This is a genomic window from Shewanella algidipiscicola (genome assembly GCF_003605125.1).
GTDB classification, from domain to species: Bacteria; Pseudomonadota; Gammaproteobacteria; order Enterobacterales; family Shewanellaceae; genus Shewanella; species Shewanella algidipiscicola.
Window position 1 is genome coordinate 1 of sequence record NZ_QPQT01000017.1, and the last position, 57,671, is coordinate 57,671.

A 57,671-nucleotide genomic window follows, 5' to 3' on the forward strand; every position below is an offset into this window, starting at 1 on the left:
ATACGGACGCGGGATGGAGCAGTATGGTAGCTCGTCGGGCTCATAACCCGAAGGTCGTCGGTTCAAATCCGGCTCCCGCAACCAATTCTTGAGTAGCAGAATTAAAACACTACAGCGTTTGATACATACGGACGCGGGATGGAGCAGTATGCTAGCTCGTCGGGCTCAGCACTTTATATAAGCAGCGAAGGTCGTCGATAAGCTTTCAAAAAAGCAATCCGGCTCCCGCAACCAATTCTTGAGTAGCAGAATTAAAACACTACAGCGTTTGATACATACGGACGCGGGATGGAGCAGTATGGTAGCTCGTCGGGCTCAGCACTTTATATAAGCAGCGAAGGTCGTCGATAAGCTTTCAAAAAAGCAATCCGGCTCCCGCAACCAATTCTTGAGTAGTAGAATTAAAACACTACAGCGTTTGATAAGTACGGACGCCAGATGAAACAGTATACCCCAATCTACTCTGCACTTTTAGATAATTAGCTCACACGTTAACTTTCCATTGGACCAATTAACTCCCCCACTTTCATCCTTTATTGCCTTCTTTATTAAAATAATTGCCTTCTTTATTAAAATATCTACTTCTTATCTCTATTAAATCTCCCTTATATTTATTGACTCTAATCAATCTCGCTTCCTATTATCTTGGCGCCAGTCTAAATTTACTCCACCATTAACAAGCACAATTGATAAGTCATAACTAAAACAGTTAATTACATAGTAAATATAAAAGGTCGAACCTTACAAAGGAGATCAAAAAAGGGGCTTGAGGCCCCTATCGTGATATTTAAAACTTAATACAAAACGCAAAGAGAGTTGCACGGGAGCATAAGTGATACCTTAAGCAGCAGCGATTTGTCTACTCGCTTTTACTGGGTGTAGTCTATCATTCATCACTTTAATGCATTCAAACTGTTGTAGTTGCTTAGTGTCACTCAGCAAGAGATTTGGCGATAACAACATCACTAGCGATGCCTGAATATTACTTTCAACAACCATAACATCAACATTAACACCCTGACATCTGAGTTGAAATATTTTAGCCAGTTCGCTGTAAACACAAATCGCCGATGTATCAAAAAACCACGACTTTGGCATTTGTGGTTTTAATAAATAATGAGCCGCTGTCGCATTTAACGCTAACTGAACTTTAACAGCATCTGCAATAGTCATCGTTTTAGACAGACGCTCAACAAATTCAATATAGAATTTCGCATGCTCAACATTGAACTGCATCGCCGTTAATGCGTCAGGAATGAGCAATTTTACTTTATAGGGAGTCAGAAATTCCATATCCGAGCCTAACGAAACGCTTAATACTCCATACGCGTCGTTATATATCCATTGCCAATCCCTTTGTGGCATTAATAACATAACGTGTACCTAATTACTGTCAATACAGACGGATAATAGATGATATTTCATCCAATATCAAAAAAAATCTCATGATTATAATATAGATAACAATACGTTATAATGATCTGGCGCGATCATAATATCGATCGCACCAGATCTTAGATCCCGGCAGGATCATTATTTGTGTTTAATTCGGTAAGCATCAACAATTTCTTTAATTAATTCTGGACCACGATAAATAAACCCAGAATAAATTTGTAGCATAGTGGCCCCCGCATCGAGTTTATCTATAGCATCGCTCGCGTTGTTAATACCACCAACCCCTAGAATTGGAATTTTCCCTTTAAGACAGTCTGCAAGTTGTTTAATGACTTTTGTAGACAATGAATTCAATGGTTTACCACTTAATCCACCAGCTTCGTTTGAGTTAACTAAACCACTAACACCATCGCGAGTTAACGTGGTATTGGTCGCTATTGCGCCATCGAATTCATTACGAATTAATGAGTCGGCAATTTTTTCGATCTCTTCTAATGACAGATCGGGTGCAATTTTCAATGCGATCGGCACGTATTTACCATGCTGCTTAGCAAGATCCTGTTGTTTAGCTTTGAGCGATCCCAATAGATCATCAAGTAAATCACCATATTGCAATGAACGTAAGCCCGGGGTGTTGGGTGATGAAATATTAACCGCGATATAAGCTGCGTACTGGTACACTTTTTCCATGCAGATAAGGTAATCTTCTTTGCCCTGCTCTACTGGCGTGTCTTTATTTTTACCAATATTGACCCCAACCATGGCGCCTGATTTTGCCGCTTTTAAATTAGCGACTAAATTGTCGACCCCTTTATTATTAAAGCCCATACGATTGATGATGGCTTTAGCGGGTTTTAATCTGAAAAGACGAGGTTGTTCATTTCCCGGTTGTGGCCTTGGGGTAACGGTGCCGACTTCAATATGACCAAAGCCCATTGCATGAAAAGCATCAATGCATTCACCATCTTTATCCATCCCAGCGGCTAGACCGACAGGATTAGGAAAGGTAAGCCCCATAAACTTAACGGGAGCAGGCTCAATCTGCTGTGCATAGAAGCAATTAAGCGGTGAATTAGCCGTAGATTTCAGACTATTAATCGCCAGATTATGTGCTTTCTCTGGATCCATCTGAAACATGACTTTTTGTGCAATTTTGTAAAACATGCATTCTCCTAGACCGAAAAAAGCCCCGGCTATTGCCAGGGCTTATTATTATTATAAATTTTACGATTGACCTTCACAATGAAGGATCAACAGGTTCAGCTCACGTAACGCGACTGAAAACTTAGCAAACTCGTGGGTTTGCGATGTCTTAAAGTCTGCAAGCATGTGGAACCATCTTTCCAATAAGCCCTGATTGGATTCGATCCACTGTGCAATAATGGTGTCAGCCTCACAACTGTCGGTACAGGTGCGTAGTACAACCGAACTAAGCGCACGTTGTTGCCAATCAAGCTCTTCTCTAAATGCGGCTCTAGCTAATGCTTGCCAATGGTTAGCCACAGGCTGAGCACTAATTTGATCCAGGAACCAATGCAATTCCACTTTCGCACCTAGCTTAAAGTAAGTTTCGGCCACTAAGGCGACTGGCTTATCTTCAAGTTGAGCAATTTGTGAAATATCCAATGCAGAGAACAAAGTACTCATGTTAACCACATCAGTGGCCACTTTCTCAGGCACACCCTCTTTGACTAACGCAGCGATTTCAGCACCAATTTCGTTGACTTCATCTTCAACCATATATTGATGCACATTTTCACGCAGCGCTTCAAATACAGGTCTATATAGGCCAACCGTCTGCTCAATACCTTGGTTACGACTGCGGTGACGTAAGAACCAACGACATGCGCGGCGTAAATTACGACGTAGTTGGTGTAACATCTCACCTTGAACCACTGCTGGTACCACACCATTAAGTGCCGTAATAGATTTAGTTAATTCTGCTAAACCAAACACTTCACGCGCCATAGTGTAACAAATGGCAGCTTCTGCTACTGAGGCACCAGTCTCATCTTGCATACGTTGTACGAAATTAAGCCCCATATCATTAACCAATTCGTTGGCTAATGAAGTGGCAATAATCTCAGCACGCAGTGGATGGTTTACCATACGCTCGGTGTAATTTTGTTGCAGTTGCTTAGGGAAATACTCAACTAACAACTGACTCAAGAAGCTATCTTCGGTAATTTCTGGAGTCAATAATTGCTCTTTAAGCACCATTTTCGCGTAAGCCACCAGCACTGATAACTCTGGACGTGTCATGGCTTTACCATTGGCCAGACGTTCGGCTAACTCATCATCTGAAGGTAAGAACTCCAATGCTCTATCGAGCTTATCTTCTTTTTCGAGATAATGAATGAAACGAATTTGCTCTTTCAGTTGCTCGGCACCACGTACCTGAGTCACAGAGATGGTGCGCGTTTGATCTTTACAATCTTGCAGTACAATACGGCTTACTTCGTCAGTCATCTCGACTAATAAGCGGTTACGCTGCTTCAATGTCATCTCACCTTCTGCCACTAACGCATTAAGTAAGATTTTGATATTCACTTCGTTATCTGAGCAATCCACTCCACCGACGTTATCAACGAAGTCGGTATTAATGCGGCCACCGGCAGCGGCATATTCAATACGTCCTAATTGGGTACAACCTAAGTTGCCGCCTTCGCCGACGATACTCGCCTTCACTTCACCGCCATTAACGCGCAGTGCATCGTTAGCTCTGTCGCCTACTTCGGCATGTGTTTCGCTTGATGCTTTAATATAAGTGCCGATACCACCGTTCCAAATCAGATCAACCCGCATCTTCAGCAGCTCTTTAAGCAGCTCATTAGGGGTCATCGATGCCTTTTTGGTATCCAACATCGTCTTGATCTCTGGGGTCAAGGTGATGGATTTGGCACTACGTAAGAAAATGCCACCGCCTTTTGAAATCAACTCTGGGTTGTAATCTTCCCAGCTCGAGCGAGGCAAAGTAAACAAACGGGCACGTTCTTTATAGCTAGAGGCAGCATCAGGAGTTGGGTCAATAAAGATGTGCATATGGTTAAATGCAGCGACTAAACGTGTATGTTCAGACAACAACATACCATTACCAAACACGTCACCAGCCATGTCGCCTATACCTAAACAGGTAAAGTCGGTGGTTTGACAATCGATACCGATCTCACGGAAATGGCGTTTAACCGACTCCCATGCACCTCGGGCGGTGATCCCCATCTTCTTGTGGTCATAACCGTTACTGCCACCCGATGCAAACGCATCGCCTAACCAGAAGCCATATTCCTCTGAAATAGCGTTAGCAATATCAGAGAAGGTCGCGGTGCCTTTATCGGCAGCCACCACTAAATATGGGTCGTCTTCATCATGACGAACCACATTGACAGGCGGCACGACTTCACCTTCGATGATATTGTCAGAGATATCCAACAAACCACGAATGAACAAGCGGTAACACTCTTGACCTTCGGTAAACATGGCATCACGACCACCTTCGCTTGGCAGTTGCTTGCAGACAAAGCCACCTTTCGCCCCGACAGGCACAATCACTGTGTTTTTAACTTGTTGTGCTTTGACCAAACCCAGCACTTCAGTGCGGAAATCTTCGCGGCGGTCCGACCAACGTAACCCCCCACGAGCCACTTTACCACCCCGTAAATGAACGCCTTCAACCCGCGGTGAGTAAACAAAAATTTCAAACTTAGGCAATGGGCGTGGCATTTCAGGAATAAGTTCTGGAGAGTACTTAAACGAAATGTATGGTTTATTGCTACCATCAGCCAAGGTTTGATAGAAGTTAGTGCGCAATGTTGCGTTAATTAAGTCTAGGTAACGACGAATAATGCGGTCATCATCTAGGCTAGACACATCATCTAGGCGCAGATTGATCTGTTCGACAAACTTAGCCAATGTACGTGTTTTTAGTTTAGGATTAAACTTACGAATGAACATTTTAACCAACAAATCAGCGATTTGTGGATAACCACTAAAGGTTTGCTCAATGTAGGCTTGGCTAAAGGTAGCATCAATTTGACGCATATATTTAGCATAAGCACGCAGTATTGAGACTTCGCGTCCCGTTAATCCCGTCGCTAACACTAAACGGTTAAAGCCATCATCTTCTAATTCTTTGTTCCACACTTGTGATAACGCGGTCTGGAATCTATCTTGGCTATCAGCCAAGTTATCGACGGCGGCTCCTTGAACTGTCATCAAGAAGTCTAGAATCCAGAAAGTGGCACCATCGGCCGTTTTGACTTCATATGGACGTTCGTTAATCACTCGAAGTCCGAAGTTTTCTAGCATAGGCAACACATCCGACAGGTGAATGGGCTCATCTTTATGGAACAGTTTAAGCCTAACTTTATTGTCGTTTAGTGCAGTTTCTTGCGGCTGATAAAACAGCATGCCTAATTTGTGATCATCATCAAGCGCTTCGAGGTGTTCAATATCAACCACGGCAGAGCTAGGCAAAGCATCTTCTTTATAACTACGTGGAAATGCATCGATATAACGCTTAAGTAAGCGATTACCCGACTCTTCACCTTGTGCCGAGATTAATGCGCTACTGAGTTTATCTTCCCAAGAACGCGCCGCTTCAATCAGGTTATTTTCAATAGCAGCCACATCTACATCCGTATTATTATTATCTACTTTAACAATGTAATGAGTACGTGCCAGCGTTGACTCTGAAAAATAAGTCGTAAATTCAACGTCTTCATTAGTATTAAAATGTTGCGCCAAAATACGCTGGGTATCTTCACGTAATTTGGTGTTATAACGATCTTTTGAGACATAAACCAAGCAAGATAAGAAACGGCCATAGCCATCTTTACGCACAAACAATTTAAGTTTGTCACGGTCTTGCATCTCAAGTACGCCGCGCGCCATGCTGGCCAATTCTGATTCACGTGCTTGAATAATCTCATCACGCGGCAGCGTCTCAAGAATATGCATTAAGGCTTTGTAATCATGAGAACCAGCTGTCAAACCTGAGGCATCAAGTACCCGCTGGATTTTTTCTGCTAAGAGGGGGATCTCACGTGGGCTGCGATTATACAAGTTAGAAGCGTACAGGCCGATAAAGCGATCTTCACCAATCACGTTGCCCTTTTTGTCGAAACGTTTAATACCGATATAATCGATATAGGCTGGACGATGTACACGGCTCTTTTCACTGCTTTTAGTTAAAATAAGCAAACTTTTATCGAGGGCTTCTTTACGGGCAGTATCAGACAGAGTTGACAACAATAAACCTCTGTTAGACTTAGGCTTACCTGGCACATTCATTAGGCCCAAACTGGTGTCATTATCGGGCACCAACTCTAAGTCACCTTCAACTTTATTGAGGCTATAACGGCGATAACCGAGCAAGGTGAAATGATGATTATTCAAATACGTTAAAAAGTTAATCGCCTCGTCAAGATCGCGTTTTTCACCTGGGAAAGGACGGGTGGCTAACTCTTTAATCGTACTGGTTAACTTGTTTGACATCTTCTGCCAGTCGTTAACCGATGCCGACACATCACCCAATACAGAAGCAATCTCTTTCTCTAAATTCTTGATATCTTCGTCACTGCTAAGGCGGTCAATTTCGATAAGAAATACAGCGACTTTTTCTGATTTTTGGTTTTTATCATCGCCATAGGTAACATTAACAATAGCGTCTTTATCTCGCTGCACCGTGAGCGGCGTATGCAGCATCATATGGGTAGTGATACCCATACGATTAAGAGCCATGCCTACCGAATCAACTAAGAACGGCATATCTGGATGGATCACCTCAATAATAGAGTGAGATGATTTCCAGCCATGTTTAGATTGACTTGGATTAAATACGCGGATGTGAGTTTCACCCACTGGCGTTTTATTAGCCACATTCCAAAGACTGAGTACTGCACCGTAAAGATCGCTATCATTACGTGCATGCAAATCATCTTTTGACATATGTGCATAAATGCAAGTGGCGAACTGCTCTACCTGCTTAGCTTGTGAATTAGGGACTTTTGAGTGAATAAGGTTAACTACATTTTCAAGTAATACTGAAGGCATTGCATCTTTCAAGGCCATGTTACTGTTTCCTTTAGGGTCTATGGCAGCGCTTTTCTTAATTATCTGGATGCTAGAGCATATGACGGGCCAAATAATGTGACCTAGGTCATAGCGCGAAGTCTATTACTAAATGTGCCATATTTCGAGGATTATTTCAGTGGTAGATCCTGCTAAATTGTGTCGCTCACAGGGTTTAATCTCATTAGATGAAAAAACAATCGAAATCTTAGCGTAACTATTCAAAAAGTATGCAAAAAAAAGGAGAGCATCTGCTCTCCTAATACATTACTGCTTTGGGTTTCGCCAGAATACTGCCCCTATCGCCGGTAAAATAATTATGGCACCTAACATATTTACTAAAAACATAAATGTCAGCAAGATCCCCATGTCCATTTGGAATTTTAACGCCGAGAAAAACCAAGTGCTCACCCCAATCGCCAGCGTTAAGCCAGTGAAGATCACCGCACTACCTCGTTCGATTAACGCTTGATGATACGCTTTTTGCACCGGCATGCCGTCACGTAGCTTCACAGCCATGGTCGATAAGATATAAATACCATAATCGACACCAATACCCACCCCCAATGCAATGACGGGGAGCGTACTAACTGCAAGACCAATATCCAGCTGAGTCATTAACGCCTGCGCTAAGGTCGATACCACATACAAGGGTAAAATCACCGCAACCGTTGCCCTTAATGAGCGAAAACTTATCAAACACAGCACAAATACAGCGCCGTAAACATACAACATCATGGGTAGCTGCGCTTCGGCAACAGCTTCATTGGTTGCAGCCATCACCCCTACAGGGCCAGATGCCAATTTGAAGCTGATTTTTTCGTTATCCATTTGCGCCGATAACGCTTTGACCTTGTCGATAACCACTTCTATGGTTTCGGCTTTATGATCGGTTAAAAACAGGTAAACCGGCATCACCGAGCAATTTCCGTTAAGCAAACCCGATGTGGTGGGGATTTGCCCTACCGCTTGCACCAGACTCGCAGTGGTACGCGGCAGCACCTGCCATTTGGGATTGCCCTCGTTAAAGCCGGCGTTAACCCGCTTAGCAATCGATGCCAAACTTGCCGTTGATTCAACCCCTGGGGTATTGGCCGCTAACCATTCAAACTGATCGATTTGTATCAATACATCATGGTAAGTGCACGCTTCTGGAAATGCCTCAACGATAACGGTCATCACATCTGTGGTCACCGAAAATTTATCAGTTATATAGAAGGTGTCTTGATTATAACGACTGTCAAAATGCAGCGCTGGTGCGCCGCCTTGCAAATCGCCAATTTTCATTTTATTGGCTTGTTGCAAACCAACAGCAAACAAGATCACCGTTAGCACTAATACCACAACAGAGAATTTGGGCGTGGCAAAATAGGATAAACGTAACCAAAGCTTATCTATGCCCGCATGGGGCTTAACCGCTAACGGATTAACCTGGGTATATGAGATTAATAAAGGCAACAAGATCAAGTTAGTTAAGATGATGACCGCTACACCCAGTGATGCCGATATCGCCAGTTCGCGAATAATACCGATGTCGATGGCCAGCAGAGTCATAAAACCCACAGTATCGGACAACAGCGCAATGCCACCAGGCACTAGCAAGCTTCTAAAAGCCAGCGCAGCGGCGGCTTTAGTGGTTTCCCCCTCACCCACTCGGCGGCGTACCGCATTGATCATCTGTACGCTGTGGCTAACTCCAATAGCGAACACCAAAAACGGGATCAGAATCGACATAGGATCAAGACCAAAGCCCATAACCGTCAATAAACCTAATTGCCACACCACAGCCACCAAGCTGCACGCTAATGGCAGCAGGGTCAATTTGACTGATTTTGAAAACAGGTAAACCATGATTGCCGTCACCAAAATGGCAATCAAAAAGAACAACACAACTCCTTTAGCCCCTTCGGCAACATCACCGGCCATTTTGGCAAAACCGATGATATGGATTTTAATATGTTCATTTTCATACTGCTCGCGTAGCTCTTTTTCCAACTGAGTGGCAAAGGCTAAGGTGTCTAACGGCTCGCCCGTTTGGGGATCAAAGTCCATTAATTGGGCAGTGACCATCGCCGCAGAATAATCTTCAGCAATAAGACGGCCAACGATACCGGCTTTTTCGATATTACTGCGCACGACTTCTAGCCCTTCGGGCGTGGTAGAGAAATTAGCTGGGATCACCGGTCCACCGGCAAAACCGTCCTCTACCACTTCGGTAAAACGAGTCGAAGGAGAAAACAACGACTTCACTTGCGCCCGATCAACACCTGGAATAAAAAACAGTTGATCATGTACTTGCTTTAGCGAATCAAAAAAATTGGCATTAAAAATATTACCGCTGGTGTCTTCCACTGCCACCATAATGTTGTTAGCGCCACCAAATTGTTTTTGATGCTTTAAATAGGTTTGCATATAACTGTGGTTAAGCGGAATGTTTTTAATAAATGCCGCATCCATGCGTAAATGGCTGGCTTGAAAGCCCAAAAAGAGTGTCACCATTACAAACGCAAAAATTACCAATCCCCGTTGCCTAAAAAGGAACGACTCTAATCCATTAACTACTTTATCTAACATGTCAGGGCCTTATTATTCTTGTTTTAATTCAATGAAACCTTTTGTACCCGCAACCCATTGTTTACCATGAGTATCCCGACTAATAGTAACCAGATTTTCACCTTGGCGTTGTGCGACCATTGCAACAGAACCATCATGATAAACATCGATAATCACGCCAGCATTACCCACGAGCCTTATCTTGTTATCATCGACGATGAGTCCACCATTTAAGGTCGACTGGATCGGCAGTGCTATCTCTTGCCAACTATTTGCTCCATCCTCGCTCTTAAACAGATGACCACGCAGCCCCATAACGTAGACACCTTTGCTTGTCACCAAAGCATTAAATAAGGAGCCGTCATAAGGAAAATCGAGCCGCTGCCAACTGATCCCTTTATCTTCTGAGACCGCCGCTAAGCCTAACTCACCCACCATTAATAAACGCGAATCATCAAGCTGTACCACGCGATTAAAATGGGGCAGCAAGGTACTGCGTTCACTGAGGTATAAGGCTTCATCTTCGGCTTTTAAGTCTTCAAGGTAGGCAATATCTTCTTCAAATAACAGCTCAGCATGAAACTCAGGCTCCCACGCATTGCCGCCATCTTTACTGCGATAAAACATGCCATAAGCCCCAATGGCAATGCCGTTGAGCTCATCGAAAAACAGCACATCCATGAGGGGTTTTTCTATCTCAGGCGAACTCATCTGCACCTGCCAACTAAGCCCGCCATCTTGGGTGTGTAATACCGTGGCATCATGACCCACTGCCCAGCCAAGCTTGCCATCAAGCAGATAAACCTTAGTTAAATGGGCTTGAGTTGGTGATGGACGCTGCAGCCAGTTGTCATCAAATATAAACAGATGCCCGCGCTCACCAACCGCCACGGCAGTGTCAGCCTTGAGCGTTGAGTCTAATACTAAGGAGTGCACGGCTAATGGTTGAATGGATGAGCTGATATCGGTCTCGGCGCACACTGTGTTTATGTTCGAGGTAAGCAACACAGACAACACGGCCAGTCGAAGCATGCTAAACGACATACAAACTTCCTTTTGTAATGGAGAGGCCTTTTGGCCTCTCCCTAATTGGTGATTAACGAATACCCGCACGTCGTAGTGCTGCTGGAGTGAAGTTTGCCTCACTCAACTGTGCATCAAAATTATACATACGACCTTCGTTATCTAAGCCCATAGCAAGATAACGACGCGATTGCAGATCATGGATAACTTCTAAGGTGGTCCACAAGGTGGGCACTTCATAGTAGTTAATCGCATGAGCTACGCCGACGCGATACAACTCATCGCGGTTATCGTACATATCGGTTAACGACACTTGCCAAGAGTCTTCATCAATATAAAACACGCGGGTTTTATAGATATGACGCATCCCCTCTTTGAGCTGCGCCTTAACGACCCATACACGGTGTTTTTCCCAGCGAACATGCTCAGGGTTGATATGACCTGCCTGCAAGATTTGATCATACTTGAGCTTATCTGAATGCAACTTATAGTCGTTGTAAGGGATATAGATCTCTTTCTTACCCATTAACTCCCAGTTATAACGCACAGGCGAGCCGTTAAACATGTCAAAGTCATCTGTGGTACGCAGCCCATCAGATACTGTGCCTGGTGTATCAAATGCGACATTGGGCGCCTTACGCACTCGGCGCTGGCCCGTGTTATAGGTCCAGGCTTGGCGCGGCAGGGCTTCTTGATCCATCGTCTCTTTAACCAATAACGCCGTACCTGCTAAGCGGGCTGGCTGTGTCACTACCTGCTTGAAATAAAACAGTGTATTGGAGGCCTTTAACTGATCTAAGGTCATTTCTGGACGTGAATATTCAAAACGCAGCTCTTCAGCAGTTTCAACCAAGGTATAACTGCCACTGGCCGTAGGTGCTGCTTGACTGCGCGAGGTTTCAAGGTCCACACCACGAAAACGCAATACATGGTTCCAGATAGCTTCTAACCCATTTTGCGGAATTGGAAATGGGATCCCAACCGTAGCGCCGGAAATACCATTACCGTCGGCAATTAACTCGGCACGAGTCGCGTTGGCCTTGGTGGCATCGTAGACAAATTGTGGTACCGAAGCCGTCCTGCGAGTCTGATACACATTCATCTTGTATGTGTCTGGATAGAGCTCAAACAGTTTGAGTTGCCCCTCGGTGAGATTTGCCTTGTACTTATCTTTGTTAGCATTAGTGATGGTAAATTCAATTTTATCAGTAGCAAAAGGATCTGGATGGTGCATCCCTTTTTCGAAACCTGCGACCACTTTCGTGATACCACCATCCCACGCAGGAATAGATCCATCTGCGTTAGCCGCTTTTTCGCCGCCAAGTGGCGTTAATGATGTGCCTAATTTGGCCGCGTCGGCCTCTGATACTTTGGCAATGGCTGCAGGGGCGCTCAATGCAACGATCACAGCAGCTGACAATATGGCTAATTTCTTCATCGTTATTGTCCTTGTGAATTAGATTGAATACTTGATGTTAAATGACACGTAATCACGATCAGACATCTGATTAGTCGTGCCTACACCACCAAAGAAAGAGTTATAGGAGAAATCGGCTCCCCAACGGCTTTGATAATCGAAGTTAACCCCGATAGCGACCGCTTTCTTACCTTCGGTAAATAGGAACATAGGATCAGGGGTTATCCCTTTAACATCATGAGAGAAGATAATGCGCGGTGCCATGTTCACACCCGCAAACAAGTTGTTGTAGTCCGCCTTGGCTACAATTCGATAACCCCATGAAAAATCAGTTGGGAACGGATTGGTTTCTGGGCCGTTATGCAGGGCTTCGATAATGCCAGGCATATCAGGATTTCCCCCTGAACGAGCCGTGCCAGGGCCATTTAAACGCAGCTCATCAAAGCCAGGCATATCGTGGATCCACACACCACCGACTTCGGCTAACATGGTTAAGTTACTGGTGCCTAAAGTAGGGCCAAATAAATGCGTAAAGGTAACCTGTGCTTGAGTAGTATCACGCAGAATATACCCTTTGGCTGACTCGCCTGAGCCTATACCTTCAATTTGCGATATACCGTCTAAATCAGGGCGTAATCCGGCATTGGCGAGTTGCTGAGGCATGGCGGCAAATAAGAGTTCAACGTCATCAATTTGCAGCGGCTCATCTTGACGATGGGCTATTTCACCCGCAACGGACGTATCACCAATCAAGGTGTTAAAACTGAAGCCATAAAGCTGAATATCTTCAGGATATTCAATTTGTGCCTTAGAAAAGGTTTCTAGCCCTAATAAGGTGTTACGATCGACTGTGCCTCCGGCAGCAGCAACGGCGCCCAGCTTAGCTAAGTCTCGCCCAATCGCCTCGGTAGTAAAATTAGCCGCGGTGCCACTGATCAAAGGACGGCGGCTATGGTAGTTCATGTAATACAAACCAAATTCAGTTTCACCCAATTCTGGCGCATAGTAACCAAACTTAACACCGTACTGTCCTGAATCACTGGCACTGGCTTGATCTTTAACTAGAGTGGCTTTGGTCGGATACGCTAAAGCCAATTTCCCTAAGGTCTCGGCATCATATTGCCCCGAAGCCATCATCTGTAACAAGTTATTGTATTCTGAGACAATAAAATCGAGATTCATGTCTGGGTTAGCATTAAAGCCCAGCTGCGCATTTTGACCATAGCCACCATAACCGGCAAAGTCATTGGTGGAAAAAAACGAGCCTGGCGTTGGCACCCATACTGGTTCCCAATCATATTGGTAGAAAGCTTCAACAGACAGAAAATCGGTAACCCCCAGTGATGCCCACACCATGCCCTGTGGCCTAAAGGCTTCTTTTAATTCAGCCCCTGGAGCATTAAGAATATTCAAATCCACCGGGTTAATCACACCGATACCGTGGGCAATCAGGGTACTTTCCCCCCACGACACGACTTGGTTACCCACTCGAACTGTTAGCGGGTTAGCACCATCATTAAAATCGAAATTACCGTAAACAAACGCATCGAGCAGGCGCACATCTTTACATTGCACCTTAGAGGCCTCGGAGTCGGCACAAGGATCATATTCTTTACCCGTTAATGGGTCACTGTAACCATAACTGCCGTCATTGGCCTTTTGATCGTAGAAGTACATGCCACGAGCAAACAGACCATAGTTTTTATATTGTAACGACAGCTCATGTAGGCCTTTAAACACCATTGAAGTAACGTCGCCTTGAGAATAGAGCATGTTACTCAAGTCGCCGTTACTGGAATATGAGCCGGGTTGAGCCCAGATCTCTGCTGAAGAATATTTGGTATTGTTAAACGCGGAATAATTTGACCAGTCGAAGCGCGGGTGATTCACTTTACCAATATGATCATCCCAGTTTCGCTCTTCAACTCGCCAACTTGCGCCAGCACTCCAAGTTGAATCAAACGAACCTTGCACTTCCCCCCAATCAAACGACACCGCCTGAACAAGTGGCGTAGTTGTGATGCTCAACGCTGCAATAATCCCCAAAGCAAGCGTTGACTTATTAAAGCCATTTTTAAGATTTTTCATTTTAGCTCTTCTCCGTAACCTGCTGGATTCTTTGTTATAGGAATGGTAGCCAACATCTTGTTAGCGTACAGGTAACACCATTGTTACAGCATTTACTATCGATGAGCAAGGTGTAAAAAGAGAAAATTACCTTGATATTTGGATACTTAAGCTAAATAAAACCGTACATTTCAAACGCACGATTTAAATAAGCAGATACAAGAGATTAACAAAAAGGAAGGTGTATCAAAAAAGCAATAATAAACAGGCAATTATATTTATAAAATGGGAAAGATTACGCTGGAGATTTACGATCACCCGTTTGAAGTAATCACTCTAGTTTATTGTACGCGAGTCAAAGAACGAAACTGCCCTGCATCATCGAGCTCTAATCTAAAATGACCAGACAGGCCACCTGTTGTTAAGAAAGGTCGAAAGTGACGGGCATTGATCCACAGCGTTTTCCCCCCAGTTTCCTTAACTTCGACTTTATCCACATATCCTTGATAATAATTTAAAAAATCATGGTAACTGACATAAATTGAAAAGAAAAAGACCATAATATCGTCAACAATAATAAGAACAAAAATGACGAGGCAGAGGCTGCCTCGTCGCTAACAGTTTATGCCAATGCCTTGGACACTTTCTCAAACAGATCATTCGACAGTTGTGGTAGGGCAAGTATTTGCTGTAATGATTGCTGCATCAATACCTGCCGGCTCTCATCAAACTTCTTAAACTGTATTAACGGCGTAATAATGCGCGCCGCAACCTGTGGATTAAGCGTATTCAACTCAATAATGACATCAGTTAATAATTGATAACCTGCGCCATCTTGACGATGGAATACCGCCAAGTTTGCCGCCGAAAACGCCCCAATTAACGCGCGAACACGGTTAGGATTTGACAGGCTAAAAGCTGGGTGTTGCATCAAGGTTTTAATCGCGTCGATGCGCTCATCACCTGCACAGGTGGCCTGTAACGTAAGCCATTTATCCATCACCAGTGGCGTTTGAGACCAGCGCTGCTGAAAATCATCTAGCAGCGTTTGTCTAAGCACACTGTCTTCACTATTGAGCGCCGTTAGCGCGCCTAAACTGTCAGTCATATTAGTGGCATGACGATATTGGTTTTCGGCTAAGGTTTGATGTTCATCTGACACATTGAGCAATAATAACAAGGCCGCATTCTTCAGCGAGCGCGCCGCAGGTGCATCAATCGCCGCCAGCTCTCGGTATCGAGCCAGTAACTCATCTTCACAGCCACTGGCTATCTCTTCAAGCACAAATGTACGCGCCATCGACAAGGCATCGATATCGGCCTCATTGACTTGCTCAATCAGGGTCGACAGATTGGGAAAATGTAATATTTCGGCCAGTAAGGCCTGATCGAGATCCGGCTCCAGCAATAAGCCTTTTATTGCATCAATTAAACGGCTGTCGATGTGCATGCTTTGTCCCGCTTGAAGGCTAGCCACATTGTGCCACACAGACTGGCTAAATAACGTCACCGATGCTTCCCATTTAGCCACTTCACTCGAGGCAAAGCGGATTAAGTGGAGCAGCTGCTCAATACTGTAGTTAAAGAGCAATTTTACTGGCGCCGAGAAATTTTGTAATAACGACGGCACAGGGGCACTTGGTAGATCATCAAACACAAAAGTCTGCTCTGCTTGTGTGACATCGAGTACTCGATTGAGTATCGATTCACCCTCGGCGCTCAGCAGTTCGAGATCAAATGGAATATGTAACGGCCATTTTTCTGCTTGCTCAGCAGTAGGCAATGTACGCTGCGAAATATGTAAGCGATATTGATTCGCCCCGGCATCATATTCCTCTTTAACTGTGACTAAGGGCGTTCCCGATTGACTGTACCAACGTCTAAATTGGCTTAAATCGACGCCGCTGGCATCTTCCATCGCCGCCACAAAATCGTCACAGGTGACCGCCTGACCATCATGACGTTCAACATAACATTTCATCCCTGCCTGAAAGCCGGTTTCACCTAACAAGGTATGCATCATGCGGATCACTTCAGCGCCCTTGTTATACACAGTGACGGTATAAAAATTATTCATCTCAATTACAGATTCGGGACGAATAGCATGAGCCATAGGGCTGCTGTCTTCGGCAAATTGCTGGTTTTTGATGACCTTAATCGCATGGATACGATTAACCGCGCGCGAACCAACGTCTGAGCTAAATTCTTGATCCCGAAAAACCGTTAAGCCCTCTTTCAAGCTTAATTGAAACCAATCACGACAAGTGATGCGATTGCCGGTCCAGTTATGAAAATACTCATGGGCTACTACAGATTCGATGCCATGATAATCATCATCCGTTGCCGATGCGGTATCGGCCAACACATACTTGGTGTTAAATACGTTGAGGCCTTTATTTTCCATGGCGCCCATATTGAAAAAATCGACCGCAACAATCATGTAGATATCGAGATCGTATTCCAAATCAAAACGCTGTTCATCCCAAGCCATCGACTTTTTCAGAGATGCCATCGCATGATGGGATTTATGCAAGTTACCTTTATCCACAAAAACTTGCAGTGCAACTTCGCGACCGCTTTTGGTCACAAAGCTGTCTTGTAGCAGGTCGAAATCACCAGCTACCAGAGCAAATAAATAAGCAGGTTTTGGAAACGGATCCTGCCAGCAGACGAAATGACGACCACCATCAAGGTCGCCAGCTTCTACTTGATTACCGTTACTGAGCAAATAAGGAAACGCTTGCTTGTCGGCTTCCACTCGCACAGTGTAAATCGCTAACACATCTGGGCGGTCGAGAAAATAAGTGATGCGTCTAAACCCCTGCGCCTCACATTGGGTGCAGTAGGCGCCATCGGACATATAAAGGCCTTCAAGGGCTGAGTTCGCCCCAGGGTCAAGACGGGTTATCACTTGCAGTTCAAACTCAGCGGCTAGATTTTCCAGCAACAGTTGACCATCTTGGACTTGATAAGGATAAGGGTTACCATCAACGGTCAAGGCCTCAATCGACAACGCTTCACCATCGAGTAATAAGGAAGTCGCGCTGTCATTTAGACGACGCACTTGGCTGGTTGCCGTCACTCTGGTATCACTGCCAGCCAACACAAAGTCAAGCGCTACATGGCTAATGGTATAATCTGGTGCGCGGTAATCTTTTAGGTATTTCGCTTGAACTTGCGTCATCACAGTTCCTCTTGTCACTTAAAATTTGATAAAAAAAACGCGCCAATAGCGCGTTTTTTATTCTAGGCAGCCATTTATTTAGACTGATTTTTAGCCACTTGTTCCATGTCTACCATATCGAGAGTGATAAACACAGTTTCATCTAAGAATGCATCGGGTAACGCCATCTCATCGTCGGCATCGTCGAGCGATGTCAATGGTGTTAAGCCTTTAACAGCACGGCGCTCGTTTAAACGTGCTAACTGCTTACTATCACTCGCCTCTCGTTCGGCAATACGCTCTTTTTCCACTAAGGAGACACTGGTTTCTTTATGGCTTTTCTTAAATTCTGCAATATCTTGATAAATATAGCTAAATTCTACGTCTTGCTTAATTCGTTGTTGATGACGGCCATCTAAATTAACCACCAAATTTGAATTGATGTCGCCTAGGGTGCTGTATTGAGCCATCGGCACCTTGTCCCACGGCAATGCATTATCTTCTTCGGCTTCGCCATATTCACCCGGCTCTAAGGCACTAGGGAACGGAATATCGGGTGTGACACCTTTAATTTGGGTGCTGCCGCCATCGATGCGGTAAAACTTAGCGATGGTGTATTGCACATGCCCAATCGGCTTATCGTACATATCATAGATACGCCCGAGGCTTTTATGCTGCTGCACTGTGCCTTTACCAAAAGTCGACTCACCAACGATAAGTGCGCGATCATAATCTTGCAACGCCGCGGCAAAAATTTCAGATGCAGAAGCGCTATAGCGATCGACCATCACTGTCAGTGGACCTGCATAAGCAACCCGACCATCATTATCACGGTTTTGTGAAACTCTACCGTTGGCATCACGAATTTGCACTACTGGGCCTTGTTCAATAAACAAGCCGGTTAACAAGGTGGCTTCGGTTAATGCGCCGCCCCCGTTGCCACGCAGATCTATGACGACCCCTTCAACATTTTCTTGTTTCAGTTTGGTCAGCTCTTTAAACACGTCTTGCGACAGGTTCATGTAAAAGCCTGGGATCTTAATGACACCGATTTTGCGACCAGCATAATCTCCGCTTGAAGGCTCAATCACCTCAGAGGTCGCTGCGCGATCTTCTAGGCGAATCTTATCACGAACAATTGTGACATAAGTGGGTTTAGCTGAAGAGCCACCTTTCTTAGGTAAGACTTGCAGCACCACTTTACTGCCTTTTGGGCCTTTAATGAGTTCAACAACATCATCGAGACGCCAGCCAATCACATCGACTATCTCTTTACCTTCTTGGCCAACACCAACGATGCGATCTTCAGGGGAGAGTTTTTCACTGTTAGCCGCAGGGCCACCAGCAACTAAACTTTTTATTACGGTGTAATCTTCATCCATCTGCAGCACCGCGCCTATGCCTTCAAGGCTTAGGTTCATTTCCATTTGGAAACGCTCAGCGTTGCGCGGAGAAAGGTAACTGGTATGCGGTTCTACCGAGCGAGAAAAGGCATTCATCACGCCTTGAAATACATCTTCACTCTTAGTTTGGCTCAAACGTTTGATGGCGTTGTTGTAGCGCTTTTCTAGCACTTCAACAATTTCATCCCACGTTTTACCTGTGAGTTTGAGGTTGAGGGCATCGTATTTGACCCGCTGACGCCATAGCTCATTGAGTTCGGCTTCATCTTTTGGCCAAGCCGCCTCTTCTCTATCGTAATGATAGCTGTCACCAGGGACGTTAAAGTCAATTTCAGTATCGAGCAGGGATAATGCATAAGCGAAACGGTCATATCGGCGCTGTTGAGCCAAGTCAAACATCTTATACGCTGCGGCTAAATCGCCACTCTTAAGCATGTCATCAAATTCGGTTGCATAGACCTTAAAACTGTCAACATCGCTTTGTAATAACACATTACGGCGATAATCCAGCTGCTTTAAGTAGCGGTCGAACACCTGCATTGCAAAGGCATCATCAAAGTTAAAACGATGATAATGATTGCGTGCATAGGTGTCGGCCACTCGCTTACTCGCCACTTTATGTTGTGGCTCTTGATTCAAAGAGGGCAACTCGCTTGATGGAATTGTAGGCGTCAATGCCCAAGCCGAGAATCCTACAAAAATGCTGGCAATGGAAGCTACCAGAGTTAGTTTTCGCATCAACAAGTTACTCCTTTGTACAATAGAACAGTTATAGCAGAATATGTTCAACCTTCACTTTAATGGTTAATCCTGAATCTAACTGCACTTGTATATCTTCTTTTTTGATGTCGAGTACGACACCCGCTACTGGTGATTTACCAAGTTTGACATTGACGCGTTGATTTGGTTTCAACTCGCCTAAGACAGCAGGCGTCAAATTTTGTACTGCAACGTCAGGTTTGGCCACTTTAGCCGCCGCAGGCTTGCGCTTAGGCGTAGGCTTTTTAAAGGGCTTCTTTTCAGCCTTAGGCTGAGTATTTTCGCCCTTGCTAGCTGCCGCTTTTGCTAGACGTTTAGCCTTGGCTTTTTCTTGACTCTCTTTCAGTGTAGCTTGTGCATGATCGATATGCTCTTGCTCTAGCTCACCGCATTCGTTGCCATCAAGGTCAACACGCTTAGCCCCAGCTTTGATACCTTTCAGGTAGCGCCAACTGCTAGTATAGCGACGTAAGGCAATTCTCAATTGAGTTTTACTGACTTTAGAATCATCAGCTAACCTTTCAGCCAAGTCCTGAAACAATCCAATTTTAAGAGGTTTAGTTTCACCTTCAGCAATAAAGCACAAAGGAAATGTTTCATATAAATACGCAAGAATAGCGTTGGTGTCGGTCAACTTTTCTGTTGATTCCATCATTACTTCCACAGTTAAAAAAGGGACTATCACCACACCAAACATCTATTGGTGGGCGTGTCGTTCATATTTGTTAGATGCTGTTAACGGGCATGATCTTACCTAGCGTAGATACACCCGTTAGCGTTTCGTCTAACATACCTTATCAATTACACTTAACAAACGCCAAGTATTCATTTCAAGCAATGAAATACTCCCCCAGCGTTTTTGATGTTCGCCAAGCAGCCTATTATAAGCCTGCTAGATACGAATGCGACCACCAATTGCGCAAAATTGATGTTAGTTTAAGCAAATAAAGCCTTTTCCAAACTTTTTACTACTAATTCAAGGCCATTTTCGTCGACTTTATCAAATCTGTCCAAAGATGGGCTATCGATATCGAGAACCGCGATCACTTGGCCATTGCGTCTTAATGGGATGACAATTTCAGAATTACTCGCCGAATCACAGGCAATATGGCCGACAAATTGATGTACATCGGCGACACGTTGCGTGGTATTGGTCTGCGCTGATGTGCCACAAACCCCCTTGCCCATTGGAATACGAGTACAAGCCACTTTTCCTTGGAAAGGCCCTAATATCAACTGCTCTCCCTCAACCAAATAAAATCCAGCCCAATTGATATCGTCAAGGTTGTCATTAATTAATGCGGAAAAGTTAGCCATGGCTGCGATAAGGTTATCTTCGCCGCTAAATAACGCCTCAGTTTGGCGAGCTAAAGTGTCATAACACACAGAAGTCATAGGGTGTCCTAATAAATTATGCTTTTGATTCAGTTTTTTTACTGGCTTTTTTTACTGCTGCAGGTTTGGTTACCGCACCGCCCTTTAATAAACCCATCAGTTGATCTTTATTTTCAGCTAAATAAAAACTCAATTTTTCCAATGCATCGTCATCAAGGCCTAACTGAGCCTGTTCGATAAAAGGAAGAAGATTGTCGGCGATATCGAGCATCTTATCAAAGGCATCGGCCTCTTTTTTAGATGTGAATGTCATCTTCTCTACCCCTTCTCTGACTACGACAAATTTCGTTATAACTGCCATGCCTGCCCTCATACTGTTTTTATATACAGTCCTAGAATCTCATAAATACAAGTTGTTATGCAAGTGTTCAAATTTATCTGATAGAATCTTGTTCTATTATTTTGCTACCAATGACTTCACAGACACTGAGGCATCATGGTAACGACATGCATAAACAACGGCTTTTTGGATCTGAAAAATAGGGGGCAATAATGTATTTCACCCGTCCCAAACGATAGGAATACGCATCATTACTTCCGATAAAAATGTGTTAGACAAGAGCATTATCCTGTGCCGCTCGTGTGACTTAATCGTCAGCAAGCGGGCGTTACCTATTGGGGTAAGAGCCCTCTGTCCTCGCTGCCATAGTAATTTGTATGACACCCCATATTGCTCCATCAATGGCATGCTCGCCTTGTGCATTACCGCTTTAGTACTGTATTTTCCTGCTAACATTTTCCCTGTATTAGAGTTACATTTTTTAGGCAGTGTACGCACCACAACCGTGATTCAAGGGGCGATGTCGGTGGCATCTCAAGGGTATTGGGTGGTTGGCATTGCAGTTTTAGTGGCTGCGGTTATCGCCCCAGGTTTACTCATCTTGTCTGTATTAACACAAATTTTAATCGTTAAGTATCAAATGAAAAATCCCTTTTTTCGTAATATTTACCGACACCTGTTGCGCTGGCATAGCCTGTTGACTGAGTTGACTATGCTCGAGATATATATGATTAGTATCTTTGTTTCAGTGTTTCAACTCTCCGACTACACCGACCTCTATTTTGGTATAGGGACATTCTCCTTCAGTATTTTATTTATTGTGGTGATTTTCTTGCAGCGTGAATATGATATCGAGCATATGTGGAACCAGCTAAATGAATGACACTCACAGCAACTCGCAAGGACAAGCAGCGGGGATCACCTGTTGCCCTACTTGCGCCAAACTATGCCGGATTGAAGATAACTATTGCCAACGCTGCGGCCAACACGTACAGAGCCGAGATTATGCCAGCATCCAAAAAAGCTGGGCACTACTGATCACCGCAGCCGTGTTGTTGGTGCCAGCCAACTTGTATCCTATTACGGTAATGACAAGCCAAGGACAAGTTCGCCGAGACACCATCTTTAGCGGTATTAATCATTTGATTCATCTAGACTTATGGCCTATTGCTATCATTTTATTTACCGCCAGTATTCTAGTGCCCATGCTTAAAATTATCGGGTTGGCAACCTACCTGCTTGCCATAAGTTATCGTCTACCTATTTCAAAAAAGACATTAATGACAGGCTTTCACATCATTGAATGGATTGGGCGCTGGTCGATGTTGGATCTGTTTGTTATATCGATAACGGCCGCCTTAGTTAATATGGGACAAATATTTGATGCTAAACCCGCCCCTGCTGCAACGGCGTTTGCATTAGTCGTCTTACTGACACAACTGGCGGCGAAAGTATTAGACACGCGTTTACTCTGGGATCGATTGGAAGCGAAAAATGACAAAAATTGAAACACCTAAAGTAGTAAAGAAAAAGTTATTTTCGCCAATTTGGCTGTTACCTATCATCGCGCTGGCGTTGGGTGCTTGGCTGGGCGTCAAGAGTATCCGAGAATCGGGTATCGATGTGCGCATCCATTTTCCGAGTGCCACAGGTATCGACGTCGGTAAAACCTTAGTACGTTATCAAGGTTTAACCGTAGGTAAAGTGGTCGACATTAGCATCGATGATGCTCTGCAAGGTGTGAATGTCGATCTGTTGATGGATTATCGCTCCACCCCATTTTTAAAAGACAACACCAAATTTTGGCTGGTCACCCCTAAAGCCTCAATCACAGGTGTTGAGGGGCTCGATGCGCTTTTTTCCGGTAACTATATCGCCATTCAACCTGGTGATGGCAATGATCGCAATGAGTTTATCGCCGAAGACCAAGCCCCGCCAGTCGCACCAGGTTCCGACGGTTTAATGGTGCAACTGAGTAGCCCTACCTTAGGTTCTCTCGATATAGGCTCGCAAATCTTTTATCGTCAAATACCGGTCGGAAAAATTTTCAGTTATCGCTTAGTCAATGACAGCAGTATCTTATTTAATGCGTACATACAGAAACAGTACACACATTTAGTGAAACAAAACTCACAATTCTGGAACGTCTCAGGTTTAGCCGTCGATGCTTCACTGTCGGGTATCAAGGTAAAAACCGAGAGTCTGTCTGCCATTTTAGCCGGTGGCGTCAGCTTTTCATCCGATCCTAATGGCCTCCAAGCCGAGCCAAATCAACACTATACCATTTTTGATAATAAAGATGCCGCCATTGGTGGCGTGGGGTTCTCACTGCTGGCCAGTAACGCCGATGCCATTCAAACGGGTGCCAGCATTGTATTTCGTGGCATAGAGATCGGCCGCGTCACCCACACACATTTAAGTGACGCTGGCGTCCAATTTGATGCAACATTCGATACCGACTATGCCCATCTCTTGAGTGGTACGGCACAATTTTGGGTCGAAGGCGCCGGCATTTCGACAAAGGGGATTAAACATGCCGCACGCTTACTCACAGGTAGCGTGATCAATTTTATGCCCGGTACAGGTGAGCCTTTAGCACAGTATCCACTACTCGATAGCGCCCCGCCATTACATAACCAACCTTTCGCGTTGACATTAACGGCCAACGAAAACCCAGGCATCAACATTGGAGCACAGGTTCGCTTTAAACAGTTGCCTATTGGCAGTGTCAGCGCTGTGCGGTTTAAACAAGATTACAGCGGCGTCGAATATTCAATAGATATATGGCCAGAATATCAAAGGCTTATTTCATCTGGTAGTTATTTCATCCCTGAATCAGCATTAGCTATTGACGCATCAATTGATGGGATCACGGTGAAGACTCGTGACTTAGATACACTCACTCAAGGGGCGATCAGTCTAATTCAAGGCAAATCTTTAACCCTAGTAAAAGAGCACAGCACCTTAGCGTTATTTAGCTCGCAGAAACAGGCGAAGGAAGCCATCAGTCAAGCGGCTCAGCGACGCATCACCCTGTTGAGCCCAGACGGCGCCGATTTAAGTGTGACATCGCCGCTCTATTTTAAAAAGATGCAAATTGGCCAAGTGCTCGATGTGGCTTGGCAGCCGCAGAGCAACAATTTTGCCATCACCCTAGGCATTGATAAGCAATTTGACTCACTGTTAACCCCTAAAACTGTGTTTTGGCGTAACAGCGCCTTGACTGTCGATGCCAGCTTACGAGGGGTCAATGTAGAGGTAGCTCCTTTGAGTGGCGCGATCAAAGGGAGCGTAAGTTTAGGCCTACTCGATAGCGATAATGCTGTTAATCGCCAACACTTATATGGCTCTAAGGCGCTTGCTTTAGCCAAGGCAACCCCTATCACGCTTAGTTTTCCCGCCACAACTAAGTTAGCGGCCAAGGCCGCTATTCGCTATTTAGGTCATCAGGTGGGTGAAATCGAGCAGGTTAAACTCAATGACGACCTCAGTACGGTGAATGTCGATGCTTATCTTTATGGAGATTATGCCAAGGCATTTACCCGCCAAGATGCGCAATATTTTTTAGTCGATGCACAGATTTCGTTATCTGGCATTCAGGCGGCTGAAACCCTACTTACCGGCCCCTACGTGGCAGTCCTTCCTGGTAATAGTCAACATTTAAGTCAGCATTTTATTGGTCTAACCGACAACCCAGTGCAACTAGATGATGGCTCGCTGCAAGTGACCCTTATCGACAGCAGTTTAGGCTCCATAAGAATAGGCAGTCCCATTATTTTTCGCGGCATTAAGATTGGTGAAATAGCCCATTATCAGCTATCAAACAACGGAACTGAAGTCAACATGCGAGCACAAATCGATACGCGCTATCAACATTTAGTCAATCAAAGCAGTCAATTTTGGGATATGTCAGGCATCAAGATCGATGTAGGTCTATTTTCTGGCGCACAAATAGAAACAGGATCACTTGAGACCATACTCACTGGTGGTATCGGGGTCGCGACACAAGCGGTGACCAGCTCAGCCAATCGACTGGGCAGCAATCAGGCTTTTATCCTACATGATAAACCACAGACTGATTGGCTTGATTGGGCGCCAAATCAACAGCCCAATCCATAATCATCATTAAGCGGCTAACATTAATGAACCAAGACGAGCCTCGCGGTTGCGAGGCATTAATGCGACTCATATCGCGTCTAGACCGATGAATATTGCGTAAACTGCTACTCAAGAAATGGTCAGTACCGCGAGGAAGCTTTCACCATGTCAAAAGATCTGATGCGTACAGCAGCCATCAACCTTAAAAAAGCAGTACCACTGATGTTAAAACATCAGATCCCCACCACCCCAACAAATTACGCATTATGGTACGCCTATGTGGGTGAGCAACATCCGGTACTAGTTGAAAAAATGGATAACCTAGTAGCCCAGTATCAAACTTGTCCCCCCGTCAATGCTCAATTATTGTATCGCGAACACTTGTCTGATCCAGTTGAAATCGATGTACTGGACATGCGGCAAAATTTAGAAGCCATGACGCTGGAACTATCACAATCACTTAAAGATACCAACCATGATGCCAAAGGCTTTCAAAAGCGGATAGATCACAACTTCGAGCAACTCAATCGCATTGACGAGGAAGGGGTCAGCCTAGAAAAAGTTCTCGGGCTAGTACGTAATTTGGTAAAAGAGTCTGATGACATACGCACCAGTACTGAATTTTTTACCGCCAAATTACAACAGGCACAACAAGAGATAGATGCCCTACGCGGCAAGTTGAAACGCTCAGAAAAAGATGTCTATTATGATGCGCTAACTGGTGTGCTCAATCGCCGAGCGTTCGATCAAGATTTGGCCGGCATTCTTTCGCAAGCCCCTGAAGGCACTTGCCTTATTTTGGTCGACATTGATCATTTTAAAGGCTTTAACGACACTTACGGCCACCTACTTGGCGACAACATCCTAAAGGCCGTCGCTAAACGCCTAAGTGAAGCGTGCCGCGATGGCAGTAAAATTTACCGCTTTGGCGGTGAGGAATTTGCCATTTTGGTCCCTAAAAGCCACCAGCGTAAGGCGCGACATCTGGCTGAAGCCATGCGCCGTTCACTGGAAAAAGTCAGTATCAAAGATCGTCGTAAAGACCAGTTGATCGATACCATTACAGCCTCTTTTGGGGTCAGCGAGTGGCACAAGCAAGATAGTCCAGCCGAGCTAATTGAGCGCAGTGACGGTTTTCTTTATGATGCCAAACGACTCGGGCGCAATCGTGTGATGCCCATCTAAATGAAATGAGCCCTCACGCGGCGCTGAAAATAAACCCGCAGCGCCGCTCACTATTATAAAACATCACTTAAGCAGCAACTGAGGCCAGCTGTATTTGTGGCTTTGCCGCCACAGGCTCCGCTATCACCACAAAACGCCAGCGACTTTGCGCACTCAAGCTGTCAAAGGGATAACAGGTGACTAAGGTTAGCTGCAAATCATCTTGCCCATCAAGTAGCCTAGTATCGGCTTCGGCCACAATTTGAATCGACACTACCCGATAATCAATCGTTGCTGACGAGCTATCTTGCACCCGCAGTAGTTGCCCAGGTTGCACCCCTTTTAAATGGGCAAAATGAGTATCTCTATGGCCAGCAATCACAGTATTCCCCCAGCCATTAAGTTGATTTGCCCCCATTAGCGTGGCAGGACCAAACGCTAAGTTTCTGCCTGATGCCCCCGCTAATACATATAAGGCTTGTCCCTGCAACTGCCCCTGCCCTGAAACAAATTGCAGCTTAGCCACGGGATATGTGTCGGCCCAACTCCATGGCTTATGTTGCTTACCATCATTTAAGGTATCGCTCCACGCCTGCTCGATTAGAAATTGGGCAAAATGTGCCTTCGCCTGCATATAGCCTCCTTTAAACAAAAATACAATCGCAACAATACCAACCAATAGCATGATGCGATGACGATGAGCCCTTATCTGTACTGGCATCTTTTTCCTCGTATACGTTGCAAGCACATCAACAAGCCGCGCTGCATCACACCGGCATAACTTACCCAATAGGCGCCAAGTAGTAGCAGCAACATGCTACCAATGGCTAAAAAGAGCCGACTCTCACTGGCTGTTTGCGGCCATTGCCCCATGGATGCTTGAGGCAGTAATGTGCTGGCTATCCCATCGAGACTCATTTGCTCTGCGGGTCTCACGACACGATTATCGACAGCCACCAAGCTGGTGTAGGGACTCACCAAGTGATGATCCAGTGCGATTTGAGTCACTTGACGCTTTACGCGCTCAACATTACTACTATTTTTACTCAACATGAGCGCCTCAATCTGTTTGCGTGCCCAGATAAGATCAAGCCCTTTGGCTTTATCATCGCGTTGCAATCCGACGCGCCGTTGCCACTGCGAACCACCGAAGTTACCCGAAACGATAAGCTCATCACTCTGGTATTGATGTTGATTCGATTTGAGTTTGACCGCCACCATCACAGGCTCGCCTAAATAGAGATCGCCGATATTTACCGGCCAATAATCGGGAATAGTGCCATCGCTCAAGCGTAAATCGATATTGCTCACCAAAGGGTGTTCGATCTTGGCCAGCAGCTGGCCCACTTGCGTGCTAACCTCATCCAGTTTGCCGACATAGGTGTATGTGCCGCGTCCGGTTTGCGCCGCTCGTTGCATGAAAAAACCATTAGGCGCGGCGCCAATCCCCACAGTAAACAGGCGACTGTCACCAATATGGTCGGCAATAAGTTCAAACAGCTGCTGCTCGTTAGCAATTGCGCCATCGGTGATAAACACCACTTGCTTAAGACGCGTATCTCTTGATGGCTGTAACTCATCTGGACTCGTATGGGCAAAGGCACGCAGTAACGCTGGGGCCATTTCGGTGCCACCATCGGCCACAAGATTTTGAATAAACTGATTAGCCAACCCTAAATTCGCCGCCGTGGCTGGCAATGCAAATGTCGATAATGTCTGCACTGTCGATTCGAACGCAATCACATTAAACGTATCCGCTGGAGTCAGCCCCGCGAGCGCATATTGCAAAGCACTTTTGGCTTGCGCCATTGAATCACCGTGCATCGAGCCCGATGTATCGATCACCAACAAGAGTTCCCGCGCCATTTTCTCGGCGTGCTCGGCTTGCGGCGGCATCACCATAACAATGGCATAGTCATTTTCGCCACCTTGCTTATCGGCAAGTACTGTATCTTCAGCCGTTGTCCGGCGGTGAGTTTTACCCGACTGAGCAAAAGCAACGGCGGTCGGTGCCTGTGTCAGCTCAGGACGCCAGCGCAAGACAAAATCTTTATCTGCCGCTAAAGTCTGGGTTAATTGCAGCGCCGTAATCCCCTGTTCAAGTGACGCTTGCTTGAGCCTATGATAGGGTGCATCAATACTGGCTAAAGGTAGACCCGCATCGAGATGAATATTGAGGTTTACCTTACCAACCGAAGACGCAGAGCCCACTTTTTTTGCTGCTAACAGCTTTGCTTGAGCATAATTGCCATTAGCTGGGGATGAAGTCACTGCGGGATCATTATCGTAGCGAGGCGTGATCGCCAGCGGAAAACGCAAGCTAAACTCTCCCGCTTGGTAATTGACCAATTGCTGATAGGCAATCTCTACCACTAAGGTTTCACCTGGGGCTAAGTTAGCCACCTGGGTGGTAAACATATTCGGCCGCTGCTGTTCGAGTAAGCTGGCTTGTTTTCCACTGGTTTTTGCCTGCTCAAACTGCTGTTTTGCCTCTGCTTTAGGAAATATCTCACCTTGCAGGCGTCGCTCACCAATATGTAATGTCATACTGTCGATGGCGGCATCGTGGGGTAACGGAAACAGGTACATGCCGTTAAGCCACTGGGCAGTGTCGTTGTGAAAAAACTGCTTCACCTGCACTCGGTTGACCCAGCCCGATATCTGCATATCGACTTGAGTCTCAATCGGCAATGCACTGAACGCAAAGGCATTGGGGTGCGAAGTCTCTGATAATAAAGCCTCAGCCGATTCAGTTAACGGCTCTGATGTTGGCTCAGATAAGGGACTAGATAACGAATAGATAAGCTGACTACTCCCCAATAAGGTTTCATCATCAGACTGTGCCAGCACACTGCGGGGCAATATGGTACTAAGAGTTAAGGTGGTGTACATCGTCAGGGCTAGCCAGCGCTGCCATTTGTGGTGATTAAGCCATAATAACAGCGCCACAAAATTGAGCCGCGCAGCCCCCTGAGATAAAAAAGCCCCCCTCAGGGGGCAAGGGTTGGTAGAACGGTGATAGTCAATATCCATGTCAGTGTTCCTTGTCACTCGCGTTTGAGCCTAGTTGGCCGCAATGGCGGTATCAGCATTAAACAATTGAATGGTCACGCGGCGGTCAAAGAAATCATTTTCAAAACTCTGCTCATCTTTAACTGGAGCACTGGCTCCATAGGCTTTGGCGTTAAGACGCGCCTCATCCACCCCCTGTTTAACAAGATAACGGCTAACTTCAGCGACCCGCTGCTCAGACAAGGCTTGGTTATAACTCGAGTCACCACGACGATCGGCATAACCGGTTAAATCTAATGTTAATTCTGGCGACAGTGACATCAGATCCGCCACATCATTGAGCTGGCTTTGAAAATGAGGTTCTATCACCGATGAACCGGTTTTAAACTGTACATTTAAGCCTAAAGCCAGCTCTTCAAGGCCCGCTTGCTGATGCTGCTTTAGCTGAGCTAACTCACGCTGCGCATGGTTGTATTGCTCACTGACCTGCTCAAATTCACGATTTTGCTGGTTAAGCATGGCGAGCTGCTGCTCTTGTTCAGCGAGCAACGCATGCTGAGTTTTTATTTCACTGTCATCGGCCACCGCTTGGCCTATCATGCCGCCAGTAAAGGCACCGATAATCGCTCCGACAGGTCCACCCACAACGGCGCCCAGAACGATACCTGAGCCGACGCCAATAAGCGCTTCGGTGTCTGATGAGGCTTCAACACTTGCTGGAGCACTGCCATCTAAATTGCCGTTATCTAAATTACTGTTATCTTGAGCACTGTGAGCAAAGGAAGAGGTTAATAGCGCGCTGGCGATCAATACGGAAATAATCTGCTTTTTCATCTTGTTATCCTTAATGTGATGTCCCGGCAAAAATGAGGGTGAAGCAAAACCGGAGACATGATGGCGATGAGTTCATTAAAACGCAGTGAAGTGGCACAGGCAGGGAACAAAAGTGGCATTGCAGCGACCAATTGTGGCAACAAAATGGCAATTACCTTAAGTCACTTTTATCGAAAAAAATTTGCTGTATAGTCACCATCCATTAAATAGTCATACTGCGATGAGAGAGCAATGAAGCGTATTGCAATAGTAGAAGATGAAGCGGCGATCCGTGAAAACTATAAAGAGGTGTTGCAGCAGCAAGGTTACAGCGTTCAAGCTTATGCCAATCGCCCCAGTGCGATGCAGGCTTTCACTACCCGTCTGCCCGACTTAGCGATTATTGATATTGGCCTTGAAAATGAAATCGATGGTGGCTTTACCCTGTGTCAATCATTGCGAGCCATGTCTAGCCAGCTGCCGATTATTTTTTTAACTGCCCGTGATAGCGATTTTGATACTGTCTGCGGCTTACGCTTAGGCGCCGATGATTACCTGAGTAAAGATGTGAGTTTTCCTCATCTTATCGCGCGTTTAGCCGCGCTGTTTCGCCGCTCAGAAATACAAGAAAACAGCACGCAACATGCCCAGCTCATTGAGCATGGTCATCTTTCTATCGATGTTAACCGCATTCAGGTGTACTGGAAGAATCAGCCCATTGAGCTCACCGTCACTGAGTTTTGGATGGTGCATGCCTTAGCCAAACATCCGGGGCATGTGCGCAGCCGCCAAGCCTTGATGCAAGACGCCAAAATCTATGTTGACGACAGCACCATCACATCGCATGTTAAACGGATCCGCAAAAAGTTTATCACCCAAGACAACACCTTTGACTGTATTGATACCGTCTATGGCATGGGATATCGCTGGGATAACCAAGGCTAGTTATGTTTCCTTTGCCTATTGGGCTACGCACCAAAGTCGCCATCTTGTCTCTATTTTTACTCTGCCTACCCTGGCTGGGCTATCAATACGTGTGGGAGATGGAAAAATACCTGCGCCACGGTCAAGAAAAAACCCTCGAAGGCACGACCCAAGCATTAGCGACCGCCCTGCATGAGCGACCAAAACTGTTCGACAAACAAGCCAGTTTTTTGTCACGAGTGGAGCAAGGACGAGACTTATACGCCTATCCATTGGCAAGCCCTATCCAGCTCGATGGCAAACTCAACGATTGGGGTAATTATCGTCACCGCAGCCTCCATTACGGCCAAGAGCATCAACTGTTTAACCTTAACGATAATCATCCACCCGCGATCCACTTTAACCATATGGTCGGCAAATATGCCGGCCACCTGTACGCCTTTTTCGAAGTCACAGATCCGAATGTGGTATACCGCGGCACCAATAGCTTAAGTATTGAAACCAATGATCATCTAGCCATTGCCACTCAGACACCTGACGGCAAATTTAAACGTTATATTGTCGCCACCATCCGCGATGGCTGGATAAGCGCATTCCAATTGCCTGAAAACCCTAAGCGAAAAACCCCCGTTACGCCAGAGCTAAAAATTCAAGGTAAATGGCGTAAGACGGAACAAGGTTATAATATTGAGCTGCGGATCCCACTGGACATGGTGGGCAGTAAATTGGGGTTTGCCATCGCCGATGTCAACGATAAACGCCACCGACGGGTAGAAGCCATTGTCGGCACCTCGGCCACAGACGATGTGAATGAACTGGGTACTGTATTGGTTCCGTCCCCTGAAATTGAAAGTATTATCAAAGGCATGAGCCATAACAGCTCACGCATTTGGGTGGTAGACAAACATGGGCGAGTCTTGGCTAAATCGGGTGATATTCACAGTAACAATAACGTTTGGGCTCAAGCGGCAACCGAACGCAGCGATGAAAGTGCTTGGGAGCATTTTAAACAAGAATATTTACACCCACTCTACTATCGCGTACTGACCACCCCAGCCAAGGACTTTGTCGACTCGCTGCAAGACTCAGCCGTACTCGAAGGTAGCCATATTAAGCGCGCCTTATCGGGCAAGTTTGGCTCAACTTGGCGCTTAACTCCCGACGGAAAAGCGGTGGTCTTGGCTGCTGCCAGCCCGATTTGGATTGACGATACCGTCATGGGAGTGGTGATTGCCGAAGAAACCACTCATGGTATTCGCACCCTGCGCAACAAGGCACTCGAAAAGCTGTTTAACGTGATCATTACCGTGATGAGTATGGGAACCCTTGCCCTATTCTTTTTCGCCTCGAGCATCTCCAGTCGCATCCGCAAGCTCAGGGATGAAGCCGAACAAGCCATCGACAGCCAAGGCCGGATTAAACGGGCCATTGTGGGCTCAAAAGTGCGCGATGAAATTGGTGACTTATCACGCAGCTTTGCAAGCATTGTCAGCCGGTTAGGTCAATATACTCATTACCTTGAAAACATGTCATCACGATTATCCCATGAATTGCGCACCCCAGTTGCCGTAGTGCGTTCATCCTTGGAACACCTCAACGCCCAGGCACTGCCACCTGAGCATCAAAAATATGTCGATCGTGCTCAAGAGGGGGTCAGCCGCCTTAGTATGATCCTCAACAACATGAGTGAGGCAACACGGCTAGAAGAGGCACTTACCCACGCCGAAATAGATACTTTCCCACTGGCAAAAGTGATTTCGGGCTGCATGCAGGGTTATCAAATCACTTACCCTAAGCAGATGTTCGAGGTCGATATTTGCCCCGAGCCGCTTAAGATGCAAGGGGTGCCAGAATATATTGCCCAACTGATGGATAAGCTAGTCGCTAACGCCATTGAATTTAGCCTACCCGCTACACCTATAGAGGTGAAACTGCATGCCAAAGGCCGTATCGCCATGCTGAGCGTTTACAACCAAGGGCCTGCACTACCTGAAAATATGAGTGAGCAAATTTTTGAATCTATGGTCTCGGTGCGCCCACAACCTAATCAAGATAAGCCCCACTTAGGCTTAGGCCTGTACATAGCGCGCTTGGTTACCGCGTTCCATCAAGGCAGCATTGAAGCTAAAAACATCCAGCAAAACGGCCAACACCAAGGCGTGATGATCAGCATCAAACTCCCGATCAACCCAGTGTAAAATATCTGCGTTCATTGCCCATCCGCCCTTTCATTTGGCCATTTAGATGTTAAGATGGCTAAAAATAAAATAAGGGTGGGAGTCGCCACAATGAAAAAAGAGACGCAGATAGTTAGCCTAGGCAGAGACAAAAAGTGGACTAAAGGGGTGATTAACCCCCCCGTATTTCGCGCATCAACCGTGATCTTTGACACTATGGAAGAGATGCGTTTTGCCACCAAAAACCGCGCCAATGGCGAGATGTTTTATGGCCGTCGCGGCACCCCTACCCACTTTGCGTTTCAAGCCGCCATCGCCGAACTAGAAGGCGGCGTCGGTACCGCGTTATACCCTTCTGGTTCTGCTGCCATCTCGGGCGCATTATTATCGTTTTTAAAGGCTGGCGATCATCTCTTGATGGTCGATAGCGCCTACGAACCGACCCGGGATCTGTGCGACAAGCTGCTCAAAGGCTTCGGCATTGATACCACCTATTACGATCCCATGATTGGCGCCGACATCGCCACGCTTATCCAGCCCAATACCAAAGTATTATTTCTCGAATCCCCCGGCTCTATCACCATGGAAGTGCAAGATGTGCCCACCCTCAGCCGTATTGCCCACCAGCATAATATGGTGGTCATGTTAGATAATACCTGGGCATCACCTATCAACTCGCGTCCATTTGATATGGGGGTCGATATTTCGATCCAGGCTGCTACCAAGTATATTGTAGGTCACTCAGATGTGATGCTGGGCACGGCCACAGCAAACAGTCTGCATTGGGATCAACTGCGGGAAAACAGTTACTTAATGGGTCAGTGTACCTCTGCCGACGATGTCTATCTTGCCAGTCGCGGACTGAGAACATTGGGCGTGCGTATGGCACAGCATGAACAAAATGCGCTTAAAGTCGCTAATTGGTTAGTCAGCAGACCCGAGGTGGATCATATTCGTCACCCCGCATTTGCAAGCTGTCCAGGTCATGCATTTTTCAAACGCGATTTCAACGCATCCAATGGTTTATTTTCATTTGTGTTAAAGCAAGGCAACCTCAAATCGGTTACCGCACTGGTCGAAAATATGGAACACTTTAAGATGGGCTTTTCTTGGGGCGGTTATGAAAGTCTGATCTTGGGCGTATTTGGAATCGATAAACTGCGCACAGCAACCCACTGGGACAGCAGTAAACCCTTAATCCGCTTACACATAGGACTGGAAAACCCGGACGATCTCATTGACGATTTAGCCCGCGCTTTTGAGCGGTTCAATCAAGCCCAAGGCTAAATGAGGCGTTGGTGCACTCAGGCTAGGGGGTAAACAAAGGGTAGCGCTAAAGGTTTAACCAGAGATTGTAATGGTTAAACCCGATGCCATCGCCCCCAAGTCTGGTCTATGTGACTAAAATACTCAACGGGAGACTTACCGGACTAACACTTCGAATTAGCGCTTACTCATCGCAAGTATAAAATGGGTTAGCACATTCTTTTTAACGTACGGAGTTACCAGCCTTAGTTGCTGGGTCTTGCCAAGCGTGTGTACCATATAAAGGCACCGTTGAGAGGGCGTGCTTATGGCTGCCATTGGTTTCTTTAGTTGAATACGACAGGTAAATTAAGGTTTGATTTTCAGCATCATAGATTCGGCGCACCTTAAGCACTTTAAATAAAATGCTCAATGAAGCCTTAAACACCACCTCGCCATTTTTGCTCTTATCGATGGTGGCAATATCCGCGGCGGTTATTGGCCCAGTTTGGCGACAGGCGATACCCATATCAGAGGGATCGGCAAAATCTAGGTTGGCTTCAATACGGCTAATATGACAGGTGACACCCGGCACTTTGGGATCGTCCAAAGCATCGATAAGCACATCTTTTGTAGTAAACAGACCAAGACTCACCTTGCCGACATCATCACCGCAGCCTGTGGCCATTAACATCACGCTAGCAAGTAACAAGGAGGTTAACCCCTTAGATGAATAGGATTGGGCTGTTGGCGCTTGCGATAAAAATGATGAAAAAAATGACATAGTAGCTTCCCTGTAACTTAAACCTGAATGACTTGAGCCTGAATGACTTGAGCCTGAATAATTTGAACTTGGGTGACTTAAATGTGAGTTGCTTGAACTTTAGTGGCTTCACTTAAGCGACGTGCATCTGAATCACTCACATATCAGCCACTTGAGTACGCACCTAAAATACCTACTTGAATATCAGTCACTGGATGATAATGCCTTTTAACGGTAAATACCTAAATTAATCCTATTTACCGTTAAAGGCATAACCCCACCGCCTTGAGCTAATCGCCTGCGTCAGAATGAAATAACCTTGGTTATCAGGCATTCATTAACCGACTTTAATTAAAGATGCGTTGCGACCAGCGGGTTAATCCTGCCGTGACGCTACCAAAATGATCGCCAACGACAATATCGATTGCAGGATAGATGGCCGCGATACTGTTATAGATAGCCGGGCTTTTCGCTGTCCCGCCCGTCACGTAGATAATATCGGGCATGACACCGGATTCGGCTAACGCAGCAGCCATCAAAGATTGAATTTGCGCCACAGGCTGACTAATGGCATCGATAAACATCTGCTCGTCGACATTGGCATCCAATTGCTGGCAAATATAATCTAGCGTCACTGTGGTTTTGCTTGTCTCTGACAAGGCAATTTTCGCCGCTTCAGCACTTCTGACAATACGATAACCTAGCTGATCTTGCTGCACTTTTAACAAGCGCTGTAGCAAGTCGGCGCGCTCGGCATCGGTAATCAGCGCTTTGATCATATTGCGCGAGCTCAGGCTGGCAAAGTCGCGCTGAGCGCTAATATCATTGACAGCCACCGCATTCCAAAACGGTTTACTTGGTACAGGTAGGCCATTGACCATATGACTGCCAAGCCCCATGTGCTGCATAAAAGCTTTCATCGATAAGGCGATATCCAGATCGTTACCCCCGATCCGCTGTCCACTATGACCTAAGAAATCGTCGCTGCGATCGGCTTTGTCGATATGCGATGGGCCCATTTTGACCACTGAGCAATCTGTGGTGCCGCCACCAACGTCGACAACCAACACCGTTTTATCATCGGTTAAGCTGGCTTCAAAATCCATGCCTGCCGCTAGCGGTTCAAACAAAAAGGCCACGGCCTCAAATCCAGCTCGGCTGGCCGCTAAACGCAAGATATCTTCGGCTTGGGCATTACTCTCTTCGCCGCCAATGCCTTGAAAGTTGACCGGACGCCCTATCACCGCATGGGTCACTTTTTGGCCGCGGCTCGCCAGCTTTGCATCGGCGAGTTGTTTGATGTGCAGCATCATCATGGTGACGATATCTTCGAATAAGGCCACTTGGTCTGCTCGTAATCCTGTCGCACCTAAAAACGATTTAGGTGAACGGACATAAAAGCCCTCTTCGGGCATCTCAAGGTAATGTTGCACCGCTTGTTCGCCAACAAAAACCGCCTGTTCATCTGCATCTAGGTCTAACTCTCGACGAGCTTGGCGGGCACGACTCAACTGCGCTGAGCGTGCTGTTGCATAGGCGCTTTGCTGCTCAACCGGCAGCGCTTTAAACACTGCCTCACAAATAAGGTCCCGGTCGAGGGCATATAAGGTTGAAACCAGATAATGTGAATCAGTTGACAAGGGTATTAGCGTAACAGTGTCTTGATCCATTATTCCCACGGCGCAATTGGCGCTACCGTAATCGAATCCAACAAACATGCTTAAGCTCCAACGAGTAAAAAGCCGTGCAAAATAGCACACTCGCACTAAAAGACAACCAACGTCATACAATAATCGCGCCCCAACAGGGAAATAACTTCAGTTCAGGAGACATTAACGCCGCACCTAGGCAACCGATTGCCGCTCACGTGTGGCACTCGCCTGCTAAGCACATGGCACAACTACCCACATATGACCTGCCCAATAACGCTTAATAGACTAGACTTAATATTAGCTAGACTCAGGACGCCGTTATGACTGCACAGCTAACATCAGCAAGATGGGCTCGCAAGAGCGAATGGCTCACCCACCGCAGGCAGATAAATTGGCAATGGACTCACCGGCCGCAGGCCAACGAGATCATAACCAGTATCATAGGCCTGCTTGTGATGCTATTACTGACTATAAGTGCCTCGAGCACTGCTATGGCGCAAGCTAAAATCCATGCCATCACAGAGCCACAAGCTCACACACAGCAGAGCGTGCCATTATTACGCTTTGAAGGGGCTATCGGCCCAGCTGTCAGCGAATACTTGATCAGCGAAATCACTCAGGCGAATCAACTTCCTTTATCGCAGCGTCCCCCCTTGCTAATGATCACTATGGACACCCCGGGTGGCCTTGTCAGTAGTTTACGTACCATCAACCAAGCCATATTGGCCTCGACAATACCTATCGCGTGTTTAGTCTCTCCCTCTGGCGCCAGAGCCATGAGTGCGGGAACCTATATCTTGTACGCCTGCCATGTTGCAGCAATGGCACCTGCCACAACCTTAGGTGCAGCAACGCCAGTCAAGATGGGGGGGCCTATATCTCCGCCTAATGCGCCCTCACCTAAAGATTCCCCCCCTGCCGATCGCGGCGATAAAAATGGCAGTGGTGAAAATAACAATAGAGATAAAATAACCCCGTCAGATAATGGCAGTGCAATGGAGCGTAAGGTGTTAAATGATGCCGTAGCGAGCATTCGCGCCTTAGCGACACTGCGCAAGCGTAACATCGACTTTGCCGAGCGTGCTGTCACCGAGGCCGCCACCTTGACGGCAACTGAAGCCTTAGCCCAAAACGTGATCAACTTTATTGCTGATGATGCCGCCGATCTGCTAGCTCAACTCAATGGCACCCAAGTGGATATGGGGGATAAACTGCTGACATTAACCTTAGACAATGCCCAACTCATAGCCCATCAACGCAGCTGGCGTAATCACTTTATTGCAACCATTACCGACCCCAATGTCGCCTATATTTTAATGCTGATTGGTATTTACGGCATATTGCTCGAATTTTATAGCCCAGGAGTCGGCGTTGCGGGGGTGACTGGCGCCATATCACTGTTTATCGCTTTGTATGCTTTTCAGTTACTGCCTATCAATTATGTTGGACTAGGCTTGATGCTATTAGGTATCAGCTTGTTAGTTGCCGAATCTATGGTGCCAAGTTTTGGCATTTTCGGATTAGGCGGTGCGGTCGCATTTGCTCTAGGCTCCATTTTCCTCATGGACAGTGAGGTAGAGGATTTTGCGATTTCGCTGCCACTCATTGGTGCAGTAACCGTTACAGCGCTGCTATTTTCGCTGTGGGTATTAACCACCCTGTGGCGGCAACGTCAACGTAAACCCGTGAGTGGTGATGATGCGATTGTCGGCGCACAGGCCATAGTCGTAGAGGGATTTATTGAAAAAGGATTTGTCAGCCTTGATGGCGAACATTGGGCCGCGGTGAGTGATAAACCGACCCATACGGCTCAGCGGGTTTTGGTGCTTGCTAGAGACCACCTCACCCTAAAAGTTACCCCAACCTCCGCCCTTCCCGCTAAGGAGATTATCAATGGACGCAATTAGTTATAACCCTTCGGTGTTTTTTATCGCGCTAGGTTTTTTGCTATTGGCTGTACTATTTAGTGCCTTCAGAATCCTACGAGAATATGAACGCGGCGTGATCTTTATGTTAGGGCGCTTTTACCAAGTCAAAGGGCCGGGACTGATTATCGTCATCCCTCTTATCCAACAAATGGTGCGTGTTGACCTGCGTACCGTAGTGATGGATGTCCCCACTCAAGATGTGATCAGCCGCGATAATGTATCCGTTAAGGTGAATGCAGTGCTCTACTTTCGAGTGATCGATGCGCAAAAGGCGATCATTAATGTAGAAGACTACTTACAAGCCACCTCACAGCTAGCGCAAACGACCCTACGTTCGGTACTAGGCCAACATGAACTGGATGAAATGCTCGCCAATCGAGAGATGCTCAATACCGACATTCAATCAATATTAGATAGCCGCACCGACGGTTGGGGCATTAAGGTATCGAATGTCGAGATTAAACATGTGGATCTGAATGAAACCATGGTACGCGCCATAGCAAGACAAGCTGAAGCAGAGCGAACTCGTCGAGCCAAGGTGATACATGCCTCTGGTGAAATGGAAGCCTCGGCCAAACTGGTCACCGCCGCGAAAACCCTGGCTAAAGAACCTAACGCGATTTTACTACGCTACCTGCAAACGTTAACCGAGATCGCTGGCGAAAAAAATTCGACGATTTTATTTCCTCTGCCGATGAACTTACTTAACGGCATTATGGATAAAACCCTATCTGGCGAGGAACCAATGATAACCAACGCTGCAAGGGCAGACGATAATAGCAATGCCAATCTTGGCACCATGGCTGATCTCAATGACGCTACTGTTGATGATATTGTTGATGCGCCCTCTTCAGCGAATGAATCCAAGACGGACTAAGTACCACGCTTAAGTGTTAATCGATTCACCATAATCATTACAGTTGCACCTTACTGACCAAAGCGAGTCGCCTCAAATCGATTAAGCAAGCTATGCACGCAATAACAGGCAATCAGAGTCAATACGATCGCCACCATGATGCTGCTGGCGCGGTACAAACTGCTAAACACCAAGTCGTTATTTGGGGTTAAGTTTTGTCCATACAAGATGCCTAGTGTCGACATGCCCGCAAAACCAACGCCAGAGCCCATCGCCTCGCTAATATGCGCTTGACTGAACAACAAGCTAAATAACCAAAACAGTGGCAATAATAACACTAATTCATGCGACCAGTTATACAGCAACAGCTGGATCATTAAACCACAACTGACCCCTAAAATGGTGCCCAGAGCACGCCGCCGAGCATAGTCGAGCGCGCCATTCCAATGCATAGGAAATAGGAGCAATAGTGTGGTCGCCTGCGCCGATAACGAATCACGCAGATCAAACACCTGAAACAGGCAAAAAGATAAGGTCGCCACACTGGCACCTAATAGAGCCTCATGTCGCATACGATTAGGACCTTTGCTGGGCGCAGTTGGCGCGGCTCTAGGGCTAACATCAGGAAACACCAGCATCATCAATAACGCTATCGCAATTGAGACGATATGACCCCAAAAATTACAAAATACCAAATCGATTAAGTTTGTGTCTGGATAGCTGGCAAAATGCAGCATGATACTCAAACTAATGACGCCATTGGCACCAAACAGAAATAGGCTACCGCGCGACATACAGGCAAATCGATACAGAAATAACACGAAGGCCAGCAATGACATCACCACAGGTTGTCCGCCAAACACTCCAGCGATGAGGCTCACTTCAAGAATAGATAACACCGATGAGGCGATCACTTGGCGAGTCACATGCATCGACATGACAGGCACTAACCCCAGCAATAACATGGGCGTTACGGTAAAAAACACCCCATAATTAAAGCCCATCAGCTTGCTACATAAAAAGCCGAGACTGGCCCCTGTGGCGATACGTAAACATTGCTGCAGATCGTTGCTTGTCATCGGATGATGACGAATTAACTGCATAACCACCTCAATAAATATAGTGCAACAAGCTAATGAGCTTTATTTGCCCACTGGCCAACAAGCGATAGGCACCATTTTCTGGCTGCAGTTGCACTGTAGCTTTGGCACCTGCTGGTAAGGTATTGGGTTGTGATCCATTCATATCCAGGTGCAACCTAAAACGCTGCGCATCACGAACCCAGCGATTAGACTCTTCAGGTGTCGCTAAACGACCATCTGCAGCAAACTGCGCCGCACTAACACCAGCATCAAGGCTACTGACTTTAGCCTCATAGACCTGACCAGGCTGACTATCAAAGGCCACCCACGCGTTGGCGCCGCGACTAACATGACGCAGGCTTTTCTCACGAAAATCGGCGATAACATCGACATCCTCAAGCACCAAGGCCATCACAGGCGAGCCATTATTGACCATGTTGCCAGACGCGAGCTGCACATTGGTAACGACCCCATCATGATCGGCGCGTATTTGGGTATAGCTCAGGGCTAAACGTGCTTTTTTGAGGTTATTGTGTGCTTGACGTAATTTAAGATTACTGTCTCCAGCATCGCCACGCAGCGTACTGACCTTGGCTAATTGTGCCTTAGCGGCGCGCAGCTGAGATAAACTGGCTTTCACTTGGGTCCGCGCTTGATCTATCATCTGTTGCGACACACTTTGCTGGGAATAAAGCGATTGTATGCGCTTAGCTTCGCGCTGCTTTAAGGCAAAGTTAATTTCACTGGCCGCCACATCTGCCTCTGCCACAGCCATAGCGGCATCGAGTTCGGCATTATCTTGCTTTGCTTGTTCAAGGGCCAACTCAGCCTGCTCTAACGCGAGTTGATATTCGGTAGGATCGAGCCTAAATAGCGGATCGCCTTGAGTCACTTTTTGATTATTATTCACATAGACCTGCACCACTCTACCGCTGATCTGCGGTGCTACTTGAGTTATGGTACGAGTCGCCATGGCCTGGGTCGTTAACGGCATTTTGATATCGGCAAGTAAAAAATAACTAAAAAGTAGCAAAAAGCCCACAATGGCAAATTTGACTAACCGCGTAAATTGTTGATCTGGCGTCATATACTCTAGATTACTCCTGTGCTTTAGTTGCGGTAGCCTCTAATCTAGCTGCCGCATTGTGACTAATTTGGTTAAGTGTTTGTTCAAACTGCGCTTGCATTTCAAGACTAACTCCTGACAGCAATTCGGCGCGTACCCGAATAATTTTAGCTTCCATTTGATCTAGTACTGCCAGTCCCGCCTCGGTCAGTGCAACACGTCTGACACGTTTGTCATGCTCACAGCAGTGACGTATCACCAACCCCTGCTGTTCTAACTGGCCTAAAGTACGCATCAACGAAGCCAACTCAATTTCTAATGCCTCTGCGAGGTGCTTTTGGCTCACATCTTGGCCGATACGGTACAGCTTCCACAACGCGGTCCAGCGAGAATGGGTTAACCCCAGCGGGGCTAATTCGCCATCGGCAACCATTCGCCACAACCGATGCAAGCGGCCTAAACGTTCACCTAACGACAATTCTGAATGCTCGGCCATTGGCTGAGCAGAGTTTACATGTTCGCTTTCGGTCTTATTCACAGTACTCACCATTATTAAGTGGATGACAACTCATCCTCTGCATTATGTTGTTATCCGGCTGCATGTCGCCCAGCGCCAGTGTTATAGAGCATTAACCAGCCCTGAGATGAATTGTGCCTTTAAGGCAATATGACACCTACACCTACACCTACAAACCATGTTGATATCCTTATGTCATGGGACCGGGCAGTCTTGAGGTTTTTTACTTAGCCTGCTAAGCATTATATTTACTTAGCAGGCTAAGTAAATAGGTGCGGTAAAAAATATTTCGGCGAGCATAAGCGTTACTGACAGGTGAAATACAACCGCAGCACATAAAGTGTGCGGCTTCGTCTATTGAGTCATTACAGATATGCCATAAGTACTGGATAACGTTATGAGCCCATTTGATTAGATGTTGGGGATGCGGCTCTGGGATATGACTTGAATAAAAACTGGAATCAAGCGTTTAAATAGAGAGCGTTAACACTAAGCTTGAAGCATGCTGCTTTATGCAAATAAGAACCAAAAGAACACTCTAATGATCCAGGTTAAAAGTAGATATTGATGTTGTAATAAACAAAGAAAAAGCGAGCATTGCTTAATACAATACTCGCCTTAGTTTCTTACCAAGAACGTTAATAGAGACAGTCTATCAACACCAACCAATAAGAACCTCTATTAACCCTGCAGAAGATACAGACTGTCGCCCGATGCAACATATTCTGTAGCAGTAACTTCAGTATAGACGCTACAGATAAAACGCCAATGCTCATTAGAAAAAAGTCTAAATGAGCACAGTTTTATGCCGCTTTTCTAATAACGCGCCAATGGCTTTGTTGTTGCCCGCCGCGAGGGCTACAACAAAAGGGTTAACCTTAATCGGTTTTGCGTTCATCTTGTTGGCTTTGCTTTAAAGCCAACTTCTGTAAACGGCGCTGCTCTATCACAGAGTTAACGTCACTGCCTATATGAGTTTCACCGCGCGCTTTAGCCAGCTGAACTTGGCGCTCTCGCTCAGCAAAACGCTCACGCTGCTTGTCTGATACTTTATCGACACAATATGGGCAGCTGATCCCTTTGACATAATGCTCACTGGCTTTATCAGCCTCAGTGATCGGTAAACGACAGGCATTACATTGATCGTATTCACCCTTTTCGAGTTGATGATTGACTGACACACGGTTATCAAAGACAAAACATTCACCCTGCCATAGGCTTTCTTCAGGCTTTACCTCTTCTAAGTATTTCAGCACGCCGCCTTCAAGGTGATAGACCTCATCAAATCCCTGCTCTTTCAAATAAGCGGTCGACTTTTCACAGCGAATCCCCCCAGTGCAGAACATGGCGACTTTTTTATGTTTAGCCGGATCAAGATTTTCCTTCACATAATCAGGAAACTCTCTAAAGGTTTGTGTCTTTGGGTCAACCGCATGCTTAAACGTACCAATGCTCACTTCGTAGTCATTACGGGTGTCGATAAGGAGGACATCAGGATCTGAAATCAGTTGGTTCCAATCTTTTGGCTTAACATAGGTACCGACCACTTTACGCGGATCGATCCCCTCAACGCCCATAGTGACGATCTCTTTTTTAAGCTTCACTTTGGTGCGATAAAAAGGCATTTCAGCATCAAATGATAACTTGTAGACAATATGGTCTAGCCCTGGTTGCTGTTCTAACCAGGCCAATAGTGAATCGATAGCCGCTTGGGTACCGGCAACGGTTCCGTTGATGCCTTCGCTGGCTAATAACAAGGTGCCTTTGATGCCCACTGATTCCATGTGAGCCAATAACGGCTGTTGGACTTCGGCAAAATGAGGCAGAGATACAAATTTATATAGTGCACAAACAACGACTTGAGACATACTTTCCTCGATATGCTGGCTGAGGCGTAATCCCCAGTGCATGTAAACCGCCTAAAAATGTGATTTCAGGCGCAAAATTGGAGCGTGATTCTATCTAAATCACACTCGAATAAACAGGTATAAAAAGTAAGGTTATTCCCCCCCAGTTTGAGTGCGCAGGTCAACTGTAGGGTGCACGCCCAGCTTACCCAAATTGCTCTAACGTTATGAACGCCCCTATTTTGTCTATCGTCAAGGCACTACACAATAACGGCCTCAGTCATAAACATATTGGTATTTTATTGGCAACCTGGCTCAAAACAGTGACAATACTCACTTAAGAAAGGAGAGAGTTATGCCCAGCGTCACCTTATATTCATTTCGTCGATGTCCCTATGCTATGCGCGCTAGACTCGGTATATGGCTTGCGCAATGCACGGTCGAGTTGCGTGAAATCATCTTAAAACATAAACCTCTGACCATGCTTGAAGCTAGCCCGAAAGGCACTGTACCCGTGTTAATCCTGCAAGATGGCACTGTTATCGATGAAAGCCTCGATATTATCAAATGGGCATTACAGCAAAATGATCCTTTGGATTTACGCCGTTTGGACCACCCAACACAACAGGCGTTAATTGCATCGCTTATCCAGCAAAACGATAATGACTTTAAGCCTTATTTAGATAAATACAAATACGCCGATAGGCACCCAGAGCAACACGCTGAGGACTATCGGGAGCAAGGGGAGCATTTCATTGCCAGACTCGAACAGCAACTGCAGGTCGGTCCTTATTTACTCGGCGAGCGCTTGAGTCTCGCCGACATCGCGATTTTTCCGTTTATTCGTCAATTTGCCCATGTCGACCTACCTTGGTGGCAACAAGCGCCCTACCCCAAGGTACAAACTTGGTTGCAAGCGCTGCTTAATAGCGAGATGTTTAACGCTATCATGGTCAAATATCCCACTTGGCTCGACAGCGGTGAGGCGGTTATATTTACAGGTGATCCCTTGCTCTTAACAAGTAAGACGCAATAAAAGGGCGTAAATAAAGCATCCATTCACCCGTGAGGCGCGCCAATCATTATTCAAATTGATCTCCCAGCTAATAAAGTTACATCGCTCACAAACCGTTAGCCAAATGGGGGCGCGATCTCGTACAATCAACCATCTTCCTCGGTAACGCTTAACCAAGCGTTATCTGCTTCAATGTTAATTAATTGCGTATCACAAGAGGTATCAGTGAACACAGCATCTGTCCCACCATCGCACGACAAGGCTTGCGTGACTCATGTAAATTTAGCACTGTTGCTACCCATGCTAGCGGCTATTGTTGCGATCACGCCGCTGGCTATTGACATGTATTTGCCAGCAATGGCAACCCTTGCATTGAGCTTCAATTCAAGCATTACCACAGTACAGCAATCATTAAGCCTCTATCTGGCGGGTTATGCCCTTGGCATGCTCACCTTCGGCCCTATTGCCGACAAAGTGGGTCGCAAGCCATTGGTGATTATCGGACTCTGTGGCTTTATGTTAGTGAGTCTTAGCCTAGCCTTTGTGACGAATGTCGAGCTATTTTTAGGCTTACGCTTTTTACAGGCCTTTATTGGCGCAGCAGCAACAGTTGTGGTACCCGGTTATATTAAGGAGGTATATGGCAAAAATACTGCTAAGGGGATGTCGTATGTCAGCCTGATCATGATGTTAGCTCCGCTCATTGCCCCCACAATAGGCAGTATTATTTTAGAGATCGGAGACTGGCATTTAATCTTTTTTACGCTCAGCGGTTATGCACTCTTATTGTTGTTATTAGTGGTCACCAAACTCAAAATGCCCAGTGATGAGCACGGCGCACAGCGCAGTCAAAAAAGCTTCTTTGGCGCCTATGCTGTGGTGTTTACTAAGCCCGGGGTTAAACTCAATTTGGCCAGTGGGGTGCTCACCTCGTTTGCTTTTTTCTGTTATTTAACCGCTTCGCCCTTTGTCTATATGGAGGTGTTTGATTTAGATAAGTCACTGTTCGCAATTCTCTTTAGCACTAATGTCGGCGCACTGATGTTAGCGAATGTGGTCAATAGTAAAATTGTGATGCAATATGGCTCACGACGTATGCTCAAAGTCGCCACCCTACTGGCAAGTGTCGCAGGAGTGGCACTACTTAGCGTTAACTTAGCCGATTTAAGTTATCACTACACCGTCGCCATGTTGATCCCGTTAATGGGCTGCTTAGGCATAATGTCGGTTAATGCCGATGCCATAGTACTGATGAAGTTTCAGCAAGAAACAGGCACGGCAACGGCGGTTATCGGCACCTTACGCTTTGGTTGCGGCGCGTTAGCCGGCCCTTTGCTAGCACTATTTTATACAGGCACAGCGGTGCCCTTTGCTGCACTGATGTTAGCCGCCGTCATATTGGTGGGACTATGCCAATTTTTAGCCCATCACATAAACCCAACGTCCGATAAAGAACCGGCACAAGCAGAATAACTTAATCCCCCCTAAGCTGGGGGTTGCCTATGAGCCTAGGGCATCATAGGCGCTAAGCCCTAAACCCTAAACCCTAAACCCTAAACCCTAAACCCTAAACCCTAAAATTATAGGCTCAAAAGCGTCCTCTAAAAACCACAAACCCAAAACTTTATTCCAATCTAGGGTCAACGGCAGCATTCACCGCTGCCGCCAGCGAAACCAAATAGCAACAATCTACCTGATTTATTTTCATCTACTTAAAATATTTAAATAAAACGCTTGATTTAACAGCACTATTTTATATGATGAAATTCTGCTCAATCATGGCAGTCACTCAAGCTAACAAGCTAACACATTGATGTACGGGTGATTAACGAGTTTGAAGTACCCTTTAAACTTATCATTTCAAGCGATTACCGTCGCTGTAGCAAGATACTGCATACCGTAGCGGTAACTATTGAGGGATCAATAATGGAGAAGTTATCCGGCGCCAGCATGATCGTCCGTTCACTTATCGACGAAGGCGTTAAACACATTTTCGGCTACCCTGGTGGCTCTGTTCTCGACATCTATGATGCTTTGCATCAACAATCTGGTATCGAACATATCCTTGTTAGGCACGAACAAGCCGCCGTGCATATGGCAGATGGCTACGCACGCGCAACAGGCGATGTGGGAGTGGTGCTAGTGACCTCCGGCCCAGGAGCGACCAATGCCATCACAGGTATTGCCACCGCTTACATGGACTCTATTCCATTGGTAGTGTTGTCAGGACAAGTGCCCAGTAACCTTATCGGTAATGATGCCTTTCAAGAGTGCGACATGATTGGTATTTCACGACCTGTGGTAAAACACAGTTTCTTAGTGACCGATGCTAAAGATATTCCAGAGATCATCAAAAAAGCCTTTTACATTGCCGCGACAGGCCGTCCAGGCCCCGTCGTCGTCGACATCCCCAAAGATTGCTTGAACCCACAGATATTGCATGACTATCAATATCCGCAAGAGATCAATATGCGATCCTACAATCCGACGACCTCGGGCCACAAAGGCCAAATTCGTCGTGGTTTACAAGCACTGCTATCGGCTAAGAAACCTGTGCTTTATGTTGGCGGCGGCGCCGTTACCGCTGGCTGCGATCAGCAAATTCTAACCCTATCTGAAAAGCTGGGGATCCCAGTGGTAAGTACCCTAATGGGACTCGGTGCTTTTCCTGGCACTCACGACAACAGTGTCGGCATGCTCGGTATGCATGGTTGCTATGAAGCAAATATGACCATGCATCATTCAGATTTAATCTTCGGCATTGGAGTGCGATTTGATGATCGCACCACTAACGCAGTTGAAAAATATTGCCCTAATGCCACGATTTTACACATCGATATCGATCCGTCCTCGATTTCTAAGACAGTACATGTTGACATCCCCATCGTCGGTTCGGCAGACAGTGTACTGGATAATATGCTAGCGCGTCTGGCAGAAGACAGTCAGCTTGATAACGATAAAGCCGCAATTGACCAGTGGTGGAGCCAAATCAATCAATGGCGCTCACGGGATAGCTTAGCGTATGACAAAACCAGTGATCGAATTAAACCTCAGCAAGTGATTGAAACCCTACATAAGTTAACTAATGGTGATGCCTACGTAACCTCTGATGTGGGTCAACACCAGATGTTTGCCGCGCTTTATTATCCCTTTAATAAACCACGTCGTTGGATAAACTCTGGCGGCTTGGGCACCATGGGGTTTGGTTTGCCGGCGGCGATGGGCGTTAAAATGGCGATGCCCAATGAGACAGTGATCTGCGTGACAGGTGATGGATCGATACAGATGAACATTCAAGAGCTATCCACCGCCTTGCAATACGATACGCCGGTCAAAATCATCAACTTAAACAATCGTTTTCTTGGCATGGTTAAGCAGTGGCAAGATATGATCTACTCCGGTCGTCACTCTCACTCCTATATGGATTCGGTACCCAATTTTGCCAAAATTGCCGAAGCCTACGGCCATGTGGGCATGACCATTAGCGATCCGGCAGAGCTGGAGGCTGGCCTAGAAAAAGCGCTGGCGATGAAAGATAAACTGGTCTTTGTTGATATTAGTGTCGATGAAACTGAGCATGTTTACCCTATGCTTATTCGCGGCGGAGCGATGAATGAAATGTGGTTAAGCAAAACGGAGAAAAGCTAATGCGTCGTATTATTTCTGTGTTACTTGAAAACCAACCCGGCGCATTATCTCGTGTGGTCGGCTTGTTCTCCCAGCGCGGCTACAATATTGAGAGTTTAACCGTTGCACCGACTGATGATGTGACCCTATCGCGTTTAAACATCACAGTAGTGGCCGACGCAGCAGTGTTAGAACAGATAGAAAAACAGCTGCATAAACTTATCGACATCTTAAAGGTCGCTAATATCACCGAGACCAGCCATATCGAACGCGAACTGGCGTTAGTGAAAGTTAAAGCCAAAGGCGCTGGGCGCGCCGAAGTGAAGCGCACTGCCGATATTTTTCGGGGTCAGATAGTCGATGTCACCGCTGAGCTTTACACCATTCAGATGACCGGCACCACAGAAAAACTTGACGCTTTTATCAGTGCTCTGGGCGAGGTTACCAAAGTGATTGAAGTCTCTCGCTCTGGTGTAGTGGGGTTATGTCGCGGCGAAAAGTCGATGCGTGCGTAGCACATTGCCCACAAAGCAAGCCATAAAAACGCCAGCAGAGTATTGCTGGCGTTTTGTATATAACAGATTTTGCGACACGCAAAAGATGATCAAATATCAATCCTAGATAATACGATTTTTGCTCAGCAATAAATCAGATCCATGATATTAATATAGATACTTAATCGGTTAACTTAACCACTTCACCCGTTAGCGCCACGCCAGCAATCAAAGCACCGGCACCACATTGAAATGTGGTTTCGCTTGAGGTCAGATTATTCTTGTAATTGGATTTAATCTTGACGACGGCGTTACCGCCGCGTTCAACGGCACTCTTTTTAAGCGCGATCATTGCAGAGAGAAATACCCATTCACAGGCTTCATTATCTGACTTATTAAAGGCATTCGTTTTTTTGTTTGTTCTAAGATCACCCAATTTTTGTATTGGCTCAGCATAAGCTTGTTCGCCAAAGTAAAATTGCACATCGCTGCCTAGCTTGGCTTTCGCCGTTTCAGAGCTTAGTACTTTTGAAATAGAATAAGCACCAATATCATCCCTGGCAAAGGTAAGCGATGAGAAAAGCGTGAGGAAAGATAGACCTAGAATAACGATTTTTTTCATACTGACAACTTCCATTTTATGTCATATGACCATAGTAAAGGTCATAACAATTTGATCCAGTAAAGCCAGATCCTCCTATGGGCAGACAAGCTAATTAACAAGCCGCCCGCTTGTTACGGTTATGCTTTATGTTTGAGCTGCGGATATTGCGGATATAAAGTACGCTATAGCCCGACTCACCACACCATAAAAACCGATGGGTATAATACATATCTCAAGCCTTTTGGTAAATTCCATTTGTTAAGCGCAGCCTACAGAGCAGGTATTTAACAGATCGCCAGGTTTATTGCCTATATCGAAAGTCAGCAAAAATCGATATTATTCTTAACGTACTGACATCAAACGCTATTAGGAGCGGGGCATTGAAGCAATTTGATTTTAATTTACTTACGGTACTTGAGGTATTACTCGAGGAGCAAAGTGTCACCTCTGCTGCAGAGCGTCTCTATCTAAGTCAGTCCGCGGTGAGCAAACAACTCAATAAACTGAGGGAGTCTTTCGATGATCAGCTCTTTGAGCGCACCGCGCACGGCTTACGCCCAACGCCCAAGGCAAAACAATTGGGACCTGAAATTCGTCAAATATTAAATCAAGTAGAGCAATTAACTCGACCAAGCCATTTTGAGCCATCAAATAGTCGCCGTCGTTTTCGCATCGAGCTAGTAGAGACCGCCTATTCATTAACTTACCCATATTTTATGCCGCAATTACTCAAGCAAGCCCCCAATATCACGGTCGATAGCCATACATGGAACAGTGAAAGCATGGACCGATTATTGCGTTGTGATAATGATTTAGGCATAGCGTGCCGTGAATGGGATGACCGCTCTCAGTTACACATTAAAAACTTACCCGCCTCCTTAAATTATGCCGAACTAACCCGAGATCACTCGGTCTGCCTCGTCCGTGAAGGCCATCCACTACTCGATGAAGAGTGGAATATAGAGACATTCTTAAAATATCGGCACCTGCAAGTCACGTTTGGCGGGATCGCCCATTGGTTACTCGATGATGTATTACAAATAAAACACCTAAAGCGCGATATTGCCGTTAATCTTACGGATTTTCATTGCGCAATGCAGCTATGTGAGCAAAGTGACCTCATTCTGTGTTCACCTGCCAAATATGCAAAAGAGATGCTACGCCATTTCAAGTTGATCACTCTTCCCGTTCCAACTGAATTAGTCCCTGGCACCTATGTGTTGTTATGGCACAAGCATTTTGACCTCGATCCCAGTCATCGCTGGTTACGAGAGATAATTATTGCCTCTACTCAAACCGCATATCGCCAACAGCTATGATATAGGCCATTTACTCATAAAGCATATTGCGAGATAAGTGGCACTATAAAACAATAGGCTTGCATCGATTGCCGACACTCATATCGAGACGGCAAAGCATTTAGGTGTACATGCAGTAACGGCGGATTTAAGCCCCTCATCATAAGCTAATTAAAAATAACCATACCAGCAAGTTTAGCTTGTTAGATTGAGATCCCCCTTCTGCAACCTAGATGGATAATGGGTCACTTAGCCTTGGTACGACTACTGCGCCCATTTGATTTTTTCCCGGCAAAGGTACTGGCTTTAGCTGAACTTGCCTTACCACGGCGCTTGATAAATTGGCCACTCGGGGCTTTAACCCCTTGCAGTGATGTGGGCAATTGAGCACCAGCTTGGGCAATTAACTGCTCGAGCGAGTCAATTAATGGCGTCATAAAACTCTGATACTTTGCCTCTTTACGACAAATGGCATCGAGATGACTTTCCCATAAGGCCGTCATATCGGGCGTTGTGGCTGAGGCGGGTAAACTGTTTATCAAGCCTTTGCCTACCTCGGTTGCGACAATCGATTTACCCTGGCGTTGTAAAAAGCCGCGTTTAAACAGCAACTCAATAATGCCTGCGCGAGTCGCCTCTGTGCCCAAGCCATCGGTATCTTTTAAAATTTTACGGATCTCAGGGTCGGTCACATAGCGGTTAATACCTGTCATCGCCGCCAGTAAGGTTGCATCCGAAAACGCTTTCGGGGCTTGGGTATTTTTCTCGACTAGCTCCGCCAGCCCCGAATGCAAGGTTTGCCCCTTAATCAAAGGTGGCAACTGCTGCAACGTATCGGCCTCATCCTGCGCTGCCGATTTGCTTGTCGATGTAGCGGGAAACAACTGTTTCCAACCAAGGGCACGGTCTTGCTTGGCTTTGGTGGTGAAGCGTCCCTTAACTATGTCCACTTCAACCTGAGTTTCATGGTACAGATAAGGTGGATAAAACTGGGCTAAATATTGCCTAGCCACATGCAGATAAATTTGTTGCTCCGCCTGATTCAAACTGCCTAAGTTTGCGCGTTTTTCTGTTGGAATAATCGCATGGTGTGCATCGACCTTGCTGTCATTCCACGCCTTCGATTTTATTTTTGGATCGGGCGATTCAATGCCTTGGACTAACTCAGGTGCGCCGCCAATGATGGCTTTAATCACTCCGGGCGCCAACACCAACTGCTCTTTAGGTAAATAGCGACTGTCTGAACGCGGATAAGTGATCAGCTTGTGACGCTCATACAGCGACTGGCAAGTATCGAGCACCGCCTTTGCGCTCATACCAAAGCGTTTAGCCGCATCAATTTGAAGTGATGACAAGCTGTAAGGAAGCGGCTGATGTTGCTGTTTATCTTTACTGTTAAGCCTTGTAACTACAGCAGTTTGATGGCTTATACGGCTGATCACATTTTGGGCTAAGCCTTTAGATAACACACGCCCTTCATCATCCATGTAGGGCAAGCAGGCTTCACTGGGTTGCCATTTAGCTTTAAAGCTCTGATCTTTGTCTGTGGTTAAATTAGCCAATACCTCATAAAAAGGTTTGCTGACAAATTGCGCTATTTCTGCATCACGGCGAACCACTAACCCTAGCAGTGGTGTTTGTACTCGACCAACCGATAACACGCCTTGATAGCCCACTTTGCGCCCTTGTAGGGTATAAGCTCGCGTCATGTTCATACCATAAAGCCAATCGGCACGTGAACGCGCTAATGCTGAAGTCGATAGCGGAATAAACTCGCGATTACTGCGTAACTGACCTAAGGCACGTTTAACCGCTTGCGGATTAAGGTCGCTCACTAATAATCGCATGGTCTGGTTAAGCTTATCGCCTTTGACCCCAAGATGCGCTATCACCTCATCCACCAGCAACTGCCCTTCACGGTCTGGGTCTCCGGCGTTAACTAACTGAGATGCTTGCTTTACCAGGCCGCGCAGCACGGTTAATTGACTGCATGTCTTCGGCTTAGGTTTCATCTTCCATTGAGTAGGAATAATAGGTAAGTGTTCAAATTTCCATGATTTATATGCACTGTCATAGGTATCAGGCTCCGCTTGCTCAAGCAGATGGCCGATACACCAAGAGACACAATCCCCATTAGCGGCGGTAATGAAACCGTCGCCCTTTTTAAGCGGTTTGGGTAATACATCAGCAATGGCTCTGCCAAGGCTGGGTTTCTCGGCGATATATAAAATCATAGTACTCAGATAATCAGGGCTAACAACTGTATAAATTAACAGTAACTTTAACTCAGCTTACCTTATGCTGCAAACCTAAAACGCCGCTTTATTACTGCGGCCATCAAGATTGTAAATTTAATTGAGAATAGTTCTCACTTGGAGCTAGTATGGTGTACTTTCTTTGGGGGGCCTGATTATGAATACCAACACTATTACTCAATACCGATTAGACCAAGTACTTATCTACCAATTCCTCTTGGTAGCAGCATTACTGTTATTAGCCGCTCCGCTAGCGACAAAAACGTCAGGATTAGGGATGTTATGGATGTTTAGTCTACAGATCATACTGACCAGCATAGCCACCCTAGCGGCTATCATTATCAAACAACCTATTAACCGTATCTCGGTCACTGTTCTGTTTGGTATATGGTTACTGGTTTGGATTACACATTTGATGTGATAGCGATTAAGTACACTAAAAATAGCCAGCAGCTTGCAACAACTAGCTGTTAGTTATTATGAAAAGGCAGTACTGCGAGGTATATTGCACTTACAAATGACGTTGTTCAAATGGCGTTAATGGTGCCATGAGCCATACAATCGTTAACGGTTAGGTCTCAAGAATGGGCGGCCAAATTACAATATCACTTGGCCGCCAAACTGAACAACTCAACCCTCGTTAGGTTTTAAGCTTACCTAATTGTTGATGTTGCTGCGCCACCAACTCTGCTAGGCTAACGCTACTTTGTTGGGCTTCATCGGCAAGACGAGCCAATTCGGCTGCGGAGTCAGAAATACCTGTGATGTTACGATTAACCTCTTCAGTCACCGCGCTTTGTTCTTCTGCGGCGGTAGCAATATGAGTCACTTGGCTCGAGACCTCTTCAATTTGCCCCACTATGGTATTGAGCGAGGATAAAGCAGACTCGGTTTGCTCTACGGCACGCTGTGCTCCCTCAACACCTTGATCGATAATATGCGAGGCACTGTTTACTTCTTTCTGAAGCGAATCGATTAATTTACCAATTTCATCGGTTGAAGTTTGAGTTTTCGACGCCAACGCCCGCACTTCATCAGCCACCACAGCAAAACCTCGGCCCTGCTCGCCTGCTCGCGCCGCCTCAATGGCCGCGTTCAATGCCAGCAGATTAGTTTGCTCGGCAATGGCACTGATCACTTCCAAAATCTTACTGATATTGGTACTACTTTCGGCCACCTTACTTACCGCGTCCTTCGCTAATAGCGACTCATGAGACATAGTCGTCACGTAATTCATCGCTTGGCTGAGACTGTCTTCACCGGCTTTCACGTTGGCACTCATCGCCTCTGTTTCCATCGCCGTTTGCTCTGAGGCTTTAGCCACTTCTAATGCGGTGGCGCTCATTTCATTTACCGCAGTGACGACACTTTCGATTTCGCTGTATTGACGATTAACACTCTCACGCGTCTGCTGCGCAATATTGGCAGTGGTTTGACTCTCTGCTTGTGAGCGTTCAGCCAACACTTTCATTTCGCCAATGAGTATACGTAACTTAGTAATGAAGCTATTGATACCGCCACCAAGGGCTATCAATTCGGCGTGGGACTCTACATTGATGGTTTGAGTTAAATCACCTTCGGCACTGGCTAGGTTTTCGACCCGGCTTTGGATAACTTTTAATGGCGCAATAATATTGCGAATAACAAGGCTTATGGTCACCACGGCAATCACTGACACAATACTACCAATTATCAACAATAAGCTGCCAAGTGACGAGGCCATTTCTGTCATCGCGGTATCCATTGCGATGGCTTCTTTAAAGGCATCTTGTTTGGCCACTTCAATTAATAATGACCATTGTGCGTCAGCGAGCGGAATGTTAACGGGATAGGCGACCACAATATTATCCCCTACATCTAAATAACCACCGTTACGATGTAAAGATTGATACTGTTTGGCTAGTGCGCTATCGATAGATTCTGCTAATGGACGCGCTTTTTTATTGTAATGACTAGCAGCTACCACTAACCCCTTGCCGCTGAGCAGTGTCACCTTAGCATTGCCCTTGTACAGTGTTTGCGACAACTCATCGATCATTGTTTGGAAAATGGGTAAGTTAACATCTGCTCCCACGACCCCTTTAAACTGATTATTGATCACCACAGGTACGATTAGCGATGTCATTAACTCGTTCTGACCAGGAGTTATCTCATAGAGGTAAGGCTCCATTAGGCAGGGTTTTTTAGTATCTCTTGCACATAGGTACCATTCGGCTTCTCTGAGGCCAAATTCATTTAACGTGTCGATATATTTTTCATCGGCGTCGGTGACGGCTGAATGTTCAATGCTGCCGCTATTGGTGCGGGTATAATAGATTTCCATGCTGCCAGCGTTGGGCACACTATGGCTAGCACCAGCAAAGTATTCGCTGTCTTTAGTATCGTAGCCATTGGGTTCAAATTGAGCATACAAAGAGGACAATTGACGACTTTTTACCAAAGAGCCCTTAATTGTCATTTCAACACTATCGCGGCTTAATGGGGTAAGTAAGGATGTTTGCTCTAACATGCCAGATAATGAATAAGGCACCCGGTAAGCCTCATTGATAAAAGCGGCCACCCGCTCTCCATATTCTCCAGCTCTTGCTGTCAGTTTAAAACGCGTTTCTTTTTGAATCGACTCCTGAACCTGATCGGCTAATACAGCATTTTTATCACTCAATGACCACCAGAGGCTCAATGATAGAATCGCTACAATTATTAAAAACAGTGCTGAGGTGATCCACAATAATTTGGTACTTATGGATAATTGCTTCATTCAGAGCTCCTAGGAAAAAGCATGTACATCATTAAATAAGGGCATAGGCTACCGATTAAAAATAGCACTATTGTTGTAAATGATCATAAAGATCGGGAATTTACTCATCCAATGAGAAAAAACCGACTCACAAGGTAGTCGGTTTTAAATGGCACAGCTAAAGAGCATTATATGACTTGCTCATATTAAGGGTGACAAACATTATGCAGTTCGAGGTTTGTCCCTATATCTTTGATCCTATTTGCTTTTGCATCATCATTACGCAGTTGAGTCAGATGGTCTAAATAGGCTTGGTCGACATCATTGGTAATATAATGTCCATCAAAGACAGAGGTTTCGAAACGTGTGATATCAGGGTTTTGCTGACGCACAGCCGCAATCAAATCCTCGAGGTCTTGGAATATCATGCCATCGGCACCAATCAACTTAGTGATCTCTTCCACATCGCGGCCATGGGCAATCAGCTCACTGGTGGTTGGCATATCTATGCCATACACGTTTGGAAAACGTATTTCTGGGGCTGCTGATGCAAAATAAACTTTTTTCGCGCCCGCTTCACGAGCCATCTCGATGATCTGCTCAGAAGTGGTACCACGTACAATTGAATCGTCAACCAACAGTACATTTTTCCCTTCAAACTCGGCATTAATAGCGTTAAGTTTACGACGAACCGATTTTTTACGCTCTTGCTGACCAGGCATAATAAAGGTGCGGCCGATATAACGGTTTTTGACAAATCCCTGACGATAAGGCAGGTCTAAGTTACGTGCGATTTCAAGTGCGATATCGCATGACGTTTCAGGAATAGGGATCACTACATCAATGTCATGATCTTCCCACTGCTTCTTAATTTTTTCGCCAAGCATGGTGCCCATATTCACACGGCTGCCATAAACCGACACTTTATCTATAGTCGAATCAGGACGCGCAAAGTAAACATATTCAAAAATAC

The 57,671-nt window shown here is 46.0% G+C and carries 41 protein-coding genes and 1 tRNA gene (1 of these 42 running past the window's edge); 16 read left to right on the forward strand and 26 right to left on the reverse strand.

Annotation, left to right across the window (positions count from 1 at the left end; translation table 11 throughout):
• Nucleotides 1-7 precede the first annotated feature (7 nt).
• Nucleotides 8-84: transfer RNA gene (locus DVO77_RS16375), tRNA-Met, on the forward strand.
• A 756-nt stretch (nt 85-840) separates the two neighbouring features.
• Here DVO77_RS16375 and DVO77_RS16380 read toward each other — a convergent pair.
• The 13 genes from DVO77_RS16380 to DVO77_RS16440 all read right to left on the reverse strand — a co-directional run bounded on the left by DVO77_RS16380 (nt 841) and on the right by DVO77_RS16440 (nt 21,545).
• Nucleotides 841-1,374 (reverse strand): cell division protein ZapC, encoded by a 534-nt coding sequence (locus DVO77_RS16380; RefSeq protein ID WP_110458921.1) that lies wholly within the window; start codon nt 1,372-1,374, stop codon nt 841-843.
• Nucleotides 1,375-1,533: 159 nt separating this feature from the next.
• A complete protein-coding gene (gene pyrD, locus DVO77_RS16385) occupies nt 1,534-2,559 on the reverse strand; it encodes a quinone-dependent dihydroorotate dehydrogenase (protein WP_119979054.1) in 1,026 nt (341 codons plus the stop codon).
• Nucleotides 2,560-2,619: 60 nt separating this feature from the next.
• Entirely contained in the window at nt 2,620-7,464 is a 4,845-nt protein-coding gene (locus tag DVO77_RS16390) for an NAD-glutamate dehydrogenase (RefSeq protein ID WP_119979055.1), read from the reverse strand.
• 267 nt (nt 7,465-7,731) lie between these two features.
• A complete protein-coding gene (locus DVO77_RS16395; RefSeq protein ID WP_119979056.1) occupies nt 7,732-10,038 on the reverse strand; it encodes an efflux RND transporter permease subunit in 2,307 nt (768 codons plus the stop codon).
• A gap of 12 nt (nt 10,039-10,050) precedes the next feature.
• The gene (locus DVO77_RS16400) at nt 10,051-11,061 is read right to left on the reverse strand and encodes a WD40/YVTN/BNR-like repeat-containing protein (RefSeq protein WP_119979057.1); all 1,011 of its coding nucleotides are present in this window, start codon (nt 11,059-11,061) and stop codon (nt 10,051-10,053) included.
• 52 nt (nt 11,062-11,113) lie between these two features.
• Nucleotides 11,114-12,478: a DUF1329 domain-containing protein gene (locus DVO77_RS16405; RefSeq protein WP_119979058.1), complete on the reverse strand. Its 1,365-nt coding sequence runs from the start codon at nt 12,476-12,478 to the stop codon at nt 11,114-11,116.
• 18 nt (nt 12,479-12,496) lie between these two features.
• Nucleotides 12,497-14,545: a DUF1302 domain-containing protein gene (locus DVO77_RS16410; protein ID WP_119979059.1), complete on the reverse strand. Its 2,049-nt coding sequence runs from the start codon at nt 14,543-14,545 to the stop codon at nt 12,497-12,499.
• A 320-nt stretch (nt 14,546-14,865) separates the two neighbouring features.
• Nucleotides 14,866-15,084, reverse strand: coding sequence for a DUF2835 domain-containing protein (locus DVO77_RS16415; protein ID WP_119979060.1), 219 nt, complete (start codon nt 15,082-15,084; stop codon nt 14,866-14,868).
• A 62-nt stretch (nt 15,085-15,146) separates the two neighbouring features.
• Nucleotides 15,147-17,708, reverse strand: coding sequence for an aminopeptidase N (gene pepN, locus DVO77_RS16420; RefSeq protein ID WP_119979061.1), 2,562 nt, complete (start codon nt 17,706-17,708; stop codon nt 15,147-15,149).
• 74 nt (nt 17,709-17,782) lie between these two features.
• Nucleotides 17,783-19,828 carry a carboxy terminal-processing peptidase gene (gene prc, locus DVO77_RS16425; protein WP_119979062.1) on the reverse strand — a complete coding sequence of 682 codons (2,046 nt, stop codon included), beginning with the start codon at nt 19,826-19,828 and terminating at the stop codon, nt 17,783-17,785.
• 31 nt (nt 19,829-19,859) lie between these two features.
• Nucleotides 19,860-20,501, reverse strand: a complete 642-nt coding sequence (gene proQ, locus DVO77_RS16430; protein ID WP_119979063.1) for an RNA chaperone ProQ — start codon at nt 20,499-20,501, stop codon at nt 19,860-19,862.
• A 284-nt stretch (nt 20,502-20,785) separates the two neighbouring features.
• Nucleotides 20,786-21,244, reverse strand: coding sequence for a GAF domain-containing protein (locus DVO77_RS16435; protein ID WP_110458911.1), 459 nt, complete (start codon nt 21,242-21,244; stop codon nt 20,786-20,788).
• 16 nt (nt 21,245-21,260) lie between these two features.
• A complete protein-coding gene (locus tag DVO77_RS16440; protein WP_110458910.1) occupies nt 21,261-21,545 on the reverse strand; it encodes a YebG family protein in 285 nt (94 codons plus the stop codon).
• Between the two features lie 247 nt (nt 21,546-21,792).
• Between DVO77_RS16440 and DVO77_RS16445 the strand changes: the two genes are divergently transcribed.
• The 4 genes from DVO77_RS16445 (at nt 21,793) to DVO77_RS16460 (ending at nt 26,807) form a co-directional block, all read left to right on the forward strand.
• The gene (locus tag DVO77_RS16445) at nt 21,793-22,407 is read left to right on the forward strand and encodes a paraquat-inducible protein A (RefSeq protein WP_162599241.1); all 615 of its coding nucleotides are present in this window, start codon (nt 21,793-21,795) and stop codon (nt 22,405-22,407) included.
• Nucleotides 22,400-23,032, forward strand: coding sequence for a paraquat-inducible protein A (locus tag DVO77_RS16450; RefSeq protein ID WP_110458908.1), 633 nt, complete (start codon nt 22,400-22,402; stop codon nt 23,030-23,032). Before DVO77_RS16445 ends, DVO77_RS16450 begins: the two co-directional genes overlap by 8 nt.
• Nucleotides 23,019-25,643, forward strand: a complete 2,625-nt coding sequence (locus DVO77_RS16455) for a PqiB family protein (protein ID WP_119979064.1) — start codon at nt 23,019-23,021, stop codon at nt 25,641-25,643. The genes DVO77_RS16450 and DVO77_RS16455 overlap by 14 nt, the downstream gene beginning before the upstream one ends.
• 144 nt (nt 25,644-25,787) lie before the next feature.
• Complete coding sequence (locus DVO77_RS16460) at nt 25,788-26,807, forward strand: GGDEF domain-containing protein (protein WP_119979065.1); 1,020 nt, start codon at nt 25,788-25,790, stop codon at nt 26,805-26,807.
• Nucleotides 26,808-26,874: 67 nt separating this feature from the next.
• Here the strand turns inward: DVO77_RS16460 and DVO77_RS16465 are convergent, their stop codons facing one another.
• Genes DVO77_RS16465 through pdsO form a run of 3 tightly spaced genes read right to left on the reverse strand, consistent with a single transcriptional unit; the run spans nt 26,875 to nt 30,632 of the window.
• Entirely contained in the window at nt 26,875-27,507 is a 633-nt protein-coding gene (locus DVO77_RS16465; protein ID WP_119979066.1) for a class GN sortase, read from the reverse strand.
• Nucleotides 27,492-29,819 carry a marine proteobacterial sortase target protein gene (locus tag DVO77_RS16470; RefSeq protein ID WP_119979067.1) on the reverse strand — a complete coding sequence of 776 codons (2,328 nt, stop codon included), beginning with the start codon at nt 29,817-29,819 and terminating at the stop codon, nt 27,492-27,494. Before DVO77_RS16470 ends, DVO77_RS16465 begins: the two co-directional genes overlap by 16 nt.
• 30 nt (nt 29,820-29,849) lie before the next feature.
• Nucleotides 29,850-30,632, reverse strand: coding sequence for a sortase-associated OmpA-like protein PdsO (gene pdsO, locus DVO77_RS16475; protein WP_119979068.1), 783 nt, complete (start codon nt 30,630-30,632; stop codon nt 29,850-29,852).
• Nucleotides 30,633-30,863: 231 nt separating this feature from the next.
• Here pdsO and pdsR point away from each other — a divergent pair, with 231 nt between their 5' ends.
• From pdsR to DVO77_RS16490, 3 genes are all read left to right on the forward strand, one after another.
• Complete coding sequence (pdsR, locus tag DVO77_RS16480) at nt 30,864-31,556, forward strand: proteobacterial dedicated sortase system response regulator (protein WP_119979069.1); 693 nt, start codon at nt 30,864-30,866, stop codon at nt 31,554-31,556.
• 2 nt (nt 31,557-31,558) lie between these two features.
• Complete coding sequence (gene pdsS, locus DVO77_RS16485) at nt 31,559-33,733, forward strand: proteobacterial dedicated sortase system histidine kinase (RefSeq protein ID WP_119979070.1); 2,175 nt, start codon at nt 31,559-31,561, stop codon at nt 33,731-33,733.
• Nucleotides 33,734-33,823: 90 nt separating this feature from the next.
• Entirely contained in the window at nt 33,824-34,999 is a 1,176-nt protein-coding gene (locus DVO77_RS16490; RefSeq protein WP_110458984.1) for a cystathionine beta-lyase, read from the forward strand.
• 202 nt (nt 35,000-35,201) lie between these two features.
• Here DVO77_RS16490 and DVO77_RS16495 read toward each other — a convergent pair whose 3' ends face one another.
• Complete coding sequence (locus DVO77_RS16495; protein WP_211328828.1) at nt 35,202-35,651, reverse strand: CreA family protein; 450 nt, start codon at nt 35,649-35,651, stop codon at nt 35,202-35,204.
• A gap of 416 nt (nt 35,652-36,067) precedes the next feature.
• Nucleotides 36,068-37,438: a molecular chaperone gene (yegD, locus tag DVO77_RS16500; RefSeq protein ID WP_119979072.1), complete on the reverse strand. Its 1,371-nt coding sequence runs from the start codon at nt 37,436-37,438 to the stop codon at nt 36,068-36,070.
• 254 nt (nt 37,439-37,692) lie between these two features.
• On the opposite strand from yegD, the gene DVO77_RS16505 reads away from it, so the two are divergent.
• Complete coding sequence (locus tag DVO77_RS16505; RefSeq protein WP_249038197.1) at nt 37,693-39,279, forward strand: NfeD family protein; 1,587 nt, start codon at nt 37,693-37,695, stop codon at nt 39,277-39,279.
• Nucleotides 39,266-40,177, forward strand: coding sequence for a slipin family protein (locus tag DVO77_RS16510; protein WP_119979073.1), 912 nt, complete (start codon nt 39,266-39,268; stop codon nt 40,175-40,177). The genes DVO77_RS16505 and DVO77_RS16510 overlap by 14 nt, the downstream gene beginning before the upstream one ends.
• Before the next feature lie 50 nt (nt 40,178-40,227).
• On the opposite strand, the gene DVO77_RS16515 is transcribed toward DVO77_RS16510, so the two are convergent.
• From DVO77_RS16515 to trhO, 4 genes are all read right to left on the reverse strand, one after another.
• Nucleotides 40,228-41,259 (reverse strand): DUF2955 domain-containing protein, encoded by a 1,032-nt coding sequence (locus DVO77_RS16515; protein ID WP_110458898.1) that lies wholly within the window; start codon nt 41,257-41,259, stop codon nt 40,228-40,230.
• Nucleotides 41,260-41,266: 7 nt separating this feature from the next.
• On the reverse strand, nt 41,267-42,325 hold the full coding sequence (locus DVO77_RS16520) for an HlyD family secretion protein (protein ID WP_119979074.1): 1,059 nt from the start codon (nt 42,323-42,325) through the stop codon (nt 41,267-41,269).
• 10 nt (nt 42,326-42,335) lie between these two features.
• Nucleotides 42,336-42,800 (reverse strand): transcriptional regulator SlyA, encoded by a 465-nt coding sequence (gene slyA, locus DVO77_RS16525; RefSeq protein WP_119979103.1) that lies wholly within the window; start codon nt 42,798-42,800, stop codon nt 42,336-42,338.
• 899 nt (nt 42,801-43,699) lie between these two features.
• Entirely contained in the window at nt 43,700-44,689 is a 990-nt protein-coding gene (gene trhO / locus DVO77_RS16530) for an oxygen-dependent tRNA uridine(34) hydroxylase TrhO (RefSeq protein ID WP_119979104.1), read from the reverse strand.
• Nucleotides 44,690-45,023: 334 nt separating this feature from the next.
• On the opposite strand from trhO, the gene DVO77_RS16535 reads away from it, so the two are divergent.
• The 4 genes from DVO77_RS16535 to ilvN all read left to right on the forward strand — a co-directional run bounded on the left by DVO77_RS16535 (nt 45,024) and on the right by ilvN (nt 49,825).
• Nucleotides 45,024-45,704, forward strand: a complete 681-nt coding sequence (locus tag DVO77_RS16535; protein WP_119979075.1) for a glutathione S-transferase — start codon at nt 45,024-45,026, stop codon at nt 45,702-45,704.
• A gap of 204 nt (nt 45,705-45,908) precedes the next feature.
• The gene (locus DVO77_RS16540; RefSeq protein WP_249038198.1) at nt 45,909-47,156 is read left to right on the forward strand and encodes a multidrug effflux MFS transporter; all 1,248 of its coding nucleotides are present in this window, start codon (nt 45,909-45,911) and stop codon (nt 47,154-47,156) included.
• A 453-nt stretch (nt 47,157-47,609) separates the two neighbouring features.
• Nucleotides 47,610-49,331, forward strand: a complete 1,722-nt coding sequence (locus DVO77_RS16545) for an acetolactate synthase 3 large subunit (protein WP_119979077.1) — start codon at nt 47,610-47,612, stop codon at nt 49,329-49,331.
• Nucleotides 49,331-49,825 (forward strand): acetolactate synthase small subunit, encoded by a 495-nt coding sequence (gene ilvN / locus DVO77_RS16550; protein ID WP_119979078.1) that lies wholly within the window; start codon nt 49,331-49,333, stop codon nt 49,823-49,825. Before DVO77_RS16545 ends, ilvN begins: the two co-directional genes overlap by 1 nt.
• Before the next feature lie 160 nt (nt 49,826-49,985).
• Here ilvN and DVO77_RS16555 read toward each other — a convergent pair whose 3' ends face one another.
• Entirely contained in the window at nt 49,986-50,426 is a 441-nt protein-coding gene (locus DVO77_RS16555; RefSeq protein ID WP_110458892.1) for an excinuclease, read from the reverse strand.
• Between the two features lie 362 nt (nt 50,427-50,788).
• On the opposite strand from DVO77_RS16555, the gene DVO77_RS16560 reads away from it, so the two are divergent.
• On the forward strand, nt 50,789-51,727 hold the full coding sequence (locus DVO77_RS16560) for a LysR family transcriptional regulator (protein WP_119979079.1): 939 nt from the start codon (nt 50,789-50,791) through the stop codon (nt 51,725-51,727).
• 224 nt (nt 51,728-51,951) lie between these two features.
• Here the strand turns inward: DVO77_RS16560 and DVO77_RS16565 are convergent, their stop codons facing one another.
• Nucleotides 51,952-53,940 carry a DNA topoisomerase III gene (locus DVO77_RS16565; RefSeq protein ID WP_119979080.1) on the reverse strand — a complete coding sequence of 663 codons (1,989 nt, stop codon included), beginning with the start codon at nt 53,938-53,940 and terminating at the stop codon, nt 51,952-51,954.
• Nucleotides 53,941-54,118: 178 nt separating this feature from the next.
• Here DVO77_RS16565 and DVO77_RS16570 point away from each other — a divergent pair, with 178 nt between their 5' ends.
• Nucleotides 54,119-54,382, forward strand: a complete 264-nt coding sequence (locus tag DVO77_RS16570) for a hypothetical protein (protein WP_110458889.1) — start codon at nt 54,119-54,121, stop codon at nt 54,380-54,382.
• Nucleotides 54,383-54,601: 219 nt separating this feature from the next.
• Here the strand turns inward: DVO77_RS16570 and DVO77_RS16575 are convergent, their stop codons facing one another.
• Nucleotides 54,602-56,719, reverse strand: a complete 2,118-nt coding sequence (locus tag DVO77_RS16575; RefSeq protein WP_119979081.1) for a methyl-accepting chemotaxis protein — start codon at nt 56,717-56,719, stop codon at nt 54,602-54,604.
• Nucleotides 56,720-56,904: 185 nt separating this feature from the next.
• A protein-coding gene (gene purF, locus DVO77_RS16580) for an amidophosphoribosyltransferase (protein ID WP_119979082.1) crosses the window boundary here: on the reverse strand, nt 56,905-57,671 show its 3' portion. It continues 748 nt past the right edge of the window; the window shows 767 of its 1,515 coding nt (coding positions 749-1,515); the start codon falls outside the window, past its right edge; it ends in the stop codon at nt 56,905-56,907.

What these genes read in the sequence shown, in the direction of transcription:
- DVO77_RS16380 (WP_110458921.1), bottom strand. Translation starts at nt 1,374, where the DNA reads ATGTTATTAATGCCACAAAGGGATTGGCAATGGATATATAACGACGCG.
- pyrD (WP_119979054.1), bottom strand. Translation starts at nt 2,559, where the DNA reads ATGTTTTACAAAATTGCACAAAAAGTCATGTTTCAGATGGATCCAGAG.
- DVO77_RS16390 (WP_119979055.1), bottom strand. Translation starts at nt 7,464, where the DNA reads ATGGCCTTGAAAGATGCAATGCCTTCAGTATTACTTGAAAATGTAGTT.
- DVO77_RS16395 (WP_119979056.1), bottom strand. Translation starts at nt 10,038, where the DNA reads ATGTTAGATAAAGTAGTTAATGGATTAGAGTCGTTCCTTTTTAGGCAA.
- DVO77_RS16400 (WP_119979057.1), bottom strand. Translation starts at nt 11,061, where the DNA reads ATGTCGTTTAGCATGCTTCGACTGGCCGTGTTGTCTGTGTTGCTTACC.
- DVO77_RS16405 (WP_119979058.1), bottom strand. Translation starts at nt 12,478, where the DNA reads ATGAAGAAATTAGCCATATTGTCAGCTGCTGTGATCGTTGCATTGAGC.
- DVO77_RS16410 (WP_119979059.1), bottom strand. Translation starts at nt 14,545, where the DNA reads ATGAAAAATCTTAAAAATGGCTTTAATAAGTCAACGCTTGCTTTGGGG.
- DVO77_RS16415 (WP_119979060.1), bottom strand. Translation starts at nt 15,084, where the DNA reads ATGGTCTTTTTCTTTTCAATTTATGTCAGTTACCATGATTTTTTAAAT.
- pepN (WP_119979061.1), bottom strand. Translation starts at nt 17,708, where the DNA reads ATGACGCAAGTTCAAGCGAAATACCTAAAAGATTACCGCGCACCAGAT.
- prc (WP_119979062.1), bottom strand. Translation starts at nt 19,828, where the DNA reads ATGCGAAAACTAACTCTGGTAGCTTCCATTGCCAGCATTTTTGTAGGA.
- proQ (WP_119979063.1), bottom strand. Translation starts at nt 20,501, where the DNA reads ATGGAATCAACAGAAAAGTTGACCGACACCAACGCTATTCTTGCGTAT.
- DVO77_RS16435 (WP_110458911.1), bottom strand. Translation starts at nt 21,244, where the DNA reads ATGACTTCTGTGTGTTATGACACTTTAGCTCGCCAAACTGAGGCGTTA.
- DVO77_RS16440 (WP_110458910.1), bottom strand. Translation starts at nt 21,545, where the DNA reads ATGGCAGTTATAACGAAATTTGTCGTAGTCAGAGAAGGGGTAGAGAAG.
- DVO77_RS16450 (WP_110458908.1), top strand. Translation starts at nt 22,400, where the DNA reads ATGAATGACACTCACAGCAACTCGCAAGGACAAGCAGCGGGGATCACC.
- DVO77_RS16455 (WP_119979064.1), top strand. Translation starts at nt 23,019, where the DNA reads ATGACAAAAATTGAAACACCTAAAGTAGTAAAGAAAAAGTTATTTTCG.
- DVO77_RS16460 (WP_119979065.1), top strand. Translation starts at nt 25,788, where the DNA reads ATGTCAAAAGATCTGATGCGTACAGCAGCCATCAACCTTAAAAAAGCA.
- DVO77_RS16465 (WP_119979066.1), bottom strand. Translation starts at nt 27,507, where the DNA reads ATGCCAGTACAGATAAGGGCTCATCGTCATCGCATCATGCTATTGGTT.
- DVO77_RS16470 (WP_119979067.1), bottom strand. Translation starts at nt 29,819, where the DNA reads ATGGATATTGACTATCACCGTTCTACCAACCCTTGCCCCCTGAGGGGG.
- pdsO (WP_119979068.1), bottom strand. Translation starts at nt 30,632, where the DNA reads ATGAAAAAGCAGATTATTTCCGTATTGATCGCCAGCGCGCTATTAACC.
- pdsR (WP_119979069.1), top strand. Translation starts at nt 30,864, where the DNA reads ATGAAGCGTATTGCAATAGTAGAAGATGAAGCGGCGATCCGTGAAAAC.
- pdsS (WP_119979070.1), top strand. Translation starts at nt 31,559, where the DNA reads ATGTTTCCTTTGCCTATTGGGCTACGCACCAAAGTCGCCATCTTGTCT.
- DVO77_RS16490 (WP_110458984.1), top strand. Translation starts at nt 33,824, where the DNA reads ATGAAAAAAGAGACGCAGATAGTTAGCCTAGGCAGAGACAAAAAGTGG.
- DVO77_RS16495 (WP_211328828.1), bottom strand. Translation starts at nt 35,651, where the DNA reads ATGTTAATGGCCACAGGCTGCGGTGATGATGTCGGCAAGGTGAGTCTT.
- yegD (WP_119979072.1), bottom strand. Translation starts at nt 37,438, where the DNA reads ATGTTTGTTGGATTCGATTACGGTAGCGCCAATTGCGCCGTGGGAATA.
- DVO77_RS16505 (WP_249038197.1), top strand. Translation starts at nt 37,693, where the DNA reads ATGACTGCACAGCTAACATCAGCAAGATGGGCTCGCAAGAGCGAATGG.
- DVO77_RS16510 (WP_119979073.1), top strand. Translation starts at nt 39,266, where the DNA reads ATGGACGCAATTAGTTATAACCCTTCGGTGTTTTTTATCGCGCTAGGT.
- DVO77_RS16515 (WP_110458898.1), bottom strand. Translation starts at nt 41,259, where the DNA reads ATGCAGTTAATTCGTCATCATCCGATGACAAGCAACGATCTGCAGCAA.
- DVO77_RS16520 (WP_119979074.1), bottom strand. Translation starts at nt 42,325, where the DNA reads ATGACGCCAGATCAACAATTTACGCGGTTAGTCAAATTTGCCATTGTG.
- slyA (WP_119979103.1), bottom strand. Translation starts at nt 42,800, where the DNA reads ATGGCCGAGCATTCAGAATTGTCGTTAGGTGAACGTTTAGGCCGCTTG.
- trhO (WP_119979104.1), bottom strand. Translation starts at nt 44,689, where the DNA reads ATGTCTCAAGTCGTTGTTTGTGCACTATATAAATTTGTATCTCTGCCT.
- DVO77_RS16535 (WP_119979075.1), top strand. Translation starts at nt 45,024, where the DNA reads ATGCCCAGCGTCACCTTATATTCATTTCGTCGATGTCCCTATGCTATG.
- DVO77_RS16545 (WP_119979077.1), top strand. Translation starts at nt 47,610, where the DNA reads ATGGAGAAGTTATCCGGCGCCAGCATGATCGTCCGTTCACTTATCGAC.
- ilvN (WP_119979078.1), top strand. Translation starts at nt 49,331, where the DNA reads ATGCGTCGTATTATTTCTGTGTTACTTGAAAACCAACCCGGCGCATTA.
- DVO77_RS16555 (WP_110458892.1), bottom strand. Translation starts at nt 50,426, where the DNA reads ATGAAAAAAATCGTTATTCTAGGTCTATCTTTCCTCACGCTTTTCTCA.
- DVO77_RS16565 (WP_119979080.1), bottom strand. Translation starts at nt 53,940, where the DNA reads ATGATTTTATATATCGCCGAGAAACCCAGCCTTGGCAGAGCCATTGCT.
- DVO77_RS16570 (WP_110458889.1), top strand. Translation starts at nt 54,119, where the DNA reads ATGAATACCAACACTATTACTCAATACCGATTAGACCAAGTACTTATC.
- DVO77_RS16575 (WP_119979081.1), bottom strand. Translation starts at nt 56,719, where the DNA reads ATGAAGCAATTATCCATAAGTACCAAATTATTGTGGATCACCTCAGCA.